This is a genomic window from Bradyrhizobium sp. 31Argb (genome assembly GCF_043638955.1).
GTDB lineage: Bacteria > Pseudomonadota > Alphaproteobacteria > Rhizobiales > Xanthobacteraceae > Bradyrhizobium.
Window position 1 is genome coordinate 1 of sequence record NZ_JBEGDB010000018.1, and the last position, 56,441, is coordinate 56,441.

At 63.4% G+C, this 56,441-nt stretch carries 48 protein-coding genes and 1 pseudogene; 20 read left to right on the top strand and 29 right to left on the bottom strand.

Annotated features, from left to right (window positions below):
• Window positions 1–69: 69 nt before the first annotated feature.
• The 5 genes from AAFX91_RS05615 to AAFX91_RS05635 form a co-directional block, all read right to left on the bottom strand.
• Window positions 70–1,350 (bottom strand): ABC transporter substrate-binding protein, encoded by a 1,281-nt coding sequence (locus tag AAFX91_RS05615; protein ID WP_130577121.1) that lies wholly within the window; start codon window positions 1,348–1,350, stop codon window positions 70–72.
• Window positions 1,351–1,379: 29 nt separating this feature from the next.
• Window positions 1,380–2,216 carry a carbohydrate ABC transporter permease gene (locus AAFX91_RS05620; protein WP_394565801.1) on the bottom strand — a complete coding sequence of 279 codons (837 nt, stop codon included), beginning with the start codon at window positions 2,214–2,216 and terminating at the stop codon, window positions 1,380–1,382.
• A complete protein-coding gene (locus AAFX91_RS05625; protein ID WP_394565802.1) occupies window positions 2,213–3,154 on the bottom strand; it encodes a carbohydrate ABC transporter permease in 942 nt (313 codons plus the stop codon). Before AAFX91_RS05625 ends, AAFX91_RS05620 begins: the two co-directional genes overlap by 4 nt.
• Window positions 3,147–4,298 carry an ABC transporter ATP-binding protein gene (locus tag AAFX91_RS05630; RefSeq protein WP_394565803.1) on the bottom strand — a complete coding sequence of 384 codons (1,152 nt, stop codon included), beginning with the start codon at window positions 4,296–4,298 and terminating at the stop codon, window positions 3,147–3,149. The genes AAFX91_RS05625 and AAFX91_RS05630 overlap by 8 nt, the downstream gene beginning before the upstream one ends.
• Window positions 4,299–4,463: 165 nt before the next feature.
• Window positions 4,464–5,603, bottom strand: coding sequence for a cobalamin-independent methionine synthase II family protein (locus AAFX91_RS05635; RefSeq protein ID WP_282529296.1), 1,140 nt, complete (start codon window positions 5,601–5,603; stop codon window positions 4,464–4,466).
• 192 nt (window positions 5,604–5,795) lie between these two features.
• Between AAFX91_RS05635 and AAFX91_RS05640 the strand changes: the two genes are divergently transcribed.
• Entirely contained in the window at window positions 5,796–6,731 is a 936-nt protein-coding gene (locus AAFX91_RS05640) for a LysR family transcriptional regulator (RefSeq protein ID WP_394565804.1), read from the top strand.
• Window positions 6,728–7,375, top strand: coding sequence for a DapH/DapD/GlmU-related protein (locus tag AAFX91_RS05645; RefSeq protein WP_394565805.1), 648 nt, complete (start codon window positions 6,728–6,730; stop codon window positions 7,373–7,375). The genes AAFX91_RS05640 and AAFX91_RS05645 overlap by 4 nt, the downstream gene beginning before the upstream one ends.
• A 48-nt stretch (window positions 7,376–7,423) precedes the next feature.
• Here the strand turns inward: AAFX91_RS05645 and AAFX91_RS05650 are convergent, their stop codons facing one another.
• The gene (locus tag AAFX91_RS05650) at window positions 7,424–7,927 is read right to left on the bottom strand and encodes a hypothetical protein (RefSeq protein WP_130577114.1); all 504 of its coding nucleotides are present in this window, start codon (window positions 7,925–7,927) and stop codon (window positions 7,424–7,426) included.
• Window positions 7,928–8,355: 428 nt separating this feature from the next.
• On the opposite strand from AAFX91_RS05650, the gene AAFX91_RS05655 reads away from it, so the two are divergent.
• The 6 genes from AAFX91_RS05655 to AAFX91_RS05680 all read left to right on the top strand — a co-directional run bounded on the left by AAFX91_RS05655 (window position 8,356) and on the right by AAFX91_RS05680 (window position 14,549).
• Window positions 8,356–8,595 carry a cysteine rich repeat-containing protein gene (locus AAFX91_RS05655; protein WP_130577159.1) on the top strand — a complete coding sequence of 80 codons (240 nt, stop codon included), beginning with the start codon at window positions 8,356–8,358 and terminating at the stop codon, window positions 8,593–8,595.
• Between the two features lie 196 nt (window positions 8,596–8,791).
• On the top strand, window positions 8,792–9,670 hold the full coding sequence (gene hpnC, locus AAFX91_RS05660; protein WP_394565806.1) for a squalene synthase HpnC: 879 nt from the start codon (window positions 8,792–8,794) through the stop codon (window positions 9,668–9,670).
• Window positions 9,667–10,506, top strand: a complete 840-nt coding sequence (gene hpnD / locus AAFX91_RS05665; protein ID WP_394565807.1) for a presqualene diphosphate synthase HpnD — start codon at window positions 9,667–9,669, stop codon at window positions 10,504–10,506. The genes hpnC and hpnD overlap by 4 nt, the downstream gene beginning before the upstream one ends.
• Window positions 10,507–10,512: 6 nt before the next feature.
• Window positions 10,513–11,769: a hydroxysqualene dehydroxylase HpnE gene (gene hpnE / locus AAFX91_RS05670; protein WP_394565808.1), complete on the top strand. Its 1,257-nt coding sequence runs from the start codon at window positions 10,513–10,515 to the stop codon at window positions 11,767–11,769.
• A 69-nt stretch (window positions 11,770–11,838) separates the two neighbouring features.
• Window positions 11,839–13,800, top strand: a complete 1,962-nt coding sequence (shc, locus tag AAFX91_RS05675; protein ID WP_394565809.1) for a squalene--hopene cyclase — start codon at window positions 11,839–11,841, stop codon at window positions 13,798–13,800.
• Window positions 13,797–14,549 (top strand): phosphorylase, encoded by a 753-nt coding sequence (locus AAFX91_RS05680; RefSeq protein WP_165420962.1) that lies wholly within the window; start codon window positions 13,797–13,799, stop codon window positions 14,547–14,549. Before shc ends, AAFX91_RS05680 begins: the two co-directional genes overlap by 4 nt.
• 170 nt (window positions 14,550–14,719) lie before the next feature.
• Here AAFX91_RS05680 and hpnH read toward each other — a convergent pair whose 3' ends face one another.
• Together hpnH and ispH are read right to left on the bottom strand one after the other, a co-directional pair.
• Window positions 14,720–15,880 (bottom strand): adenosyl-hopene transferase HpnH, encoded by a 1,161-nt coding sequence (hpnH, locus tag AAFX91_RS05685; protein WP_394565810.1) that lies wholly within the window; start codon window positions 15,878–15,880, stop codon window positions 14,720–14,722.
• 34 nt (window positions 15,881–15,914) lie between these two features.
• Window positions 15,915–16,820: pseudogene (gene ispH / locus AAFX91_RS05690) on the bottom strand (4-hydroxy-3-methylbut-2-enyl diphosphate reductase).
• A gap of 442 nt (window positions 16,821–17,262) precedes the next feature.
• Between ispH and AAFX91_RS05695 the strand changes: the two are divergent.
• Complete coding sequence (locus tag AAFX91_RS05695) at window positions 17,263–19,881, top strand: MMPL family transporter (RefSeq protein ID WP_394565811.1); 2,619 nt, start codon at window positions 17,263–17,265, stop codon at window positions 19,879–19,881.
• On the opposite strand, the gene AAFX91_RS05700 is transcribed toward AAFX91_RS05695, so the two are convergent.
• The gene (locus tag AAFX91_RS05700) at window positions 19,822–20,514 is read right to left on the bottom strand and encodes a DUF2147 domain-containing protein (RefSeq protein ID WP_394565812.1); all 693 of its coding nucleotides are present in this window, start codon (window positions 20,512–20,514) and stop codon (window positions 19,822–19,824) included. The two genes, AAFX91_RS05695 and AAFX91_RS05700, sit on opposite strands and share 60 nt — an antisense overlap.
• A gap of 104 nt (window positions 20,515–20,618) precedes the next feature.
• Between AAFX91_RS05700 and hpnO the strand changes: the two genes are divergently transcribed.
• A complete protein-coding gene (hpnO, locus tag AAFX91_RS05705; RefSeq protein ID WP_130577106.1) occupies window positions 20,619–22,010 on the top strand; it encodes an aminobacteriohopanetriol synthase HpnO in 1,392 nt (463 codons plus the stop codon).
• A 142-nt stretch (window positions 22,011–22,152) separates the two neighbouring features.
• Window positions 22,153–22,557: a GFA family protein gene (locus AAFX91_RS05710; protein ID WP_130577156.1), complete on the top strand. Its 405-nt coding sequence runs from the start codon at window positions 22,153–22,155 to the stop codon at window positions 22,555–22,557.
• A gap of 103 nt (window positions 22,558–22,660) precedes the next feature.
• On the opposite strand, the gene AAFX91_RS05715 is transcribed toward AAFX91_RS05710, so the two are convergent.
• From AAFX91_RS05715 to AAFX91_RS05750, 8 genes are all read right to left on the bottom strand, one after another.
• Complete coding sequence (locus AAFX91_RS05715; protein WP_394565813.1) at window positions 22,661–23,422, bottom strand: anti-sigma factor family protein; 762 nt, start codon at window positions 23,420–23,422, stop codon at window positions 22,661–22,663.
• Entirely contained in the window at window positions 23,419–23,973 is a 555-nt protein-coding gene (locus AAFX91_RS05720; protein ID WP_282529325.1) for a sigma-70 family RNA polymerase sigma factor, read from the bottom strand. The genes AAFX91_RS05715 and AAFX91_RS05720 overlap by 4 nt, the downstream gene beginning before the upstream one ends.
• A gap of 91 nt (window positions 23,974–24,064) precedes the next feature.
• Window positions 24,065–24,388: a cupredoxin family copper-binding protein gene (locus tag AAFX91_RS05725; protein ID WP_282529309.1), complete on the bottom strand. Its 324-nt coding sequence runs from the start codon at window positions 24,386–24,388 to the stop codon at window positions 24,065–24,067.
• Between the two features lie 14 nt (window positions 24,389–24,402).
• Window positions 24,403–25,353, bottom strand: coding sequence for a metallophosphoesterase (locus tag AAFX91_RS05730; protein WP_028167161.1), 951 nt, complete (start codon window positions 25,351–25,353; stop codon window positions 24,403–24,405).
• Between the two features lie 132 nt (window positions 25,354–25,485).
• Entirely contained in the window at window positions 25,486–26,199 is a 714-nt protein-coding gene (locus tag AAFX91_RS05735) for a class I SAM-dependent methyltransferase (protein WP_394565814.1), read from the bottom strand.
• The gene (locus AAFX91_RS05740; protein WP_282529311.1) at window positions 26,196–26,339 is read right to left on the bottom strand and encodes a hypothetical protein; all 144 of its coding nucleotides are present in this window, start codon (window positions 26,337–26,339) and stop codon (window positions 26,196–26,198) included. The genes AAFX91_RS05735 and AAFX91_RS05740 overlap by 4 nt, the downstream gene beginning before the upstream one ends.
• Before the next feature lie 635 nt (window positions 26,340–26,974).
• Window positions 26,975–27,883, bottom strand: a complete 909-nt coding sequence (locus AAFX91_RS05745; RefSeq protein WP_394565815.1) for an alpha/beta fold hydrolase — start codon at window positions 27,881–27,883, stop codon at window positions 26,975–26,977.
• 137 nt (window positions 27,884–28,020) lie between these two features.
• On the bottom strand, window positions 28,021–29,640 hold the full coding sequence (locus AAFX91_RS05750) for a GMC family oxidoreductase (protein WP_130583692.1): 1,620 nt from the start codon (window positions 29,638–29,640) through the stop codon (window positions 28,021–28,023).
• Between the two features lie 212 nt (window positions 29,641–29,852).
• Between AAFX91_RS05750 and AAFX91_RS05755 the strand changes: the two genes are divergently transcribed.
• On the top strand, window positions 29,853–31,025 hold the full coding sequence (locus tag AAFX91_RS05755; RefSeq protein WP_394565816.1) for a M20 aminoacylase family protein: 1,173 nt from the start codon (window positions 29,853–29,855) through the stop codon (window positions 31,023–31,025).
• Between the two features lie 280 nt (window positions 31,026–31,305).
• On the opposite strand, the gene AAFX91_RS05760 is transcribed toward AAFX91_RS05755, so the two are convergent.
• Both AAFX91_RS05760 and AAFX91_RS05765 read right to left on the bottom strand, forming a co-directional pair.
• Window positions 31,306–32,934 carry an inorganic phosphate transporter gene (locus AAFX91_RS05760; protein ID WP_394565817.1) on the bottom strand — a complete coding sequence of 543 codons (1,629 nt, stop codon included), beginning with the start codon at window positions 32,932–32,934 and terminating at the stop codon, window positions 31,306–31,308.
• A 419-nt stretch (window positions 32,935–33,353) separates the two neighbouring features.
• The gene (locus AAFX91_RS05765) at window positions 33,354–34,709 is read right to left on the bottom strand and encodes a UdgX family uracil-DNA binding protein (RefSeq protein ID WP_394565818.1); all 1,356 of its coding nucleotides are present in this window, start codon (window positions 34,707–34,709) and stop codon (window positions 33,354–33,356) included.
• A 285-nt stretch (window positions 34,710–34,994) separates the two neighbouring features.
• On the opposite strand from AAFX91_RS05765, the gene AAFX91_RS05770 reads away from it, so the two are divergent.
• The 4 genes from AAFX91_RS05770 to AAFX91_RS05785 all read left to right on the top strand — a co-directional run bounded on the left by AAFX91_RS05770 (window position 34,995) and on the right by AAFX91_RS05785 (window position 41,870).
• On the top strand, window positions 34,995–35,786 hold the full coding sequence (locus tag AAFX91_RS05770) for an ImuA family protein (protein WP_394565819.1): 792 nt from the start codon (window positions 34,995–34,997) through the stop codon (window positions 35,784–35,786).
• Window positions 35,680–37,317, top strand: coding sequence for a Y-family DNA polymerase (locus AAFX91_RS05775; protein WP_394565820.1), 1,638 nt, complete (start codon window positions 35,680–35,682; stop codon window positions 37,315–37,317). The genes AAFX91_RS05770 and AAFX91_RS05775 overlap by 107 nt, the downstream gene beginning before the upstream one ends.
• Window positions 37,314–40,727 carry an error-prone DNA polymerase gene (locus tag AAFX91_RS05780; protein ID WP_394565821.1) on the top strand — a complete coding sequence of 1,138 codons (3,414 nt, stop codon included), beginning with the start codon at window positions 37,314–37,316 and terminating at the stop codon, window positions 40,725–40,727. The genes AAFX91_RS05775 and AAFX91_RS05780 overlap by 4 nt, the downstream gene beginning before the upstream one ends.
• Before the next feature lie 303 nt (window positions 40,728–41,030).
• The gene (locus tag AAFX91_RS05785; protein ID WP_394565822.1) at window positions 41,031–41,870 is read left to right on the top strand and encodes a universal stress protein; all 840 of its coding nucleotides are present in this window, start codon (window positions 41,031–41,033) and stop codon (window positions 41,868–41,870) included.
• A gap of 292 nt (window positions 41,871–42,162) precedes the next feature.
• Here the strand turns inward: AAFX91_RS05785 and AAFX91_RS05790 are convergent, their stop codons facing one another.
• The 6 genes from AAFX91_RS05790 to AAFX91_RS05815 form a co-directional block, all read right to left on the bottom strand.
• Window positions 42,163–42,423 carry a non-oxidative hydroxyarylic acid decarboxylases subunit D gene (locus AAFX91_RS05790; RefSeq protein ID WP_130583893.1) on the bottom strand — a complete coding sequence of 87 codons (261 nt, stop codon included), beginning with the start codon at window positions 42,421–42,423 and terminating at the stop codon, window positions 42,163–42,165.
• On the bottom strand, window positions 42,420–43,487 hold the full coding sequence (locus AAFX91_RS05795; RefSeq protein WP_394565823.1) for a UbiD family decarboxylase: 1,068 nt from the start codon (window positions 43,485–43,487) through the stop codon (window positions 42,420–42,422). Before AAFX91_RS05795 ends, AAFX91_RS05790 begins: the two co-directional genes overlap by 4 nt.
• Window positions 43,484–43,846 (bottom strand): hypothetical protein, encoded by a 363-nt coding sequence (locus tag AAFX91_RS05800; protein ID WP_394565824.1) that lies wholly within the window; start codon window positions 43,844–43,846, stop codon window positions 43,484–43,486. The genes AAFX91_RS05795 and AAFX91_RS05800 overlap by 4 nt, the downstream gene beginning before the upstream one ends.
• 27 nt (window positions 43,847–43,873) lie before the next feature.
• Entirely contained in the window at window positions 43,874–44,071 is a 198-nt protein-coding gene (locus tag AAFX91_RS05805; RefSeq protein WP_394565825.1) for a hypothetical protein, read from the bottom strand.
• Window positions 44,068–44,364 (bottom strand): hypothetical protein, encoded by a 297-nt coding sequence (locus AAFX91_RS05810; protein WP_394565826.1) that lies wholly within the window; start codon window positions 44,362–44,364, stop codon window positions 44,068–44,070. Before AAFX91_RS05810 ends, AAFX91_RS05805 begins: the two co-directional genes overlap by 4 nt.
• Before the next feature lie 993 nt (window positions 44,365–45,357).
• Window positions 45,358–45,642 (bottom strand): hypothetical protein, encoded by a 285-nt coding sequence (locus AAFX91_RS05815; RefSeq protein WP_282530938.1) that lies wholly within the window; start codon window positions 45,640–45,642, stop codon window positions 45,358–45,360.
• Between the two features lie 348 nt (window positions 45,643–45,990).
• On the opposite strand from AAFX91_RS05815, the gene AAFX91_RS05820 reads away from it, so the two are divergent.
• A complete protein-coding gene (locus AAFX91_RS05820) occupies window positions 45,991–47,235 on the top strand; it encodes an efflux RND transporter periplasmic adaptor subunit (protein WP_394565827.1) in 1,245 nt (414 codons plus the stop codon).
• Between the two features lie 32 nt (window positions 47,236–47,267).
• Window positions 47,268–50,396, top strand: a complete 3,129-nt coding sequence (locus tag AAFX91_RS05825; RefSeq protein ID WP_394565828.1) for an efflux RND transporter permease subunit — start codon at window positions 47,268–47,270, stop codon at window positions 50,394–50,396.
• Here AAFX91_RS05825 and AAFX91_RS05830 read toward each other — a convergent pair.
• The 4 genes from AAFX91_RS05830 to AAFX91_RS05845 form a co-directional block, all read right to left on the bottom strand.
• Window positions 50,386–51,357, bottom strand: a complete 972-nt coding sequence (locus tag AAFX91_RS05830; protein ID WP_394565829.1) for an amidohydrolase family protein — start codon at window positions 51,355–51,357, stop codon at window positions 50,386–50,388. The genes AAFX91_RS05825 and AAFX91_RS05830 overlap by 11 nt on opposite strands.
• A gap of 124 nt (window positions 51,358–51,481) precedes the next feature.
• On the bottom strand, window positions 51,482–52,900 hold the full coding sequence (locus AAFX91_RS05835; protein ID WP_394565830.1) for a TolC family outer membrane protein: 1,419 nt from the start codon (window positions 52,898–52,900) through the stop codon (window positions 51,482–51,484).
• 258 nt (window positions 52,901–53,158) lie between these two features.
• Complete coding sequence (locus AAFX91_RS05840) at window positions 53,159–53,938, bottom strand: enoyl-CoA hydratase (RefSeq protein ID WP_394565831.1); 780 nt, start codon at window positions 53,936–53,938, stop codon at window positions 53,159–53,161.
• Window positions 53,939–54,055: 117 nt separating this feature from the next.
• The gene (locus AAFX91_RS05845) at window positions 54,056–54,724 is read right to left on the bottom strand and encodes a hypothetical protein (protein ID WP_394565832.1); all 669 of its coding nucleotides are present in this window, start codon (window positions 54,722–54,724) and stop codon (window positions 54,056–54,058) included.
• A gap of 363 nt (window positions 54,725–55,087) precedes the next feature.
• On the opposite strand from AAFX91_RS05845, the gene AAFX91_RS05850 reads away from it, so the two are divergent.
• The gene (locus tag AAFX91_RS05850) at window positions 55,088–55,633 is read left to right on the top strand and encodes a sigma-70 family RNA polymerase sigma factor (protein ID WP_394565833.1); all 546 of its coding nucleotides are present in this window, start codon (window positions 55,088–55,090) and stop codon (window positions 55,631–55,633) included.
• Window positions 55,634–55,635: 2 nt separating this feature from the next.
• Window positions 55,636–56,274 carry a DUF1109 domain-containing protein gene (locus tag AAFX91_RS05855; protein ID WP_282530945.1) on the top strand — a complete coding sequence of 213 codons (639 nt, stop codon included), beginning with the start codon at window positions 55,636–55,638 and terminating at the stop codon, window positions 56,272–56,274.
• Window positions 56,275–56,441 lie beyond the last annotated feature (167 nt).

Below are 56,441 nucleotides of genomic sequence, written 5' to 3' on the forward strand. Positions count from 1 at the left end.
GGCTTCCTCCTAAAAGAAAGCCTTGAATCACGTTCAATCTGATTTGAGAATCCCAAGAGTCCACACGGCCTAGCGCGTCGCGCCGGTGGTCTTCGGCAGCAGCTTCTGCACGTCGGCGGTCATCTCGGCGAGCACCGCATCGGGCTCCTTGGAGCGGGCGCCGCTGATGATCGAGTTCATGTGGTCCTTGATCACGTCGGTGATCTTCAACCCGTTGTCGCCGGGGAACGCGTACCACTTGGTGAGCAGCGCCATCTGGCTCACCGCGGTGTAGTTGTTCGGGTTCTTGCTGTAGAAGTCCTTCAGGTAGACTTCGTTGGCGACCTTGTTGGCCGGCATGTAGCCGGTGGTCTCGGCCATGATCGCCGCGCCCTTCGGTCCGGCCCAGAACTTCACCACTTCCCAGGCGGCGTCGCGCTTCGCTTTGTCTTTGGACAGGATCATCACGACATTGCCGCCAGCCGGCAGGCGGCCGTTCGGCGACACGACGTCGGGGAAGGTGTGGGTCTTCAATTCGAACTTGCCGCCGATCATCTGCGTGACCTTGTTCAGATCGGAGGTCGAGGTGATGTGGAAACCGGTCTTGCCGGCGGCAAAGGCCGCGCGCATCGCGGGCTGGTCGAGGTTCGGCATGCCGCCTTCGTTGACGAGGCGGGCGAGCATCCGGATCGCGAACTGCCCTTCGGGGCCGTTGAAGGCCACTTTCGTCTCATCGGCATTTAGCATGGTGCCGCCGCGCGCAAACACCGGCGCCTGCCACAGCCAGTTGCCGGTGATGTCCCAGACATAGGTCACACCGTTGATATCAGGGCCGAGCGCTTTGATTTTCTTTGCCTGCGCGATCAGTTCATCCCAGGTTTTCGGCAGGTTGTTCGGATCGCCCCCGGCCTGCTTCAACAGGTCGAGATTGACATAGACGATCGGCAGCGAGATCGCGAAGGGCAGGGCGTAGATCTTGCCGCTCGCCGTGCCGATGTCGAACATCGCCTGGTGGAAGCCCTGGCGGTCGAAATCCTTCTCGGCGGCGATGAAATCGTCGAGCTGGGCCGGGATGTTCTTGTCGACGAGCACGCGGATGCGATTCAGGCCCTGGAAGGTGACATCGGGCATCTGGTTCGTGACGGCTTCGCGCAGCACCTTCTGGGTGCCGTCCTCGTAGGATTCGTAAGGCGCGCGCAGCGTGATCTTGATGTCCGGCCGCTCCTTGGCGAACTCTTCGGCGATGCGCTTGTGAGTCTCGGCAAACAGTTCTGGATACGGATATTGCAGCACGATTTCGGTCTGCGGTTGTGCCAGCGACGCGCTGGCGGCAAGCGACAGCACGGCTCCGGCGATTAACGATTTCAGCATAGGACAGGCTCCCTGTTTGAGGTGACGCGTTACTTGATTCCGGTCAGCGTGATGCCTTCGATGAAGCGGCGTTGCGCGAGCAGGAAGGCGATCAGGAGCGGCGCGATGATCACCATCGCCGCCGCCATCAGCGGGCCGTAATTGGTGCCGGCCTCGTTGTTGCGGAAATGCGCCACTGCCAGCGGCGGCGTGCGCAACTGCTCGCTGTTGAGCACGATCAGCGGCCAGAAATAGTCGTTCCAATGCGCGACCACGGAGAAGATGCCGAAGGCGGTGACCGCGGGGATGGCGGCGGGCAGCATCACCCGCCAGACGATGCCGAACTCGGAGATGCCGTCCATGCGCGCGGCGTCGACGAGATCGTCGGGGACCGACTTGAAGAACTGGCGCATCAGGAAAATGCCGAACACCGAGATCGTAAAGGGCAGGACGAGCGCGGCGTAACTGTCGAGCAGGCCGAGCTTGTGCAGCAGCAGGAATACCGGGATCGCGGTGGCCTGTGGCGGAATCAGGATTCCGAACAGCACCAGCGCGAACAGCGTGTCACGGCCGAGGAAGCGCAGCTTCGCCAGCGCATAGGCGGCGGGCAGCGCGATCAGCACCTGCAGCACGAACATCGAGACGGTGACGATCACGCCGTTGAGCAGGAAGCGCCAGAGATTGGCCTTGGCGAAGGCGACCTTCAAATTGTCCCACAGCGCGAAATGATGCGGGATCAGGTGCAGTTCGCTGGAGAACACTTCCTCCGGCGGCTTCGACGCGGTCGAGACCATCCAGATGAACGGGGCCAGCAGCACCACCGCGCCCGTGATCAGGAGCAAATGGCGGACGGCAGGCCAGAGCGGAATCGCGCGGAGATTCTTCATGCGGTTTGCACGCCGCGGTCGGCGAGCCTCGCTTTGATCAAGGTGAGCAGGAGGACGAACACCAGGAACACGACCGTCAGCGCGGCGCCGTAGCCCGAGCGGAAGAACTCGAATCCCTCAGTGTACATGGTGTGGATCAGCACCTCGGAGGATTTCGACGGCCCACCCTTGGTCAGGATGTGCACGGTGTCGAACACCTGGAACGAGCGGATGCCGCTGATCACGATCACGAAGGTCGTCACGGGGCCAAGCATCGGCCAGGTCACCAGGCGAAACCGCGCCCAGGCGCTCGCCGCGCCGTCGATCTCGGCGGCCTCGTAAAGCTGCTTCGGGATCGAGACCAGGCCGGCGAGGAACAGCACCATGTTGAAGCCGACCGCCTGCCAGATGCCGATCGCGCAGAGCGCATAGAGCGCGGTGCCGCGGTCCTGCAGCCAGCTAAAGGCCGGCAGGCCGGCGCCCCGCAACAGCCCGTTCACCAGGCCGAACTGCGGATGCAGCATGAACTCCCAGACCACCGCCATCGCGATCAGCGTTGCCATCACCGGCAGGAAATAGATGGTGCGGTAGAGGCCGCGCAGGCTGGTGCCGCTTTCGATCAGAAGCGCGATGCCGAGCCCGAGCGTCACGGCGCCGGGCACCACGATCACCACATAGGTCAGCGTGTTGCGGAGCGAGATCCAGAACACCCGGTCGGCGAACATCTCCTGGTAGTTGGCAAGGCCGATCCAGGAGAAGGCAGGCGCGCCGAGCTGATAGTCGGTGAAGGAGAGGGCGATCACGCTCGCGAGCGGGCCGAGCAGCATGAGCAGCATCAGCGTGAATGCCGGTGCGACCAGGCCGTAGGCCGTCAGCGCCCGCTGATTGCGTTTTTGCGGGGCGGCGCGTGCAGCCGGCGTGGCGACGACGGGGGTGTCGATGGTTGCGGCGTCAGACAATGGCCCGCTCCCGCACGCGCTCGGCATGCTCGATCTCGACCTCGATCCGCTTGCCCTCGGGGTCGAAGGCGCGCACGGCGTCCGTCGCGAAGCCGAATGAGACCTGCGTTGCGATCGGCGGCAGCCGCCTCGGGTCGTCGATGCGCGCCACGAGACGCGCGTCACTGCCGTTGACGCCGAGATGCACGAACGCTTCCGAGCCCATGTTTTCGGCGTGTACGACGTGGCCGGCGAACGGCCCACTGCCGAGCTCGATCCGCTCCGGACGCACGCCGATCCGGCAGGGGCCAGGCACAGCAGAACTCGTCAGCCGCAGCGCAACGTCGAGCGCCTCGATGCGACCGTCGTCGCGGATCCGTCCGGGCAGGATGTTGATCTTCGGGCTACCGACGAATTCGGCGACGCGTATGTCGCGCGGGTTGTCGTAGATGTCGGCGGGCGTGCCGACCTGTACCAGCTCGCCGCCGATCATCATGGCGATCCGGCTCGACATCGTCATCGCCTCGGCCTGGTCGTGGGTGACGTAGACGAAGGTGGTGTTCAGCCGCCGGTGCAGTTGCGCGAGCTCGGCGCGCATATGCACGCGCAGCTTGGCGTCGAGGTTCGACAGCGGCTCGTCGAACAGGAAGGCCACCGGCTGGCGCACGATGGCGCGTCCGACTGCGATGCGCTGCCGCTGCCCGCCCGACAGTTGCGCCGGCTTGCGGCCAAGCAAATGCGCGATTTCGAGCTGCTCGGCGACCCCTGCCACATCCTCGCGGATGCCGCGTTCCTTGCGGCGCCGGCTCGGCAGCAGTGCCCCGACGAGCGGCAGGCGCTCGATCGCCGAGAGGCGCCGCATGCGCAAGGGCACCGCGATATTGTCGAACGCGCTCAGGTGCGGATACAGCGCATAGGACTGAAACACCATCGCAAGGTTGCGCGCGCTCGGCCTGATCCCGTCGGCGGCGACCCCGTCGATCCTGACTTCGCCGGCGGTCTGCGGCTCGAGACCCGCGATCACGCGCAGCAACGTTGATTTGCCACAGCCGGAGGGACCGACCAGCGAGATGAACTCGCCATCCTCGATCCTGAGGTCGACGCCCTTCAGGATCTCCGTGCCATCAAAGGATTTGCGGACAGCGGAAAGCTCAATTTTCGCCATTCAATCTATTCCTCAGGCTTTGGTCGGCTGCGCTAGCGTTAAGGAGCGCATCTGACGCTCGCGTGACGGATTGAAATACTTCTCGAGCCGAGTACCGGCTTCCCGTGCGGTAAATCGCCGCCCGCATCGATCGTCGGCGACGCGATGCGAGATCGATCGCGTTCGTCAGTTCTTCCAAAGTCGCCGTGACGCGATCTCGGCGCCTTGCACCAGCGCTTCCAGCTTGCGCCAGGCGATCTCAGGATCGACCGTATGCAGCGTCGCGAAGCTTGCGAAGCCGCAATCGGTGCCCGCGATCACGCGTTCGCGCCCGACTATGCCGGCATAGCGTTCGATATGCTGCGCCACCACTTCGGGGTGCTCGATATAGTTGGTGCAGGTGTCGATTACGCCCGGCACCAGAATCTTGTCCTCGGGCAGCGGGGTCTCGGCGAACACGGACCATTCATGCGCATGCCGCGGATTGGCAGCCTCGATCAGCAGCGCAGCCGGTCGAACCTTCAGGATCAGGTCCAGGATCTCGGACAGTTCGATGTCGTGATGATGAGGAGATTCGTAGTTGCCCCAGCACAGATGCAGGCGCATGCGTTCGGGCGGAATGTCCCGTAGCGCGTGATTGAGAATTTCGATCAGCATGGCGATCTCGTTGCGGAAATCGGCAATCGTCGCCGGCGTGGCGCGGAAGTGCCGGCCAAGGGCGAGGTCCGGGCAATCGATCTGCAGCAACAGGCCGGCGGCCACGATGGCGTCGTACTCGCGCTTCATCGCCTCTGCGAGAGCTTCCAGATACGCGTCCTGCGAGGCGTAGTACCGATTGGGCATGTAGTGCCCCATGATTCCTGGCGACGACGCACTCATGAACGCGCTCTCGACATTCGCCGCATCGAGCGCGGCCTTCAGGTTGCTGATGTCGGTCGCCAGGGCGTCTCCGCCGACATAGCTCACCGGTCCGACGCAGGCCGGCGTCTTGATGTCGAGCTTGATGCGCTGCGCGAAGTTCGGAAATTCCGACAGTTCGGAAAGCGCCAGCGGCTGATCTTCGCCCTCGAGGCCGGTCATCCGCTCGCGTGCATATGTCGCGTAAGCATATTTGCTCATCTCGCCATCGCAAACGATGTCGATGCCAAGCTCGGCCTGGCGACGTACGACCGACGTCACGGCGTCTTCGATCGCACCCGGTAATTGTCGCAAACCGCTCGGGTCGAGTTCGTGCTTCTCCCGGCGCAGCAGCATCGCCTCGAGTTCGGGCGGACGCGGCAGGCTGCCGACATGGGTGGTCAGTATCCTGGAAGCGCCTGAGTGCATGTCGTTCCTCCTGGCCTTGGTCACGAAAGATCGGGCGTCGGTCGTTGAGCGCACCATCGCGGTGCGGTCCCCGTTCGATTTCGGATCGGCGCTGCAGTAACCAGCCAGATTAACGTCACCGTGACGTCATATTAGCCATGCTAATGGCGAGAGCAGCGCAGGTTGTTCGACTGTGGTGGCGAGTTCGGCCCTATGCGGGCAAATCCTTATCAGATCAGCGCCTTCACCCAGTCCGCACGGGAAGGCAGTTTCACCCGTGCGGCGGAAAAGCTTGGCGTCACCCAATCGTCGGTGACCCAGCACGTCGCAAATCTTGAACGCACGATGGGAACCAAGCTCTTCGTACGTCGCCGCGACGGACTGGAGCTGACGCGCGCCGGTCGCGAGCTGTTTGCCGTCTCGGACAGGCTGCGCAACCTGGAGCAATTGATCGAGGAGAAAGTCGCCAACTACAGCGAGATCGCCGCGGGCCATTTGAGCGTGGTTGCCAACGCGCCGCGGCCAGCGATGCCAGTGATCGCCCGCTATGCGACCCTATTCCCGCGCGTTCAGATCGAGTTCACGCTCGTGAGCTGGACACTGGCAATGCAACGTTTGCATGAACGCGCCGTCGATGTCGCCATCGTCACCGAGCCGGTGATCGATGAGCAGCTCTACAGCCTGCCGTTGGCGAGGACGCGCTACCACGCCTATGTGCGTCGGGACCATCGATTTGCACGCCGCAAGAAGCTCTCGCTGCGCGACCTCGCGGAGGAGGCGGTGATCGTGCCCGAGGACGGGTCTCTGACGCAGCGCCTGCTGCATCAGAAATGCGGTGAACTCGGCATCACCCTGACACGCCTTGTGAAGACCACCACGTTTCCTGTCGTGAAGGAGGCGGTGCTGCATGGGATCGGCGTCGGCCTGCTGCTTGATGACAGCATGTCGGCATCGAGTGAGCTGATCGGCATTGAGATCACCGACATGAACGAGACTTACGCGAATTATCTGCTTGCTCCGGTCGATAAGCGCGAGCTGCGCTTCGTGCGAAGTTTCATTGACGTCGCCCGGGAGGTGCTGGATATCGGAAATGAAGTTGAGGGGCGGGACCAGGTGCCGCTCTCACGAAACAGGAAAACAGCAAAATGAATGAAGCGCCGCGTCCGCGCCCGAAGATCGCCGAGACCGTCATCGAGCCGACGGTCAAGCTGCGCGAGAGCACGATCGGCAAGTGCTGCGAGATACTCGGCGATACCTCCGTCGAGTATTCGGAGCTCGGCGATTTCTCCTATCTCGGCCCTGGCTGCATGGTCGGGGATGCCGAGATCGGCCGGTTCTGTGCGATCGCCGCGCAGGTCCGGATCGGCGCACCGAACCATCCGATCGACCGTCCGTCGCTGCACCGTTTCACCTATTGCCCCGAATATTACTCCGAGACGGCCGAGCGTGATCGCGCCTTCTTCGCCGAGCGGCGGGGCGATCGGGTGGTGATCGGCAATGATGTGTGGATCGGCCACGCCGCTATCGTCCTGCCCGGTGTTACGGTGGGGGACGGCGCGGTGCTGGCGGCGGGCGCCGTGGTGACGCGCGATGTGGCGCCTTATACCATCGTCGGCGGCGTGCCGGCCCGCCAGATCCGCGAGCGGTTCAATCGCAAGATCGCGGCGCAGCTTGCACGGATCGCCTGGTGGGATTGGCCGTTCGAGACGATCATGGCGCGCCTCGGCGAATTCCAGTCGACCGACATCGAGGCCTTCTGCGCGCGCTGGGACGGTGCTGCGACAGCGTCGTAGCCCGGGTTACGCTGTCGCTTCACCCGGGCCACAGAATTCGCGGCCGTATCAGCCCTTCGTCAGGGTGATGTTGACGCCGCGGATCTCGCCCTTGGAGTCGATCTGCACGACCTGCCTGTTGCCGTGGGCGCGCAGGTTCAGCGTGGCGGCGAATCCGGACGCCTCGACGAACACCTCGATCTGGCCACCGCCCGCGGTGCCCTGCAGGTTGCCGAAGATGTTGCGGCTCCTCTCGCTCCAGTTGCCGGAGATGCGCTCACCCTGGCTCGTCACGTCGCTGGAGAGGTCGAACTTGTAGCTGTCGCTGGCGCAATTCAGGCTCTGCTTCAGGCCAAGCCCGGTGGCGTTGACCTTGTAGCTGGCCTTGCACCGGATCCGTTCGGTGGTGCCGTTGGAGAGCGCAACGGTGCCCGAACCGCTCCATGATCCGTCAAAGCCGGCGAATGGTCCCGACGATTGGGCGTTGCCCGTGCCGGCCGACAACATGACCACCGCGCCAATGCCGGCCGCTGTGATCGCGCGACCGAACAAGCCCAAACCAAACCGCTTCATTGTGAGTTTTCCCATCAAAAATCGACGATCTTCTTCAAGATACGCCTCGCCGCATCGAACACTTAGTGTTGATCGCGATCCCACAGGTTCAAACGACCCACCCTGCCTGTCATAGCCGGTGGAATCGAGTGAAACACGCCATTTTTGTTCGACAGAATCAAGAAGCATCTCACTTCATGTCTGTCCATCCGATATCGGCATCTGCGCTGCAACAGTCTGTAGCGAACCGTGATCGGAAAAAACTTCTTGGTTTTTCAACCGATTAGATGGCCCTTTACAGCACCGCAAATTTGGCCGCATTTAGCGGCGCTTGTCCTTTCTTCGTCGCTTTGCTACGCGGCGGCGCAAATCCCAACAAATCCATGCCGGGTTCTGCCGAACGCAACTTCCGGAAAAGGGTTTTTTGCTGTCGGAAATGAAGGAATATGATGCGTAAAGTTCTATTGGCCCTCACGCTGTTGTCGATCCCGCTTTCATCTGACGCCTTCGCCCAGCAGCAATCGCGCAGCGGCACGCCGGAGGAACAGAAGGCCTGCACCCGCGACGTTCAGAAGCACTGCCGCGCGGTGATCGATCAGGGCGATTTCACGATCCTCGCCTGCCTGAAGGAGAACCGCACCAAGATCAGCGCGGCCTGCGACCAGGTATTGAAGAGCCACGGGCAGTAACACCGTATTTTGCACGCGAAAAATTGCCGCAAGAGAGCCTGTGCCCAGTGTGTGATATTGGGCACAGGCGCCGCGCACGTTGCCCATACAGCATTGGTTTTGGTCGCGTATTCCCCTATATGGGGCACGCAATCCACCGCATGCGCGCAACTTCTGGCGCATGCGCCTTAGCCAGGGCGAATGTGGCCGGTTCCTGATGACAAGCGCGAGCGAACTGCGATCCGGGAAGACCCACCGCGACGAGAATTTTCCGGTCGCGTCGTGGATCATTCATCCGCGTCACCGCGCCCTGATCCTTTCCTTCTATAATTTCGTCCGCACCGCCGACGATATCGCCGACCATGCAACGTTGCCGGCGGATGAAAAGCTCCATTATCTCGACCTGCTCGAGAAGGAGCTCTTGGGCGAGGGCGACACCCAAAAGGAAGCCGTCAACCTGCGCCGGGCACTCGCCGAGCGCGCGATGCCGCCACGCCACGCGCTCGACGTGCTGGTCGCGTTCCGCATGGACGTGACAAAGCTGCGGTACGAGAACTGGGACGAGGTGATTCATTACTGCCGGTACTCGGCGATGCCGGTCGGCCGCTTCATGCTCGATGTCCACGGCGAGAGTACGTCCACCTGGACTGCGTCGGATGCGCTGTGCGCGGGCCTGCAGATCAACAATCACCTGCAGGATTGCGCCAAGGACTACAAGAATCTCAACCGTATCTACCTCCCGCGCGATGCGCTGGCCGCATCCGGCGCCACCGTCGAGATGCTCGGGGAGCCGAAGTCTCCACCGCCGCTGCTGCAATGCCTGCAGGCGCTGGCGGTGCGCACCGAGACGCTGCTTGCCGAAAGCAAATCGCTCGCCGCCGAGGTGAAGGATTTGCGGTTGGGTCTGGAGATATCGGTGATCCAGGCATTCGCCGACAGGATCGTGAACATGCTGAAGGTGCGCGATCCCCTCAGCGAGCGCGTGCATCTCAGTCCGCTCGCAATGCTCGGCTCCAGCCTCGGCGGCGTCGCCGGCGAGTTGGCTCGCCGCGCCGTTGGGCGCCGGCCGGTGTCAAAAACGGCGGCCGGCGCATGAGCGTTGAGACGGCGGCGGCCAACGCAGACTATGGCACCACCGCGTCCGGCAGTTCGTTCTACGCCGCGATGCGGATCCTGCCGCGCGCCCAGCGCGACGCGATGTTCCAGATCTACAGCTTTTGCCGCCAGGTCGACGACATCGCCGATTCCGACGGCCCGCGCGCCGAGCGGCTGGCCGCGTTGCAGCAATGGCGTGAGGACATCGATGCGCTGTATCAGGGCAATCCGCCGCCGCGGCTCAAGGACTATGTCGGCTCGGTCAGGTCCTTCGGCCTGAAGCGCGAGGACTTTCTTGCCATCGTCGACGGCATGGAGATGGATGTGCCGCAGGACATCCGCGCGCCCGACATGGCGACGCTCGATCTCTATTGCGACCGCGTGGCGAGCGCCGTCGGCCGGCTCTCGGTGCGGGTGTTCGGCCTGCCCGAGGACGACGGCATCCAGCTCGCGCATCATCTTGGCCGCGCGCTGCAGCTCACCAACATCCTGCGCGACGTCGATGAGGATGCCGGCCTCGGCCGGCTCTATCTGCCGCGCGAGATGCTGTTGCATGCCGGCATTACATCTGACGACCCCCAGCGGGTGATCGCCGAGCGCAACTTGCCGAGAGTGTGCCTGCCGCTGGCTGAGCGCGCGAAAAAACATTTCGAGAAGGCGGATGACATCATGAAGCGTAATTCGCGGCGCGCGGTGCGCGCGCCACGGATCATGTCGAAATATTATCGCGCGATCCTCGATCTCCTGATCGCCCGGGGTTTTGCAACGCCACGCGAGCCCGTTCGCGTCGGCAAGATGCAAAAGATCGGCATTCTTCTTCGTTACGCGTTCATCTGACATCTGATGCAAAAGACCGTTCATATCATCGGCGCCGGTATTTCAGGCCTCTCGGCGGCCGTTCGGCTCGCCAAAGCGAACTACACGGTGCACGTCCACGAGGCGACGCAGCAGGCCGGCGGCCGCTGCCGCTCTTATTTCGACGCCGCCACCAATCTCACCATCGACAACGGCAATCACCTGATGCTGTCCGGCAACCGCCATGCGCTGGCCTATGCAAAGTCGATCGGCACCGAGGCCGGGCTGGTCGGGCCGGAACGCGCGAAATTTCCCTTTGTCGATCTTGCAACCGGCAAGCGCTGGGAACTCGATCTTGGCTCTTCCCGCTTGCCGCTCTGGGTGTTCGACGAAGCGCGCCGCGTCCCCGATACGGGCTTACGCGACTACCTCGCGCTGGCGCCACTCGCCTGGGTCGGCACCGACAAGCGGGTCGGCGATACCATCGCATGCAACGGCACGCTGTACGATCGTCTGGTGCAGCCGCTGTTGCTCGCCGCGCTCAATGTCGACCCGCCCGAGGGCTCCGCGGGATTGGCCGGTGCGATCGTACGCGAGACGCTGCTTGCCGGCGGCGAGTCCTGCCGGCCGCTGATTGCGCGCGACGGATTGAGCTCGGTCTTGATCGAACCCGCGGTGAAGCTGCTGCAGGAGAGGGGTTCGAGCGTGCGGTTCAGCCATGAGCTGCGGCAGTTCGGCACGGTGTCCGATCATGTCAGCGAGCTGAAATTCGGCGACGACATGATCGATCTTGCGCCTACTGACGCGGTGGTGCTCGCAGTGCCGCCGCGCGCTGCGGCATCGCTGGTGCCGGGCCTGAAGACGCCGACCAAATTCCGCGCTATCGTGAACGCGCATTTCCGCTTCGATCCGCCGCCCAATGCCGCGCCGATCCTGGGCGTGATCGGTGGCCTCGTCGAATGGTTGTTCGCGTTCCCGCAGCGGCTCTCGGTCACGATCAGCAATGGTGATCGTCTCGTCGACATGCCGCGCGAGGAACTGGCACAGGCGATCTGGCGCGATGTCTGCAAGGCCGCCGGCATTTCCGGCGAATTGCCGCCTTTGCCCGCTTGGCAGATCGTGCGCGAGCGCCGTGCCACATTCGAAGCCACGCCGGAACAGCACGCTCTGCGGCCCGGCGCGGTCACGGCCTACAAAAACCTGTTTCTCGCCGGCGATTGGACTGATACGGGATTGCCGGCAACGATCGAGGGATCGGTGCGGTCCGGTGACCGTGCCGCCGATTTGGTTCTGGCCCGGCACTGATTTGGCCAAGCACTGATCATGCTACGCGAGCCGTAGAAGCGAGCTCAATCGAAGGAGAAATCGAACAAGATGGATGCCGTCAACGATACCGCCGCCGTCGATCCGGTCGCACTGGAGAAGAGCATCTCCACGGCGACCGAGGCGCTGCTCGGCCATCGGCAATCCGACGGACATTGGGTGTTCGAACTCGAGGCCGACAGCACGATCCCGGCGGAATATGTGCTGCTGTGCCACTATCTCGGCGAGCCCGTCGACAGCGTGCTGGAGGCGAAGATCGGCAACTACCTCCGCCGCGTGCAGGGCGCCCATGGCGGCTGGCCATTGGTGCATGACGGTCCGTTCGATATGAGCGCGAGCGTGAAGGCCTATTTCGCGCTGAAGGTGATCGGCGATTCCATCGACGCGCCGCATATGGTGAAAGCGCGCGAAGCGATCCGTTCGCGCGGCGGCGCGGCGGCGAGCAACGTCTTCACCCGCTTCCTGCTGGCGCTGTTTGGCGTCGTGACCTGGCGCGCGACGCCGGTGCTGCCGGTCGAGATCATGCTGCTGCCGATGTGGTCGCCGTTCCACATCGCCAAGATCTCTTACTGGGCGCGCACCACGATGGTGCCGCTGATGGTGTTGGCCGCGCTGAAGCCGCGGGCCAAGAACCCGAAGGGCATCGGCCTCGACGAACTGTTCCTGGAGGATCCCAAGTCGGTCGGCATGCCTCCGAAGGCGCCGCATCAGAGCTGGGGCTGGTTCTTGCTCTTCCGCGGGCTCGACAGCGTGCTGCGCGTGGTCGAGCCGCTGTTTACCAAGAGGCTGCGCCAGCGCGCGATCGATGCCGCGCTCGCCTTCATCGAAGAGCGGTTGAACGGCGAAGACGGCATGGGCGCGATCTATCCGCCGATGGCCAACATCGTGATGATGTATGACGCGCTCGGCAAGGACGAGAACTATCCGCCGCGTGCCGCCACGCGGCGCGGCCTCGAGAAGCTGTTGGTGATCCGCGAGAACGAGGCCTATTGCCAGCCCTGCGTATCGCCGGTGTGGGACACTGCGCTGACGTGCCACGCGCTGCAGGAGGCCGGCGGCGAGGATACTATTGCCAAGGCCAAGCAGGGGCTCGACTGGTTGAAGCCGCGGCAGGTCCTCGATTTCAAGGGCGACTGGGCGGTGAAGGCGCCCAACGTCCGGCCGGGCGGCTGGGCGTTCCAGTACAACAACGACCATTATCCCGATCTCGACGATACCGCCGTGGTGGTCATGTCGATGGACCGGGCGCGTCGCTACAGTGGCACCAAGGAGTATGACGCGGCGATTGACCGGGCCCGCGAATGGATCGAGGGCTTGCAGAGCCGCGACGGCGGCTGGGCCGCCTTCGACGTCAACAACCTCGAATATTACCTCAACAACATTCCGTTCTCCGACCACGGCGCGTTGCTCGATCCGCCGACCGAGGACGTCACCGCGCGCTGCGTCTCGATGCTGGCTCAGCTTGGCGAGACCGAAAAGACCAGCAAAGCGGTCGCCGATGGCGTCGCCTATCTGCGCCGCACCCAGCTTGCCGAAGGTTCCTGGTTTGGCCGCTGGGGGCTGAACTACATCTACGGCACCTGGTCGGTGCTCTGCGCGCTCAACGCCGCCGGCGTCGACCATCAGGACCCGATGATTCGGAAGGCGGTCGACTGGCTGGTGTCGGTCCAGAATCAGGACGGCGGCTGGGGCGAGGACGCCGTCAGCTATCGGCTCGACTATCGGGGCTATGAGGTCGCGCCTTCGACCTCCTCGCAGACGGCATGGGCTTTGCTTGCGCTGATGGCAGCGGGAGAGGTCGAAAACCCCGCAGTTCGAGGGGGGGTGGAGTACCTAAAAAGCACACAGAGCGAAAAAGGACTCTGGGAGGAGCAGCGTTACACGGCTACAGGCTTTCCGCGTGTGTTTTACTTGCGTTATCATGGCTACTCCAAGTTCTTCCCGCTCTGGGCGCTAGCGCGGTATCGGAATTTGCGAAACACGAACAGCAGGGTGGTAGGGGTCGGAATGTGAATCTGGGGGCGGGGGCCGCCGCGACTGTGGGGAAAATGCTGGATCCGCGGCCGGTCTTGATCGTGACGGGATTAGTGCAGGAGGCTCGCATCGCGGCGGGGCCGGGCATGATCGTCATTTGTAGTTCCAGCGATCCGCAGCAACTTCGCGAGCTATTGGCGACACTCGATTCGTCATCGTTCCGCGGCGTGATCTCGTTCGGCGTGGCCGGCGGGCTCGATCCGGCATTGCGATCGGGTGACGTCGTGGTGGCGACGGAGGTGCTTTCCGGCGACACCCGATTCCTGGCCGATATGGCCTTGAACGAGGAGATGGTTGCCGGCGCCACGTTGAGGCGCCGCAAGATCGTCAGGGGTGGGCTCGCCGGGGTTGAGCAGGTGATTGCGGCCAGGGCCTGCAAGGCGGCGCTGCGCTCGGAAACCGGCGCTGCCGCCGTCGACATGGAGAGCCACATTGCCGCTGCCTACGCGGCCAAGGCGGGCATTCCGTTCGCGGCGCTCCGGGTGATCAGCGATCCCGCCCACCGCGCGCTGCCGGAATTGGCGAAGACCGCGGTCAAGCCGAACGGCGACATCGACCTGCGCAAGGTCCTGCGCGGCGTGGCGCGCAATCCGCTGACGCTGCGCTCGCTGGTCTCGACCGGAATCGACTTCAACCGCGCGCTGCGCTCCTTGCGCGGCTGCCGTGGCTTCCTGCTGGGCGGCGAGACCCTCGTCCCCGTGGAGCCGATGATTCGCTCGGCGGCATAATCACTGAGAGCCGTAGCCCGGGTGAAGCGTCAGCGTAACCCGGGACCGCTCGCAAACGCAGATACAGGCATCCCGGGTTGCGCTTCGCTCCACCCGGGCTACGAACAAAACAAAAGGCCCGACCGTCATCGACGGTCGGGCCTTTTGCTTATTCGATTGTTGCTCGCGTCTTACGCGGCAGTTGAGGCTTTCTGTGCGGCCTTCTGCTGGGCGGCGACCGCTTCGTCGCGGCGGATCTCGGAGAGCTTCTTCTGGACCTGCTCCGAGAAGATGTACTGCGCCGGACGCTGCTTCGTGAGATCGATCTCGGGGGCCATCGGACCCTTGGTGCGGATGCCGCGCATGGAGACCCACATGGCCTTCAGCGGGTTGTTGAGCGCCGCGATCGCAGCGGTCGGCTCGTAGCCGCAATGCGCCATGCAGTCGGCGCACTTCTCATACTTGCCGGTGCCGTAGGAATCCCAGTCCGTGGTCTCCATCAGCTCCTTGAAGGTCTTGGCGTAGCCTTCGCCGAGTAGATAGCAGGGCTTCTGCCAGCCGAAGATGTTGCGCGCCGGCATGCCCCAGGGCGTGCACTCGTATTCCTGGTTGCCGGCCAGGAAGTCGAGGAACAGGCCGGAATGCATGAAATTCCACTTCTTGCCCTTGCCGAGCGCAAAGACGTCCCGGAACAGCTTCTTGGTCTTGGTGCGGTTGAGGAAGTGCTCCTGGTCGGGCGCGCGCTCATAGGCGTAGCCCGGCGACATCGAGACGCCGACGCCGAGTTCGGTGGTGAAGTCGAGGAACTTTGCGATTTCCTCCGCCGGATGGCCGTCGAAGATGGTGGCATTGACATTGACGGTGAAGCCGCGCGCCTTGGCCGCCTTGATCGCGGACACCGCGCGGTCGAACACGCCCTTCTGAGACACCGCTTTGTCGTGATGGTCCTTCAGCCCATCGAGATGCACTGAGAAGAACAAATAAGGCGACGGCTCGAACAGATCGAGCTTCTTTTCCAGAAGCAGCGCGTTGGTGCAGAGCGAGACGAACTTCTTGCGCGCTACCAGGCCGCGGACGATCTCGCCGATCTCCTTGTGGATCAGCGGCTCGCCGCCGGGGATCGCTACCATCGGCGCGCCGCACTCGTCGGCCGCGTCCCAGCACTCCTGCGCGGTCATGCGGCGATTGAGGATCGCGTCGGGGTAGTCGATCTTGCCGCAGCCCACGCAGGCGAGATTGCAGCGAAACAGCGGCTCCAGCATCAGCACGAGCGGATAGCGCTTGCGGCCCAGCAGCTTCCGCCTGAGCAGATAGCCGCCGATGCGCAGTTCCTTGAAGAAGGGTATTGCCATTCTTTCTCTCTCGACTCTCACGACCAAGTTTGGGTCAGCCCGCGGTCAGTTCGGCCGGCAGGCGGAATTCGATGTTCTCTTCCCGGCCCGGCAGGACCGACACCTTGACCGGTCCGGTGCGCCGCAACGCCTCGATCACGTCGTCGACCAGCACTTCGGGCGCCGACGCGCCCGCCGTGATGCCGACGGTCTTTGCATTCTTCAGCCATTCTGGGTTGAGTTCGCTGCCATCCGCAATGAGGTAACTGGCGACGCCGGCTTCGGTGCCGATCTCGCGCAACCGATTGGGAATTGGAGCTGTTGGCGGCCCCCACCACCAGGATGACATCCACCAATTTGCTCAGGTCCCTTACCGCGGATTGGCGGTTCTGTGTGGCATAGCAGATATCCCGGATGTCAGGGCCTTGAATGTCTGTAAACCGGGCCTGGAGCGCCAGAATAATCTCACGTGTGTCATCTACGCTCAGGGTGGTCTGGGTGATGTAGGCGATCGGCGTATCGGCCGACAGCGTCAGGGCGTTGACATCCTCGACGCTCTGGACCAGCAGCACGGGGCCTGGAACCTGGCCCATGGTTCCCTCGACCTCGGGGTGGATGACCGGCCCTTCGACATATAGCGCTTGCCCTGATTGTGGACCTTGGTGACCAGCGGGCAGGTGGCATTGAGCACCGGCAGGCCGCGTGCGGCGGCCTCTTCCTCGACGCTGCGCGCCACGCCATGGGCGCTGAACACGGTCACCGCGTTCGCCGGAACCTCGGAAAGGTCCTCGACGAAGATCGCGCCCTTGTTCTTCAGGCTTTCGACGACGTATTTGTTATGCACGATCTCATGTCGGACATAGACCGGCGGCCCGTATTTCTCGAGCGCGCGCTCGACGATCTCGATGGCGCGCACCACGCCCGCGCAAAACCCCCGCGGCTGCGCTAGAAAAACCTCCATAGGACGCCCGTTAAGCAAATTGCACCAATCTGATCCGAAAACCCGCGCGGCCGGACATCCTGCAGCCGGCAGGTCCTGCTGCAATATCCGCACCACCAGTTCCTGCACTTAAGCCCACCCCCAAGCGCACGGAAGAAGAGCGCTTTGTGTCAAAAAATGAGCGTCTAGGAAAGCCGGATTACGGAATGGTTATCACTCGGGTCGCCGGTTTAAGGTATTAAAATACCTAAAACTGCGGCATTAATGCCCACCCCATCTCACTTGTTCGTCACTTTATTGCCCGCTGGGGCGGGATATACCGCGCCCAACGCCGTTCCGGCCCGTTTCGACGCTTCTTCGTGAACCAGCGGTCGGGCGGTCAAAACAACATTAGATCGGCCCTGGGAACTCCGCTAGATAGCGGGCGTTTTCGGCGTGCTTCCTGTGATCAGAAAGAAATGAAGTGCTGACACGTATTGTTGTCTCGATTGTTAAGGCGTGCACGCGGTTTGCCATCCCTGTCGTCGTCCTCTCGCTGATATCAGCGGTCGCGGCGGGCTATTACGCGGCGCGCAACTTCACCATCAATACCGACATCAATACGCTGATCTCGCCCAACCTGGACTGGCGCCAGCGCGACATCCAGTTCGAGCAAGCCTTCGACCGCGAGCGCCTGATTCTTGCCGTCGTGGAGGCGCCGACGCCGGAGCTCACGGGCCTTGCCGCCAAGGCGCTGGCCGAGAAGCTCACCGGTGACACCGAGCATTTCGAATCGGTCACGCCGCTCGGCTCCGGCGAATTCTTCGAGAAGAACGGGCTTCTGTTCCTGCCGACCGAGGAGGTCGCCCAGGTTACCGGCGAGCTCGAATCCGCCGCACCCCTGATCGAGATCATGGCCGGCGATCCCTCGATCCGCGGCCTCACCGGTGCGCTGGAGACGGGTCTTGCCGGCATCAAGCGCGGGCAGGCCAGGCTCGAGAACGCCGCTCGGCCCTTCAACCTGATCTCGCAGACGGTCGAGGATGTCCTCAGCAACAAGGGCAATCCGACCTTCTCCTGGCGCGAGCTCACCAGCGACAAGCCGCTGACCGATTCGGACAAGCGCGCCTTCATCGAATTCAAGCCGGTGCTCGACTATCAGGCGCTGGAGCCCGGTAAGGCGGCCACCGATGCGATCCGGCAGGCGGCCGCAGACCTGAAATTCCCAAGCGAATATGGCGCGCGCGTCCGCCTCACCGGACCGGTGCCGATCGCCAACGAGGAATATGCCACCGTCCAGGATGGCGCCGTCGTCAACGGCATCGGCACCGTGCTGATCGTGCTGGTGATCCTGTGGCTCGCGCTGCATTCGGCCAAGATCATCTTCGCCGTGTTCCTGAACCTGTTCATCGGGCTTGCGATCACCACCGCCGTCGGGTTGATGATGGTCGGCTCGCTCAATTTGTTGTCGATCGCCTTTGCCGTGCTGTTCGTAGGCTTAGGCGTCGATTTCGGTATCCAGTTCAGCGTCCGCTACCGTTCCGAACGCTTCAAGAACGACAACCTGACGCTGGCGCTGGAGAATGCGGCACGCCGCTCGGCGGTGCCGCTCTCGCTTGCGGCGATGGCGACCGCCGCGGGCTTCCTGTGCTTCCTGCCGACCGACTACAAGGGCATTTCCGAGCTCGGCAAGATCGCCGGCGCCGGCATGCTGATCGCGTTCCTCACCAGCATCACCACGCTGCCGGCGCTCCTGGACCTGCTCAATCCGCCCGGCGAGAAGGAGCCGGTCGGCTACGCGTTCCTCGCGCCCGTCGACCATTTCCTGGAGAAGCATCGCGTCGCGATCATCATCAGCACGCTCGCCCTCGTGATCGCCGGCCTGCCGCTGCTCTACTACATGAAGTTCGACTTCAACCCGATCAACCTGCGCAACTCGCAGGTCGAATCGATCGCGACGTTCCTCGATCTGAGGCGCGACCCGAACACCGGCGCCAATGCGATCAACGTGATGACGCATTCGGAAGCCGACGCCAGGAAGATCGAGGAGAGGCTGGAAAAGCTGCCGGAAGTGTTGAGCGTCCGCTCGCTCGACAGCTTCGTGCCGACCGATCAGCCGGCCAAGCTGAAGCTGATCGCGCAGGCGGCGAAGATGCTCAACCCGGCGCTCAATCCGGATTCGATCGATGCGCCGCCGACCGACCAGGAGAATGTCGAGTCCCTGAAGAGCTCGGCCGACAACCTCCGCAAGACCGCCGGCGACATCAAGAATGCGGGCGCGGTGGCTGCACGCCGGCTTGCGGATGCGCTGACCAAGCTGGCCGATTCGAATCAGGCGACGCGCGACAAGGCGCAGAACGTCTTCGTTTCGCCACTCAAGGTGGTGCTCGACCAGCTCAGGGACATGCTGCAGGCCCAGACCGTCACCTTGAAGTTGCTGCCGGAGGAGCTGGTACGTGAATGGAAGGCCAAGGACGGGCTGATACGGGTCGAGGTCCTGCCGAAGGGTGATCCGAACGACAATGACACGCTGCGCAAGTTCGCGGCCGCCGTGCTCGCGGCCGAGCCGACGGCGATCGGCGGCCCGGTCTCGATCCTGAAGTCCGGCGATACCGTGGTGAAGGCGTTCATCCACGCCGGCATCTGGTCGCTGATCGTGATCAGCCTGCTGCTCTGGCTGACGCTGCGGCGCATCGCCGACGTGCTGATGACGATCGTGCCGCTTCTGGTCGCGGGCGCCGTGACGCTGGAAATCTGCGTGCTGATCGGGCTGCCGCTCAACTTCGCCAATATCGTCGCGCTGCCGCTGTTGCTCGGCGTCGGCGTCGCCTTCAAGATCTACTACGTCACTGCCTGGCGTCAGGGCAGAACGAATCTGCTGCAATCGAGCCTGACGCGGGCAATCTTTTTCAGCGCGCTGACCACGGCAACCGCGTTCGGCAGCCTGTGGCTTTCAAGTCATCCAGGAACCGCGAGCATGGGTAAATTGCTCGCGCTCTCGCTGGTCACGACTCTCGCCGCGGTGCTGCTCTTCCAGCCGGCATTAATGGGTAAACCGCGCGACGTCCGGAAGGACGCAGATATCGCCGACGACGTCACCTGATGGGGCGGCTGCTGCCTGCTTCTGGCCCGTCTGCTGTTTGGACGACGCGGCCGGCGCGGTGGCGGGAGCCGAGCTCACCGAGCCCGTGGTCTTGGGCGGCGTCTGAGCGGCTGACTGCGCTGCCCCTTTGGGTGCGGGTGCGGCGCCCTTGGCCACGCTGTTGGCAGGGGGCGTGCTGTTGGCGGCGCTGGAGGCAATCGGAGGCCCAACGCGGGTCCAGGTCTCGCCGCCGCAGAGAAAGCCCAGCACGCAGCCTTGAATCTCGAGCTTGTCAGAACCAATTGGCTTGATCGTAGAGCTGTAGAGCTGACCGTCCTTGGCATTATAGACTTGGCCCTCCCACGCATCCGTGCCCGCCTTCTTCTTCATGTCGATCAGGATCGGCATGCCGAGCGTGGGCCGGCTTTGCTTCGCGGCGTCCGGATTCTGCGTATCCTTGCCGCCGGGGGTCTTCTCCCAGGCGACTGCGCCCCAGAGGCTGCCGTTGCATTGTGCGACCCGGATATGGGCGACACCGTCAGCCACGCGCCAGTCGCCGGTCGGATCCGCGGCCAGCGCTGGGACCATTGTGCTCGCCAAAACGAGTCCCGAGTATGCTATGGTGCGCGCGAGCTTGGGTGGGCAGTGCAACATGGTCTTACCTGTGCTTAAGTGTACAAGGGCCAAAGCTTGGGGGCAAAACGCCGCATTCGGCGTTTTGAGTTGACGAAATGACCATCAACCGACGTATGTAGCCGATGCTAAGCTCAAATCTAGACGTTTCCGAGATGTTTGTGGAGCGCCAGGCGCAGCGCAGTTCCCTGCACGCGCGCTACTTGAACGAGCAGCTCGTGCGCGTGCTCAAAACCATCGGCTATGACGTCGGCTTTCAAAAAGGGCAAGGCCAATATCTCTTCGATCGTGAGGGGGCACGGTATCTCGACCTACTCAGCGGATTTGGCGTTTTTGCGATCGGCCGCAACCACCCGGCGCTGCGCCAGGCCTTGAAGAGCGTGCTGGATGCCGATCTGCCCAACCTCGTGCAGCTCGATGTGTCCACGCTCGCCGGCATCCTGGCCGAGCGCCTCCTCGAATATGTGCCATATCTGGACAAGGTATTCTTTTCCAATTCGGGCGCCGAGACGGTAGAAGCCGCCATCAAGTTCGCGCGTGGCGCGACCGGGCGGCCCGGCATCGTGTCCTGCTCGCATTCGTTTCACGGATTGTCCTATGGCGCGCTGTCGCTGATGGACGATGCGAACTTCCGCTCCGGCTTCGAGCCGCTATTGCCCGGCTGCACCCAGATTCCGTTCAACGATCTTGCCGCGCTCGAGCAGGCGCTGTCGTCGCGCCAGGTCGCGGCCTTCATCGTCGAACCGATCCAGGGCAAGGGCGTCAACATGCCCTCGGACGAATTCCTGCCCGGTGCTGCGGCGTTGTGCCGGAAATATGGCACGCTGTTCGTCGCCGACGAGATTCAGACCGGCATCGGCCGCACCGGCAAATTCCTCGCCGTCGAGCACTGGAATGTCGAGCCCGACATGGTGCTGCTGGCGAAAGCGCTGTCCGGCGGTCATGTCCCGGTCGGCGCGCTGCTGACGCGCAAGAGCATCTTCGACAAGATCTTCAACCAGATGGATCGCGCCGTCGTGCACGGCTCGACATTCTCGAAGAACGATCTGGCGATGGCCGCCGGCATCGCAACGCTCGACGTCATCAAGGCCGAGAAGCTGGTTGAGCTGGCCGCCAAGCGCGGCGCCGAGCTCCGCCTCGCGCTGACGCGCATGGTGCCAGGCTACGAGCTGATGAAGGAAGTCCGCGGCAAGGGATTGATGATCGGCATCGAGTTCGGCCCGCCGAAGTCGCTGCGCCTGCGCGCATCCTGGAACGTGCTGGAGACCGCGAACAAAGGCCTGTTCTGCCAGCTCATCACCGTGCCGCTGTTCAAGGACCACAAGATCCTGACCCAGGTCGCCGGCCACGGCCTCCACACCATCAAGCTCCTGCCGCCGCTCGTCCTCACCGAGGACGACTGCACCTGGATCGAAAAGGCCTTCGACACCGTGATCGCCGGCAGCCACAAGGTCCCTGGCGCGATCTGGTCGCTCGGCAAGACGCTGGTCGACAACGCGGTGCGCAAGTCGGCCTGATTAACTCTGCGGCTTCCTTAGCCCGGATGAAGCGAAGCGTAATCCGGGATCATGGCCGTTCGCGAACCGGTTCCGGATTACGCTGCGCTCCATCCGGGCTACGATGCTAAATCACTCTGTCAACGTCCTGGGAGCAGATGAAATGCACATTGCAGGCGGTTGTCATTGCGGAGCCATCCGCTACGAGGTTGAAGGCGAAGCCCTTACACACGCGCTCTGCCACTGCACGGATTGCCGACGTCACGCCGGCGCGCCGATGGTCGCCTGGACGATGTATCCCGCCGCTGCCGTCAAGGTGACCCAAGGGCAGCCCAAGGTCTACGAATCATCCGAGCACGGCCGCCGGCATTTTTGCGCGAATTGCGGCACCGGTCTTTTTTACGTCAATGAGCAGATGCTGCCCGGGATCATTGATATCCAGAGCGGAACCTATGATGATCCTGACGTCGTTCCGCCAATGATCCATGTCCAGGTCGCCGAGCGGATCCAGTGGATGGAACGCGCGCACGAGCTGCCCGTATTCGACCGATACCCGCCGCAGCAATAGCAGCACCACCAGGATCCTGTAGCCCGGATGAAGCGAAGCGCAATCCGGGAACAATGTCGCAAGCAAACCCCGGATTACGCTTCGCTCCATCCGCGCTACGAAGCTACGAAGCTGGAGTCCGCATCGCCGTCTCGAACTTCTCGCCGAACTCGGCGAGCTCGTCGGCGGCGAGGTCGCTGACGGCCCAGAAGTTCAGGCCGTGATCGCTCCAGTGGCGGATGTTGAAGCCCTGCCGCTGGCTCGTCCTGGCGGCGTGGCGCTCGGTGTCTGATGTCTGTGCGACGAACAGGTTGATGACGTGCTCGCGCCTTCGATAGACCACGGCGCCGATCGGGCGGGCATCGACATAGTCGAGGCGTCCGCCGATCAGGGTGAAACCCAGGGCGGTGAGGTCGATCACGGGTGGAGCGACGTCGAGCCTGCCGTTGAACCACGGCTTGACCGTGTGCTGGTCGGTGGAAAGCACGTCGGTGAGATGGCCGGCCTGCAGCGAGCGCAGGTGCGCCGAGACCAGTTCCGACTGGATGCGCGCGTTGTCGTCATTGCGCAGGATGACGGCGACGAGGCCGGTCGCAGCCATCGCGGAGACCGCCGATCCCAGCGCGAAGCCGCGCAGCACCGCGCGGCGGCTTGGTGCAACCTTCGGCTGCGGCAGCGCGGCCTCGATGCGCCGGCGCAGCTCGGGCGGCGCGGTGAAGCTTGCACCCTTTTCCGCGATCATGCGGCTCATCGCGCGATAGTCTTTCGCCAGCTCCGTGCAGCGCGGGCAGCCTGCGACGTGGTCCTCGACCTCGCGCGCATGTCCCGCGTCGAGCTCGCCGTCGATCAGCGCCTGAAGCAGCACCTCGGCTTCCTCGCAGGTCATTTTGCTTGCTCCTGTTCCGCAAGCCACGCCGAGCGCAGCATCGCGCGGGCGCGGGCAAGTCGCGACATCACGGTGCCGACGGGGACGGCCGCAACATCGGCGATCTCGCGGTACGAAAGGTTCTGGATTTCCCGGAGCACGAAGGTCTCGCGAAACGGTTCGGCAAGCGCCGCGATCAGCCGGCGAATTGCCGCGGAATCCTTCTCGCGCAGCATCTGCGTCTCCGGCGTCTCCTGCGCCTCATGCCAGAGCGGGGTTGCATCCGCGCTGTCGGCGACGTCCTCGATCGCGCCGGTCTTGATGCCCGCGCGGCGCGCATATTCGGCACGGCAGACATTGCGCAGGATCGCGAACAGCCATGGCTTCATTGCCGGCCCGCGATAGCTGTCGAAATGCTTGTAGGCGCGCAGGAAACACTCCTGCACCGCATCCTCGGCATCGCTGGCGTCCCGCAGGAGATAGCGTGCCAGTGTATAGGCATCGTCGAGATAAGGCAGTGCGGCCTCGCGAAAGCGCCGCGCCTTCTCGGGATCTTCCTCCGACGCTTTCATCGCCTCATGCCCGGTTTGTGCGGCGAATGTCTTGGCCCGGCCGATGTCGATCCGCCGGCCGGGCAGGGTTGCGCTGGCAGAGATTGCCAACTTACTCGACCCTGATCATGCCTGTCATGTGCGGGTGCAGCGAACAAAAATATTTGTACTCGCCGGCCTCCGTGAAGGTGAATGAAAAGCTGCCGTCGGTGTCCATGGGTTTCGACCTGAATTTTCCCGCGCACACCACCGTGTGCGGAATGTCGTCGCGATTGGTCCAGGTGACGGTCGTGCCGACCTTCACGTCGAGCTGCGCGGGCTGGAAAACAAAGTTGTCGATATGCACTTCCATATCGGCGGCACGCGCAGCGCTGGCGGGGAGCAGCATGGCCGCGGCGACGGCGATGCCGAAGTCACGGCGATTGATCGTGCTCATGAACCTGTCCCTCTTCAGCCCTGCAGCGGCGTGTCGATGATGGCGAGGCGCTCCTGCCCCTGCTTGAAGTTGACGCTGGCGATGCCGAGCACGCTGCGCAGCTTGGCATCCTCGACCTTCATCGGGCCCGGTGAGGGCGCAGTGCCGGGCGCCGGCTGCGGAAAGGCGGTCGAGCGCGCGGTGTGGAAGGTGACGTTGCCTTCGACCTTCTGCATCACCTGGTGGATGTGCCCGTTCAGCACCGTCACCGAGCCGAAGCCCTTCACATATTCCAGCGCGCGTGCGCCGTCCTCGGTGCCCCAGCCCCAGGTCGGATAGACGGTCCATAGCGGGATGTGGGCGAACAGCACGATCGGGGTCGATTTCGAGCGGCCCTTCAGATCGTCCTCGAGCCATTCGAGCTGCTCGGCGCCGAGATTGCCCAGGCCTCCGGCCTTGAGGTCGACGACGTTGACGAGGCCGACGAAGTGCACGCCGCCGGCGTCGAACGAATACCAGCCGGCGCCCCTGGTGCCGCGGCCGTAGCGCTCCTTGTAGAGCTTGACTTCCTCGTCGATCAGATCGTGCTCGCCCGGCACGTAATGCACGTCGAGCTTGGCCTGCGAGATGACGCGCTCGGCATTGTCGAACTCGGCGGCCTTCGACAGATGCGTGATGTCGCCGGTGTGGATCATGAAGGAGGGTTTCGCGGGCATGGCGTTGATCTTGCCGATCGCTTCTTCCAGCGTGCCAAGCGCGTTCGGATTGGCGGCCTTGTCGAAGCCGACATGGCTGTCGCTGATCTGCAGGAAGGTCATGCCAGAGGCCTCGGCCGCTTGCGCCGAGCCGACCATGCCGAGCGAGCGCGGCACGCCGCCCGCCACTGTCCAGAGCACGCCGGTGCCCGCCCAGGTCATGCACTCCAGCACCCGGCGGCGGCTGACGCCGCGCTCTTCATCCCTGTGGTCGTGATCGAACTCGCTCATCGCAGTTCTCCATGCGCCCGTGATTGGGCCAGCGGAGACGTGATCGGGCGAGGGGAGGGGTTATTCCTGGCGGCGAAGCTCCATTGGCGCGAGGCGATGACGATTTCGTGAGTTGCTGCAAATCTCCGGCCGTCAGGCCGCTGCGACCCAGCCTCGGAACGTGAATCCGGCGTAGAACAGGGCGACGTCGGAAAAGCCCGCTTCCTCGAGAAGCGCTTCGTCGTCTTCGGCGAACAGAATCGGCAGCCGCTGCGCCATGGAAGCGGCGGAGGCCGCCACCTGCGCGGGATCGGCTCCGGTACCGTTCGCGAACATGACGGACCGTGTCAGCCAGCGCCCGAGCGCGCCGTCCGGCGGCCGGCTGTGGTGCGCCACGACGAGCGCCGCGCCCGGCTTGAGCCGTCGCCGCATCTCGCACAGCGTGCGCAGGCGCCCTGGCTTCGAAAGGAAATGCAGCGTCAACAGGCAGGTCGCGCCATCGAAGGGGCCGGCAGGTGCGTCTTCGATGAAACCTTGCACCAACCGGACCCTCGAGGCGAGCGGCCCCAGCACGTTGCGCGCGAGATCGAGCATCTCCGCCGAGGGATCTATCCCCGTGAAGCCCCAGCGCGGCCTTGCCTCGGCGAACGCCTTCAGCTCCAGACCGCCGCCGGCACCGAGGACGAGGACATCAGCCGCTTCCGGCGCGCGTTCGGCGAGCAGCAGCGCCGCCATGCGCTGAAGATCGGCGAAGCCCGGCACCTTGCGCGGCGTATCCTCGGCGTAGCGGGCGACTGCTGCGGGATCGCTGAAGTGGCGCAAGATCTCAGAAACCGGCGCGACGCCGGTGGACGCGTCATTCTTCATGCGCGCTCTCCAGGGTGACGCGTTTGCTCGGCGATGTGCAGCAGGACGTGGATCAGTTCGATATCCGTGAGGCCCTTTTCGGGGACGTAGATGGTCAACCGCTGCGGATAGGGGCCGAAGGGGAAGTTGTAGAGTTTCATGAGTCCGATCGTCGGTGGCGGCGCGGCGTGCCCGGCTGCGCGACGATAACGCCCCTTCATATCTTTCGCAACTTCAATGATTACGTGATGGCGTTCGGCGTTTTGATGGTTTGCGGACGAGCTAGGGTCGACAAAACTCAAAGTGAGCGGCCGGTATTGTGTCGGCGCGTGCCGGACAAAACTCTCTCGATCTGGCGGGCACCGAAGCGAACTCGCATACGGCGGCGCAGAGCTAGCCAAGGCTCGGCGTTCGTCTAGATGGCTGCCATCCTGGCGCCCCGTTCCTCCCCGACGGTGACCGAAACCAAGTCGTGTCGCCGCGCGTTCGTCCCGCGCACAAGAGGAGAAGCCCGTCATGTCAAGACCAGCAATCGCGTTTGTGTTGGCTCTGGCCGCGACCGCGGCCAACGCGCAAGATACTAAGTCTGGACAATCGCACACGCCGGCCGTTGCCGGCGCGAATGGAACACGGCCGTTCCTATTTGATGGACGAATGCGAGGTGATGGCGTCCGCCAGGGAGCGCTCGCCGACGATCATCACCCCAACGCTGGCGCCATCGTCGTGCCACCGAAAGCAAGCCAGCCTGGGCACGAACGATGAGTCCGCGCACCCGCGGTGCTGCAGTGAGCCGGCGTCATCGTTCCGATCGCGCGAATTCCCGCAGCGCCTGCAACAGCATTGGCGGCGCTTCCTGCGCCACGCAATGACCGATGCCCTCGAAATTCCACGCGCTGACATCGGGAATGAGCGAGACGGCCCGTGATGCCATCTCCTTGTAGATCGGCCAGGACTTTTCGGCCGTGGCCACGCGCACGGGGCAATCGATTTCACTGAGCCAGCCGAAAGGATTGCCGCGCACATCTCCGGCGTAGACCTGCTCCATGGCCTCGAAGATCGGGCGCAGGATCGCCGACTCGATTTGGGGCGTGCAACGGAGCCGTACCCTTCCGTTCTCCAGGGGCGCGAAGCCATGTCGGATATAAGCCCAGAGCGAAGTCTCAGACCAATCTGCAAATGCCGGCGCGGCGCTATAACGTGTGAACACCGCGTCAAAACTGTCGAACTCGGCCTGCCGGCGCAGGACGCCTTGAACGGTGGAGGTTGCCCATTCGCTCAATCCTGTCACCCCATCGCGCGCGGCGCGCGGATCCATGACGGTCGGCTCCATCACGAACAGGCGTGCGAAGCGTCCCGGCAGCTGTTTTGCAGCGAGCAGCAAGTCGGTGGCGCCTGCGCTGTGGCCGATCCCGTAGATGTCGTGCAGATCAAGCTCTTCGATGACCGCGCACACGTCCTGCGCATAGTCCTGAAAGTGATAGCAGTTCGCCGCGGGCTTGTGGCTGTCGCCGTGGCCGCGGCGATCGAGCGCATACACCGTGTAGTCGGATGCAAGATCGCGCGCGACGTCATCCCAGACGTTGGCCACGAAACCAGTGCCGTGAAGCAGGAGCGCAGGCGGCCGGTGCGAGCCTTCCTCGCCCCATTGCACCAGCGCAATGCGCGCATCTGCAGACCCGATCGAGAGGTGACGCTCACTGACCATGCATTCTACCGACGCGAATCTTCCAATGTCATCGCCGCAGCAACGTAGCCCGCATGGAGCGTAGCGCAATCCGGGGTTGCCGCCACGTGCGAATTGCTCCCGGATTACGCTGCGCTTCATCCGGGCTACGGGCTTTGTTACTTGGCGTCCTCCAAAATCATCGCAGCAGCCTTCTCCGCGATCATCGCGGTCGGTGTGTTGGTATTGCCCGACGTGATCGTCGGCATCACGGACGCATCGGCGACGCGGAGGCCGGCGATGCCGTAGAAGCGCAGGCGTTCGTCGACCACGGCCATCGGGTCGTTGGCCGTGCCCATCTTGGCGGTGCCGACGGGGTGGAAGATCGTGGTGCCGATATCGCCGGCGGCCTTGGCGAGCGATGCATCGTCATCGCCGACGGAAGGGCCGGGCAGATATTCTTCTGGCCGGTATTGCGCGAGCGTTTTCTGCTTCATCAGGCGCCGCGTTGTGCGGATCGCATCGGCGGCGACCTGGCGGTCCTCGTCGGTCGAGAGATAATTCGGCGCGATCGACGGTTTCTCGTCCGGCTGCCTGGAGCGGATGCGCACGGTGCCGCGCGAGGTCGGTTGCAGATTGCAGGCGCTCACCGTGATCGCGGGGAAGCGGTGCAGGGGATCGCCGAACTTGTCGAGCGACAGCGGCTGCACGTGGAACTGGATGTTGGCGCGCTCGCGGCGCGGATCCGAGCGCGTGAAGATGCCGAGTTGCGACGGCGCCATGGTCAGCGGCCCGCGGCGGCGCAGCGCGTAGTCGAGGCCCATCAGGCCGCGGCGGAACAGCGAGTAATAGGTCTCGTTCAGCGTACGCACGCCGGTCACCTTGTAGATCGCGCGCTGCTGCAGATGATCCTGCAGGTTGCGCCCGACGCCCTGCTTGTCGAGTACGACGTCGATGCCGAGCGGTGCGAGCCAGTCGGCGGGCCCGATGCCGGAGCGCTGCAGCACCTGCACCGATCCGATCGCGCCGGCGGTCAGGATCACTTCGCCCTTGGTGCGGGCCTCGATGATCTCATTGCCACGGAAAAAGCGCACGCCGACGGCGCGGCCTTGTTCCACGATCAGGCGATCGACCAGCACGTTCTTTTCCAGCAGCAGATTCGGCCGGTGCAATGCGGGCTTCAGGAAGCCGCGCGCGGAAGACCAGCGGCGGCCGCGCTTCTGGTTGACGTGGAAATAGCTCACGCCTTCGTTGTCACCGGTGTTGAAATCGGGAATGCGCTTGATGCCCATTTCTTCCGCGGCATCGCCGACGGCGTCCAGCACTTTCCAGGATAGCCGCGGCGCCTCGATGCGCCATCCGCCGCCCGAGCCATGGTCCTCGCTCGGCCCGAGGAAATGATCCTCGAGCCCACGGAACACCGGCCGCACGTCGTCATAGCCCCAGCCGGTGAGGCCGAGCTGGCGCCAGTGATCGTAATCGGCGGCCTGTCCGCGCATCGAGATCATGGCGTTGATCGCTGAGCAGCCGCCGATCACCTTGCCGCGGGGATAGGCCAGCGCGCGGCCGTTGAGGCCGGGCTCCGCCTCGGTCTTGAACATCCAGTCGGAACGCGGATTGCCGATCGCGAAGAGATAGCCGACCGGGATGTGAAACCAGATCCAGTTATCGTCGCCGCCGGCTTCCAGCACCAGCACGCGCTTTGCCGGATCGGCCGAGAGCCGGTTGGCCATGATGCAGCCGGCCGTGCCAGCGCCCACGACGATATAGTCGAAATCACCCTCGAGCTTCCCAGGCATTCTCTTGCTTTCCACCCGTCCGCGTCAGCGTTGCCCGAAAATGTTCCAGGCGTCCGTGCGATTTTCTGCTGTCCTAATAGTCAGAGGTGGGTGGGCGGGACAAGTCCAGCCATGACGGCCGGGCATGGGCAGCCAGCCGCGCCAGTTGGGTGGACCGCAGCTTGCATGGTAGAAAGATCACGGACGTTTGAATCACAGATCTGAGAAGTGCCATGCCCATCGTCAACCGCGTCGCCGACCTGCAGCCCGCCATCCAGGCCTGGCGGCGGGATATCCATGAACATCCCGAGCTGATGTACGATACCCACCGCACTGCAGCATTCGTTGCGGAGCGGCTGCGCGAGTTCGGCTGCGATGAGGTCGCCACGGGGCTCGGCCGCACCGGCGTAGTCGGCGTCATCAAGGGCAAGAAACCCGCCGGCAATGGCGAGATCAGCGTGATCGGGTTGCGCGCCGACATGGATGCGCTGCCGATCGAGGAGGAGACCAGTCTGCCTTATGCCTCCAAGACATCAGGCAAGATGCACGCCTGCGGCCATGACGGGCACACCGCGATGCTGCTGGGCGCTGCCCGCTACCTTGCTGAGACCCGCAATTTTGCCGGCAACGCGGTCGTGATCTTCCAGCCGGCCGAGGAGGGCGGCGCGGGCGCTGCCGCGATGATCAAGGACGGGCTGATGGAGCGGTTCGGCATCGAGCAGGTCTATGGCATGCATAACGGCCCTGGGATCCCCGTCGGCTCGTTTGCCATCCGGACCGGCCCGATCATGGCGGCAACGGACGCGATCGACATCAGGATCGAAGGCCACGGCGGCCACGCCGCGCGGCCGCACAAATGCATCGACAGCGTGCTGGTCGGCTCGCAATTGATCACGGCGCTGCAGTCGATCGTCTCGCGCACCGTCGATCCCTTGGATTCGGCCGTGATCTCGATCTGCGAATTCCACGCCGGCAATGCGCGGAACGTGATCCCGCAGACCGCGGAGCTGCGCGGCACGGTGCGCACACTGACGCCGGAGGTGCGGGCGCTGGTCGAGAAACGCACCCATGAGGTGGCCGCTGGCGTCGCGCAGATGACCGGCGCCAGGATCGACCTCACTTACGAGCGCGGCTACCCCGTCACCGTCAACCATCGCTCGCAGACCGAGTTCGCGACCAGGATCGCCAAGGAAATCGCCGGCGAGAATAACGTCCACGAAATGCCGCCGATGATGGGCGCGGAAGATTTCGCCTACATGCTGGAAGCGCGCCCCGGCGCCTTCATCTTCTGCGGCAACGGCGACAGCGCCGGCCTGCATCACCCCGCCTACAATTTCAACGACGAGGCGATCGTCTACGGCACGTCCTACTGGATCAAGCTGGTGGAGAACACGCTGGCGGCGTGACGTCTTGTCGTTCCAGGCCGTAGGGTGGGCAAAGCGAAGCGTTCCCACCTTTCTTGCACCGCCCGTGGATGGTGGGCACGCTTCGCTTTGCCCACCCTACGCAACTGTCTCCTTCCGTCATTGCGAGCGCAGCGAAGCAATCCATGCGTCCGCTTGTGGAGAGATGGATTGCTTCGTCGCTGCGCTCCTCGCAATGACGGAGTTGCGTGGCGCGGTCTTCGCGCACAAAACAAAAAGGCCCGCGCATTGCGCGGGCCTTTATCGTTGAGAGGTTCGCTGCTCAGAACACGTTCGCGAACAGCACGTAGAGCGAAGCCGACAGCATGATCGCGGCGGGCAGCGTCAGCACCCAGGCCATCACCATGTTGCGGATGGTCGCGACCTGCAGGCCCGAACCGTTGGCGGCCATGGCGCCGGCAACGCCCGATGACAGCACGTGCGTGGTGGACACCGGCAGGCCGAAAGTATCGGCCGCGAAGATCGTGCCGGCGGCGACGAGTTCGGCGGAGGCGCCCTGCGCGTAGGTCAGGTGGGTCTTGCCGATCTTTTCGCCGACCGTGATCACGATCCGCTTCCAGCCGATCATGGTGCCGAGGCCGAGCGCAATCGCGACCGCGATCTTCACCCAGGTCGGGATGAATTTGGTCGCGCTGTCGAGCGAGGCCTTGTAGGCGTTCAGCGTCGCGATGTCTTCCTTGCTGAGGTCGCTCTCCTTGTCCTTCATCAGGAAGCGGATCGCTTCCGAAATCAGGTACATGTCGTTGCGGGTGTTGCCGACGGCTTCCGCGGGCACCTTGGTCAGCGAGCCGTACTTCATCACCTGGTTGCTGACATCCTGTACCAGCACCGCGAGCGAGGGGAAGGTGCCCTCATTGAGGTGGTGCAGCGAGATGTACTGCGTCACGGCCGGACGGGGATCGCCGATAATGCTGTGACCGGCGCCCTTCGCCGCGATCACCTTGGAGGCGGCTTCCGAGTTCTTCTGGAACTGGGCGATCTGGGATTCCGGCAGCGCGCGGTTCAGCGCATAGGCGGTCGGTACGGTGCCGATCAGGATCAGCATGATCAGGCCCATGCCCTTCTGCCCGTCGTTGGAGCCGTGCGCGAAGCTGACGCCGGTGCAGGTCAGGATCAAGAGGCCGCGGATCCAGAGCGGCGGCGCCTTGTTGCCTTCGGGCGCGGCATAGAGCGCAGGGTTGCGCACGATCATCTTGAGCACGAGCAGCAGTATCGCGGCGCAGACGAAGCCGACCAGCGGCGACAGCAAGAGCGCGTAGCCGATCTCGGTGGCCTTGCTCCAGTCGACGCCGGACGTGCCATCGCGGCCGCGCATCAGCGCATTGGCGATGCCGACGCCGATGATCGAGCCGATCAGCGTGTGCGAGGACGAGGCCGGCAGGCCGAAATACCAGGTGCCGAGATTCCACAGGATCGCGGCGATCAACAGCGCGAACACCATGGCGAAGCCGGCGCTGGAGCCGACCTGCAGGATCAGTTCGACCGGCAGGAGCGAGATGATGCCGAATGCGACCGCGCCAGACGAGAGCAGCACGCCGAGGAAGTTGAAGAAGCCCGACCACATCACCGCGACTTCGGCGGGCAGCGAATGCGTGTAGATCACGGTCGCGACCGCGTTGGCGGTGTCGTGGAAGCCGTTGACGAATTCAAAGCCGAGCGCAATCAACAGCGCAACGAACAGCAGGATGTAGGGCAAGAAGGTGGTGACGCGGGTGCCGGTGGCATCGACGTCGGAATAGATGCTGTAGGCGACGAACAGCAACCCCGCCGCGAGGATGCCGAAGAAGAGGATCATCGTCAGTGGATTGAAGCCCTTATCGAGATTTGGCCTTGAAGCCGGCTGAATCGGCCTTTCGTCGCGTACTGAAGTATTGAGTGCAAAATCGGTCATTCTGACGCCCCGTCGAAATACGGAAGGAGGCCCTTAGTCTTGACCATTGACTTGAAGGTTAGATGACAGCCGTAGTTTGCTTGAATGAAACGCGTGTCGCAACGGTGCTCGAGTGTTGCATCGATGATCGTCTGTCACGCGCGCTCGCGACATAAATGTTGACCATTCACATGACGAGCCATGCGCGCAGCGAAAGTGTGTGATGGATGTGTGATGGAAAGGAAGCGGTCGGGCGCTGCCTGACGCCGGGGCTGTGGCGCCGCGGCAGCGCGCCGACCTCATGGGAACGTCATTGGCGTGAACAAGACGCCCCAAACTCCCCCTGTAATAGGAGAGTATCGGCCATCAATGTAAGGTTGTAAATAGATATCAGTCTTATCAACGGCTTGATATTTGCAGTGCTATGCATGGTGCCATGCTTATGCCGCAGCCTGCGCGCGTTTCCTCAAGAGTTCCGCAGCGATCTTCAGGTCCTCGACAAAGCGTTGATATTCCCGCGCTTTCGCATCCTCATCGGGCAGCCGCAGCAGATAGGAGGGATGCACTGTCACCAGCGCCTTCACGTCGTCGTCGAGATCGATCAGCCGGCCGCGGTTTTTGCCGATCGGCGTGAGCTTGTTGAACACGCATTGGGCAGCGGTCGCGCCCATCGTCACCACCAGGTCCGGTTTGATCGATGCGAGTTCCCGCTCGTACCATTGGCGGCAGGCCTTGATCTCCGGCGTATTCGGCTTCTGGTGCAGGCGGATCTTGCCGCGCGGCACAAATTTGAAATGCTTCACCGCATTGGTGATGTAGACTTTCTTGCGATCGATGCCGGCCTCTTCAAGCGCGCGGTCGAGCATTTGTCCGGCGGGACCGACGAACGGTTTTCCGGCGAGATCTTCCTTGTCGCCCGGCTGCTCGCCGACCAGCATCACCTGTGCGCTTTGCGGGCCTTCGCCGAACACGGTCTGGGTCGCGTGCTCATAGAGATGGCAGGCGCGGCAATCGGCGGCTTCCTCCCGCAGCGCACTCAGACTATCGGAATGGCGGATCATGGCGGGTTCCGGTGGCGTGGCGCTTTCGCTTGCGGGCTTAATCGTCGAAGCCTCCGGCAGGTTCCTCGATTGCTTCGCTGCCAGCCGTGCCGGGTTGAAGATAACAGCGTAATGACGCTGCCAGATCTCCTCCAGCCGATGGCCTGCGGGCATCCCGGCCTCGCTGATACCCGGCGTGATCGACACCGCATGTCCATCCCAATGCGCGCAGACATCTGATGTGAGGATCGACCAGGGCATGTCGGCAAAGCGGCTCGCGAAGAATGGCGCGGCCAGTTCCACGACATGGTGCTGCGGCTCGAACCAGGCAACGAAATGTGATTTGTGCTCGCGCCCGATCTCGCGGAAGCGGATCGACGTCCGCATCCGCTGTGCCTCGTGATGCACGGCCTTCGCCATCGCGTGGATACGCGCGACGTCGGGATCGTCAGCGACATCGAGCAGGTCATGATCGCGGTGCAGGCGCCACAACAGGCGATAGAGCAGGGCGAAGCGCTCGGCGTCGCGATGCAGGATCGCGGTTTTCGCCAGCTCGACGAATTTGGCCGGCACGTTGAACGTGCCGCGCGGCGGTTCGAGCGGCGCTTCGCGGTCCAGCGTATCGAACAGTTCGACTTCGTTGTCGCGCGCTGCCCACGTCACATTGTCAGGCAGCACCTCGTTCAGCACCAGCGTCCGTGCTGCCTTCCGCCAGCCGTCGAAATCAGTCTCGCTGCCCAGGATGATGTGGTGCATGGCACTTACTCTCCCTCCTGTCTCTCCTCTCGTCATGCCCGGGCTTGACCCGGGCATCCACGCCTTCCTCACCAAGGGAAAGAACGTGGATGGCCGGGACAGGCCCGGCCATGACGGCTCTCACGGATCACATTGATTCCATTAATGAATTTATCCCGTTACCAATCCGATTGACTCCTCCCGCGCAGTTGGCTTTATATTAGAACATACCATGAACAATTGGGCCAGCTTCTGGTTTCTCCCTTAAGCCAGCAGCGGCCCCGATATCTTCTTAAGGAGCGGCGCATGACGAGCGCACGCCTGAGCACGCTTGCGTCCTTGCGCGGGCGCATCGAGCGTCTTGAAACATCCAATGAAGCGCATGCGCTGCAGCGGATCGCGCTGGGACATGCCGGCGCCGATGCGATGCTCAAGGGCGGGCTTGCGAGAGCCGCGGTGCACGAAGTGTTTGCCGAGGGGCACCAGGGCGCTTCCGCCACCGGTTTCATCGCAGGCCTCGCCGGCCGTCTTGCCGCCCGAAAGCCGCTGGTCTGGGTGCGGCAGGATTTTTCCGAAATCGAATCCGGTGCGCTGTCGATGAGCGGCCTGTCCGAACTCGGCCTCGATCCGCGCCTCCTCGTCACCGTGCGCGCCGCCGACATCGACAACGCATTGCGCACCACGGCCGATGCGCTCGCCTGCGACGCGCTAGGGGCCGTCATCATGGAGGTCTGGGGTGAGTCCAAACAGCTCGATCTGGTCGCGAGCCGCAAGCTGACGCTTGCCTCGCAATCATCAGGCGTCCCCGCGCTGCTGCTGCGCCTGGCGGCAACGCCGCTTCCGTCCACCGCGGAAACCCGATGGATCGTGCGCGCGGCGCATTCGCCGCCGGGCGCCAGTTGGAGCGCGTGGGGCGCGCCTCTGTTCGATGCGCAGCTCGTTCGCAATCGTCATGGCCCGGTCGGGCGATGGATCATGGAATGGAAATGTGATGAGTGCCTTTTCAGCGAACCGTCGGCGTATCCTCAGCCTGTGGCTGCCGCGCCTGCCCATCGATCGGATCAAGCGGCAACTGGCGCGCACCGCCTCGCAAGTTGAAACGCGCAAGCTGTCCGAACTCCCTCTCCCGCTTGCGGGGGAGGTCGAAGTGCCGAGCGTTGTCGTCATCAAGGAGCACAACGCGTTGGTGATCCACTCCCTCGACGACATCGCCGCGCGAAGCGGCCTGTCGATGGGCTTGCCATTGGCCAATGCCCGCGCGATCTGCCCGGAGCTGACGGTCTATGATGCCGACGAAATCGCGGATGCCAGGACGATCAACGACATCGCCGACTGGTGCGACCGCTTCACACCTCTGGTGGCGCTCGATCCGCCCTCAGGTCTCTTCCTCGATATCACCGGCTGCGCCCATCTGTTCGGCGGCGAGCGTGCGATGCTGCAGATCATCTGCGGCGCTCTCGCAAGACGCGGCTTTGCCGTCAGTGGCGCGATCGCGGCCACCTCGGTCTGCGCGCGCACGCTGACGCGGCATTCGTCTGGCCGGATCATCGAGGATGGTGCGGAAGCCGAGGCGGTCGCCCCGTTGCCGATCTCGGCATTGGGGGCCGATGATGCGATCACCAAGGGCCTGCGCCGCGCCGGCTTGAAGACGATCGGCGATGTCGCCGCCCGCGCGCGCCACGAGATCGCGGCGCGTTTCGGCGCGGCCTTCACCACGCGGCTCGAGCATGCGCTGGGGCAGGGCGATGCGCCGATCAGCCCGCGCAAGCCATTGCCTGACTACATCGTCGAGAAGCGTTTTCCCGAGCCGGTCACGACCGAGCCCATGATCGCGATGACGCTGCAGAACCTCGCCAGGATGCTGGTCCAGGCGATGGACAAGCAGGGCAAGGGCGCGCGGAAGCTGGAAGCAGGCTTCTTCCGCACCGACGGCGCGGTACGCACGCTTGCCGTCGAGACCGGGCGCGCGGTGACGAAGCCCGAAGTGATCGACCGCCTGTTCCGCGAGCGGCTCGACGCACTCAACGATCCCCTCGATCCCGGCTTCGGCTTCGACCTGATCCGCCTGTCCGCTGGCCGTACCGAGATCGTGGTGCAGCAGCAGCGCGATCTCGATGCCCATGTCCACGACAATGATGAGCTTGCCGCGCTGATCGACCGCATCGCCGCCCGCATCGGGGGCAAGCGTGTGGTCGTGCACCTGCCGGAGGACACCCACATCCCCGAGCGCGCAGCGCTTGCCGCACCGGCACAGCATCATCTGGCCGCGGCATCGCAAGCCGTCTGGCCCGCGCGCGCCGAAGGCGAGCCGCCACTGCGTCCCCTGCGACTGTTCGAAAGGCCGGAGCCGATCAAGGTGCCGTTCGCCACCGTGCCGGATGGACCGCCGCATCGCTTCACCTGGCGGCGTGCCACGCATCAGGTGGTGCGGGTCGAGGGTCCCGAGCGCATCGCCATGGAATGGTGGCAGCGGGATGGGAAGGTGCTGACGCGCGACTATTTCCGCGTCGAGGACGAGCAGGGCCTGCGCTTCTGGATCTTTCGCGATGGCCTTTACGACAGCGAACTGATCGACGAAGACGGCAAGCCCGTTCCCGCCAACTGGTTCGTGCATGGGCTGTTCGCATGATAGAACCGGCGCCCGATTATGCCGAGATCGGCATATCAAGCAATTTCTCCTTCCTGCGCGGCGGATCGGATCCGCGCGCCTATGTGCATCAGGCGAGCATTCTTCGCATTCCCGTGATCGGGCTTGCCGATCACAACACGCTCGCCGGCGTGGTGCGCGCCTACAAGGAGCTCGAGAATTCAAAAGTAACGCACCCGCCCAAGCTCCTGATCGGTTCGCGCATCGTGTTCATGGATGGCACGCCTGACATCCTGGTCTATCCGCGCGACCGCGCGGCTTACGGCCGACTGTGCCAGCTCCTCACCCGCGGCAAACGGGGCGATGACATCAAGCGGATCGAAAAAGGCGAATGCCATCTGAAGCTGAACGACCTCCTGGACTTCGCCGAAGGCCAGCTCCTGGTGCTGTCATTGCCGCATCGTTTCGAGACGGCCAAGGCGCTCGATCTGCTCGCGCGGCTGAAGGCGAGTCGCGCTGAGGGCGTCTGGCTCGCCGCAAGCCTGCTCTATCGCGGCGACGACAAGCGCCGCCTGGCACGATTACATCATCTTGCGACCAAAGCCGATGTGCCGCTGCTCGCGACCAACGAAGTGCTCTATCACCATCCCGCGCGCCGCCCGCTGCAGGACGTGCTCACCTGCATCAGGGAGAAGACGACGATCGATGCGATCGGCAAAAGGCTGGAAGCCAATGCCGAGCGGCATCTGAAACCTGCGCACGAGATGGCGCGGCTGTTCCGCGATTTTCCCGACGCGATCGCCGAGACCATGCGTTTTGCCGACCGCATCACCTTCTCGCTCGACCAGCTCAAATATCAGTATCCTGATGAACCGGTGCCGCCGGGCAAGACCGCGCAGCAGCATCTCGAAGACCTGACCTGGGCCGGCGTCGACCATTATTTTGGCGGCAAGATCGATGAGAAGCTCCGCGCCACCCTGCACAAGGAGCTCGCGCTGATCGCCGAGCTGAAATACGCGCATTATTTCCTGACCGTGCACGACATCGTCCGTTACGCGCGCAGCCAGAACATTCTATGCCAGGGGCGGGGATCGGCGGCGAACTCCGCGGTCTGCTATGTGCTCGGCATCACCTCGGTCGATCCGACCAAGGTCGATCTCCTGTTCGAGCGCTTCATCTCGAAAGAGCGCTTGGAGCCACCCGACATCGACGTCGATTTCGAGCATTCGCGGCGCGAGGAGGTGATGCAATATGTCTATCGTCGTTACGGCCGGCACCGCGCCGCGATCATCGCGACCGTCATCCATTATCGTCCGCGCAGCGCGATCCGCGACGTCGGCAAGGCGCTGGGGCTGACGGAGGATGTCACGGCCGCGCTCGCCGATACCGTGTGGGGAAGCTGGGGCAAGGGCCTCAACGACATGCAGGTGCGGCAGGCGGGACTCGACCCGAGGAACGCGATGATCGGGCTCGCCGTCGATCTCGCCACCGAGCTGATCGAATTCCCGCGCCACCTCTCGCAGCATGTCGGCGGCTATGTGCTGACGCAGGACCGGCTCGACACCTATGTGCCGATCGGCAATGCCGCGATGGAGGATCGCACCTTCATCGAATGGGACAAGGACGACGTCGACGCGCTCAACATGATGAAGGTCGACGTGCTGGCGCTGGGCATGCTGACCTGCATCCGCAAGAGCTTTGACTTGATCGCGAAGCACAAGGGTGAGCGCTGGGAGCTTGCGACCGTCCCGCAGGACGACGAAAAAGTCTACGACATGCTGTGCCGCGGTGAATCGCTCGGCGTATTTCAGGTCGAGAGCCGCGCGCAGATGAACATGCTGCCGCGACTGAAGCCGCGGACCTTCTATGATCTTGTCATCGAGGTCGCGATCGTGCGCCCGGGACCGATCCAGGGCGACATGGTGCATCCCTATCTGCGCCGCCGCAAAATGAAACCCGAAGATATCGAGTATCCGTACCCCAAAGGCGGCAACAAGGATGAATTGCGCAATGTCCTGCACAAGACCCTTGGGGTACCGCTGTTTCAGGAACAAGCGATGCGGATTGCAATCGAGGCTGCGGGATTCACGTCAGAAGAAGCCAATGGATTGCGTCGTGCGATGGCCACCTTCCGCAACGTCGGCACCATCGGCAATTTCGAAGAGAAGCTGATCGGCAATATGGTCAGGCGCGGTTACGACCCCGTCTTCGCACAAAATTGCTTCGAGCAGATCAAGGGCTTCGGTTCCTACGGCTTCCCGGAAAGCCATGCCGCGAGTTTTGCCCAACTCGTCTACATCTCCTCCTGGCTTAAATGTCATCATCCCGACGCTTTCTGCTGCGCGCTGCTTAACTCACAGCCGATGGGCTTTTACGCCCCCGCGCAGATCGTCGGCGACGCCCGCAAGAATGGCGTCGAGGTTCGCGAGATCGACGTATCCTACAGCTTCGCCCAGAACACCCTGGAAGAGCGCAGCGGCGACCATTGCGCCGTCCGCCTCGGTTTCCGCCAGATCGACGGTTTCAACTGGAAGGACCCGGACGAAGAGAGGCTGAAACAGCAGCAGGCGTTATTCCGGGAGGTGCCAGCGCTCCCTCTCCCGCAAGCGGCAGAGGTGGAGCCTCCCTTGGAACCCAACGACTGGGCCGACCGCATCGTCGCGGCGCGGCAGCGGCGCCCCTTCGCCTCGCTGGAGGATTTCGCCCGCGACACCGGCCTGCCCAAGCGCGCGCTGATCCTGCTCGCGGACGCCGATGCCTTCCGCTCGATCGGCCTCGATCGCCGCGCGGCGCTCTGGGCGGTGCGGCGGCTGCCCGACGACGTGCCACTGCCTTTGTTCGAAGCCGCTGTTGCCCGCGAGCAGCCGGACGAGAACGCGAAACCATTGCCGCAGATGCCGCGCCAGGAACAGGTGGTCGCCGACTACCAGACCATCCGCCTGTCGCTGAAGGGCCATCCGATGGAATTCTTGCGAGAGAAATTTGCAAAAGAGCGCGTCATACCCTGCAAGGAGGTCTGCCATCGCAATGACCGCCGCCGTATCCGCTGCGCCGGCGTGGTGCTGGTGCGGCAGCGTCCGGGCAGCGCCAAGGGCGTGGTGTTCATGACGCTCGAGGACGAGACCGGGATCGCCAATATCGTGGTGTGGCCGAAGGTGATGGAGCAATACCGGAAAGAAGTGATGGGCGCGCGGCTGATCCTGGTCGAAGGCTATATCCAGAGCAGCCCGGAGGAGGTGACGCACCTGGTCGCGCAGCGCATGATCGACCGTTCCTACGACCTCATCGGTCTCTCCAACGACGCGTTCAGCGCCAAGCCGGCCGTGCCCGCCGGCCCGGCTTTGGTCGAACCTCTCAACGACGACCGCCGCGACCACGGCGAAAACTCCCCGCAAAGAATCCGCCACCCCCGCAACGTCCGCATCCTGCCGCCGTCACGCGATTTCCATTGAACTCCGCCGCTGTCATTCCGGGGCGCGCGTAGCGCGAACCCGGAATCCATTGCGCCGCATGCGCAGGCGGAGAAATGGATTCCGGGCTCATCGCTTCGCGATGCCCCGGAATGACTCCTCATTCCGAGGAGCCGCGAACCGGCGTCTCGAGGGATGGGCCACAAACCCTCACCCTCCGAGAATCCATTCCGCAATGCACTTGGCGTGTCTTGGCGGTCTCGTCCCGAAGGTCTACCATGTCGAAAGTCAGTGCCGTTTTGGCTGCCTGGACTATCGTTCATTTGCAACGGGCGGGAGCTGACAATGAAGACGATTTTGGTACCGACCCAAAATACCCCGGCCATGAAATCCGTGCTCGAAACGGCGGTGCTGCTCGCGCAGCGCACCGGCGCCTATATCGAGGGTGTTCCACTGTGGTTTGGCACGCCTGAATTCGTCGTGGCAGGGCTGGCCAGCACCTATTCCATGGAAACCTATCGGGTGCGACGCGAAGCGGAGGCGGCGGGGGAGCGCGAGCTGTTCGAGACCTTCATGGAGCAGCACGGTGTTGCTGCTGCGAAAACGACCGCGGATCGACCCTGGTTTAGCTGGTTTCCCGAGGTGCCGCCCGGCGAGGGTCTCGTCGGCAGCCATGGCCGCGCGTTCGATGTGATTGTGATGAGCAGGCCATCCGCTGCTACGGACCCACTCTATCGGCGGGCGATCGAGTCGGGACTGTTCGAAAGCGGCCGGCCTGTTGTGCTGTCGCCGCCATTAGCTCCGAAAGAGATCGCGACCAACATCATGATCCATTGGAATGGCAGCACCGAGCAGGCCCGCGCCAACGCCTTGGCGATGCCACTCCTGCGCCTGGCCGGACGCGTGACGGTGTTGACTGTCGTCGGTGGACAGGATGTGCCGGGTCCATCGGCCGATCAGGTGCGCAAGCAATTGCGGTATAACGGCATTGCCGCCGAGCCCATGAGCATCGAGCTGAACGGTCGCAGCACCGGCGAAGCGGTCCTCGCCGCGGCCAAGGCGGAAGGCTGCGATCTCTTGATCAAGGGAGCCTTCACAAGGACCAGGCTGCGCCAAATGATTTTCGGCGGCGCCACCAGCCACATCATGGAGCACGCAGACTTGCCGTTACTGATGGCGCATTAGAGCATGGGAGGCGCCACGAATTCATCCCTCATCCCGAGGAGCCGCGAAGCGGCGTCTCGAGGGATGGGCCACGGGCGCTTCACTCTCCGTCATTCCGGGGCGCACCATAGTCGCCACTTCCTCCGTCGTCATTCCGGGGCGTCCGAAGGACGAACCCGGAATCCATCGGGCCGCAGACGCAGGTGGAGAAATGGATTCTATGATGTGCAATTGCACATCATAGCTCGATGCTTCGCATCGCTCCGGAATGACGACGGCCAATGTGGTTCCGCCTTCGACATCCTGCGCGGCCTCACGAGGATGATCGACGCGGTGGAATCGGTGGAACCACCTGCAGACTAGGAAGATCCTCGGGGCGCAGCCGAAAGGCGGCGGGATATTTGTCCGGGTTCACGTTCTCCTCCGGCTCGGTCGATCTCCAGACATAGAGGCATGTCGGACAACCGAACACAGTCCAGATCCCGACAACGGGAGATTTGCTGCGCATCTCGATCTTGCCTGATCGACATCGCGGACATGCGGCCGGAACAGTGTCAGCGGTTGTCGCCGTCATTTCCGCATCTCCTTCGCCAGAGCCATGAGCTTGGTCCGCCACTGATCGGTACGCAGCGGCTTGTCGAGTTCCTCGCCATAGTCGCCGCGGATATCAGGCGCGACCGGCGTGGTGGCATCGATGATCATCTTGGTCACCATGCCGGCCGGGCTGCAGGCCGGATCCAGCAGATTCTCCGCGAGATTCGGGATGGTCACGATGTCGCCCGCAGGGTTTACCTTCACCGATATTGCCCACATCACTTGCTTCAGATCGAACGGGTCGACTTTCTCGTCGACAACGATCACGACTTTTGCGTATCCGAGACCATGCGTCGTGGTCAGCACGCGCAAGCCCACATATTTGGCGAAGCCGCCATAGCGGATCTTTGTCGAGACGACGACCACGAGACCGTGGGTATAGAGTGCGTTGACGGCGACGACTTCGGGAAACGTCGTCTTGAGTTGAAGGAAGATCGGCGCGCTCGTCGTCATGGCTTGCAGGAAGTCGAGCTCGGTCCAGGGCCGCCCCACATAGACCGCGTCATAGACCGGGTCCTTGCGGTGCGACACGCGATCGATCTCGATCACCGGATATTTATGGCATCCCGAATAATAGCCGGGGAATTCGCCAAACGGCCCCTCGGTCTCGCGCTGTCCGCATAGCAGGCGGCCCTCCAGCACATATTCGGATCCCCAGGGGACATCCAGGCCCTTTGCAGTCTTGACCACACGGTATGGCGCGCCTTGCATCACGGCCGCCATCTTGTATTCGAGCTGATCGTAGAGCAGCGGCGTCGCGCCCATCAGCGTGATGATGGGCTCGTTTCCCAGCGCGATCGCGACTGGCAGGTCTTCGCCGCGGGCTTCCGCATGAGCCATATGGATCGCGATATCGTGCTGCGGCACAGTCTGGATTCCGAGGCGATTCCGCCCCTTGACCTGCAGGCGATAGATTCCGACGTTCTCGACATTGTCATTATCCCAGTCGTCTAGGTCTCGGCTGACGGTGCAGGCTTTGTCGATGAAATAGCCGCCATCGCCGCGGTTGAGACGAAACAGCGGCAGCAGTTCGTAGAGGTTCACGTCCTTGTCGACGACGACGTCTTGCCAGGGGCACTCGCAACGCGCTCCAACGTGCCGGGATATTGCTGGAAGCGTCGGACGAATTCAAAGAACTGGTCGCGCATGCCGGCGTCTTTTTCCATGCCAAGCGCGAGAGCATGGTTGCACCATGATCCATGCACGTTCATGGCTACCCGAGCGCTGGTGTAGCCCGCGATGTTGTCGAAATAGATCGCGGGGCTGTCCTCGCCGATCTCTGTAAGGGCGCAGGCCGCGGCCGCGATGTCGGGTTCAGGAACAACCTGATCATGGATGCGCAGCAATTGCCGCTCTTGCTCGAGGACGGACAGGAATTCGCGAAGGTCCTTGTAGGCACGCATTTCTGCCCCCAATTGCTCAGATTGGTTTCAGGCGGCGCGTAACGCGGCAATCTGCCGTTGCCAACGCGGCAGTACGGCTTTGGGATCGCGCAGTGCAAAGGTGACGCCGCCTGTCACATCCGCGTATGGCGCGACATGCTGGCGTACTGACTCGACCTCTGCCTCAAAGAGCGCCAGCGGCACATCGGACGAGGAGTGGGCGAGGCGGCGACAGCGGAGCTTCATCTCGCAAATGCCGCCATCGAGTGAAAGCGCGATCGTGAGCCGTCCTTCTCGTTCAAGATTGGACGCCATGGGGATTGCGGAAAAATCGCAAAGCGGACGCGGCCGGAAGGCATGATCACGATGTCGCCTGCACTGAGCAGCGCAGCGTGAGGCCATCCGTCGGAACCAACCGTCGAGAGACGCAGCGCCTGGGTTTTGGTCAGCAGCTCGGTGCCGTCAAGATAGCGGACCACCCCGTCTGGAATCCCGCTGCTGGTTGCGGGCGCCGTGTAGACGTGCTCGGCTTCCTTCATTTCACATCTCCCTCGGAAGTGATCCGCATTCCCTGCGAAAATCGAAGGCAGTTCGTTGATGTGGCGTAGGCTCGGTGCGCCCCCGTCATCGCTACGATGATGCGCATCGCTCTCAGTCTCCCAGAAGAGACAAGCGTGACTAGCTGTGTAAGAAGCGTACTACCAAAGGATGTCCCTTGCAACGGCGCCTGGATTGAGCGCGTACTGCGCCTTTGCCCACCCTACGGCTTCTGCAGTTCGCTGCACTATCTCCACGTCATTGCGAGCGGAGCGAAGCAATCTATGCCTCCGCTTGCGACGCTATGGATTGCTTCGCTTCGCTCGCAATGACGATGTGGATGCGTTGGTGCGACAAATCAACCCGACGGGCAAATCACCAAAAGTCTGTCCAGACTGTCAGCGAAAAATATTCCACTTTCGCCGTCGGGCAAATCAGTGATTTAACTCCGCGCGTCTCACCCGAATGAGGGGCGGCTCGCGATCGTCACGAACGTTGCGGTGAGATGCGGTGGACGTGAAGCGTGTGACTGACGAGCACACGTATCACGGACGGCGAAGTCGTGTGGTCCTGGCGCCCCGACGCTGGCGCTAAGTTCTGTTCGTTGAGCAGTGTGACGGTGGCAAAAGAGCCCGGTCACCGGGGAGAGCACGAAGTAAGCCGTAACACCATCGCGCAGGGAAAGCCGGACTGCTTCGGTTGAACCTGTGGTCCTACCCCCGTGCTTTTTGTTGCACGGGACCCACGGGTGCAACCAGCACCCGGCTTTCCCTGCGCCCTCTGATATCGAGGAGGGTGGAAAGTGAAGCAAACCTCGGGCGCATCACGCCGCGAGAATACGGACTCACATCCCCTCCGCTGTTTGAAATTTGAATCATAAGTCGCGGCGACGCCGTAGGGTGGGCAAAGCGAAGCGTGCCCACCATCGCGAGCACGGCGCGGATGGTGGGCACGGCGCAAGTGCGCCTTTGCCCACCCTACGCACCATCCCAAATCTACTCCACCGCCGCCCCGACCGGCGGCCCGCCGGGAGGTCGATGCAAGAACGTCATCGTTGCGTAGGCGCCGATCCAGGAGCCGATCGCGGCGAACAACACGTAGATCGAGTTTTCGGTATAGCTGATGACCGCATAGGACGAGAGCACGTACCAGACGCTGCTCCAGGTTGCAGCCGGCACGCGCTTGCGCGCAACGACGGCGGACGTGAACATGACGTAGACCGCATCGGTTGCGGCCGTCGCCAGCACCACGGCGGCGGCGGTCAAGGGATTGATGGCCATTGCAACTCCTTCCCAGTTCGGGCACTGCTCTTGGGCACAAGATTGAGGGAATGCCGAAGCGCGACCGGTTCAACCATGCCGAAAAAGGCAGGCGGTCGGCATCGTCAAAACAGGAGGGATCATCAGGCAGGATCTGCCTGCGCACGGCAGGGCCTGTCACACGGCCCGCTTTAGTTTCGCCGGCCGCCACCCCGGAATTGCCCGGGGCTTGGCATTCACCCGGCGTTCATGCCTCACTGTCCAAAGATAAACCGGAGACCTGCGTCCAATTGTCGCTTTTTTGGTTGTCTGAACCGGTAATTGGGCACTATTAGCGCGCAGCGGAACCTCCGACATCAGCCACGGCCCATGGTCAAAGACATTACCAAGCGATTGCAGACCCTTAGCCGTCAGCACGTGGCGCTGGTCGTGGCCGTGCTGGCGGTTGCCGGCGGCATGGCTTACGCATCCCTGCACACCAAGGGGGCAAATGGCGGCCATTCGGAGATTTCGAGCCAATCCCGCAAAGGGCTGCAACGCTACACGCCGACCCCTGCCGAATGGGCAAGCCTGAGCCTGCAGCCGGTCTCCGAGCGTGCCTTCCGTGCCGAATACGTGACCGAGGGCAAGATCGGCATCGACGAGGATCGCTCCACCCCGGTGTTCTCGCCCTATACCGGCCGCATCACCAAGCTCCTGGCGCGGCCCGGCGAGAGCGTCGTCAAGGGCCAGCCGCTGTTCGTGATCGAGGCCGCCGACACCGTGCAGGCGCAGAACGACTACATCTCGGCGATGACCAGCGTGAACAAGGCGAAGTCCGCGGTCGATCTGGCGCAGATCCAGGACGACCGCGCCAAGAGCCTGTTCGAAGGCAAGGCCGTGCCGCTGAAGGACTATCAGCAGAGCCAGGCCACGCTGGTCCAGGCGCAGAACGATCTGCGCTCGGCTCAGACGACGCTGGAGGCCGCGCGCAACAAGCTGCGCATCCTGGGCTTCGGCGACGGAGACATCGATGCGCTGCGCCAGAAGGGCGGCATCAATCCGGAGATCACGATCTTCGCGCCGATCGGCGGCACGGTGGTGCAGCGCAAGGCCGGCCCCGGGCAATATGTCTCCTCCGGCGCCAGCGATCCCGTCTATGTCATCGGCGATCTCTCGACCGTCTGGCTGCTCGCCTTCGTCCGCGAGAGCGATGCCGCCAAGGTCGCGGTCGGCCAGGACGTCACATTCAGCGTGATGGCGCTGCCGGGCCGCTCGCTGACCGCGCGCATTAATTATGTCGCCGCAGCGATCGATCCGACGACGCGCCGGCTCCTGGTCCGCGCCACCATCGACAACGCGGATGGCGCGCTGAAGCCGGAGATGTTCGCCAATGTCACGCTCTATTCGCCGGGCGACCATCCCGCAGTCGGCGTGCCCAAGCAGGCGCTGATCTATGAAGGCGACCAGGTGCGCGTCTGGGTCGCGCATCCGGACAAAACGATCGAACTGCGCCAGGTCAAGCCGGGGATCACCAATGGCGATCTCGTTGAGATCGTCGGCAATCTACGGCCAGGCGAGCAGATCGTCACCAAGGGCAGCCTGTTCATCGACCGCGCCGCCTCCGGTACCTGACATTCCCGGATTATTGAAAGCTTCGATCTGAAATGGATCGCCTCGTCGCTCTCGCAGTCAGCCGCCGCTATCTGATGGTCGGCATCTTCGCCGCCGTCATGATCGGTGGCCTGATCGCCTTCCAGCACCTCAACATCGAGGCCTATCCCGATCCGACGCCGCCGATGGTCGACATCGTGACGCAAAGCCCGGGCCTGTCGGCGGAGGAGATCGAGCGCTACATCACGATTCCGATCGAGACCCAGGTCGCCGGGCTGAAGAACCTGCGCACGATCCGCACGATCTCGCTCTACGGCCTCTCCGACGTCAAGCTGCAGTTCTCCTTCGACTACACCTATGACGAGGCGCTGCAGCAGGTCCTGAACCGCCTCGCGCAACTGCCGCCTTTGCCGGGCAATGTGCAGCCGACGATCTCGCCGCTCAGCCCGATCGGCGAGATTTTTCGTTACCGCCTGGTCGGCCCGCCCAACTACAGCGTCCTCGATTTGAAGACATTGCAGGATTGGGTGCTGCAACGCCGCTTCCGCGCCGTGCCCGGCGTGATCGACGTCACCGGCTGGGGCGGCAAGACCAAGACCTATGAAGTGCAGGTCGATTTCAACAAGCTCGTCGCCAACGGCCTGACCTTGCCGCAGGTGTTGCAGGCGGTGAGCAACGCCAACATCAATGTCGGCGGCAACACGGTCGATATCGGCAGCCAGTCCGCGGTGGTGCGTGGCGTCGGCCTGATCCGTTCGGTCGACGATCTCAACAACACCATGGTGTCGCAGTCCGGCGGCAACCCTGTGCTGGTCAGGGATATTGCGACGGTCACCATCGGCGAGAAGCCGCGGCTCGGGATTGCCGGCATCGACAATGACGACGACATCGTACAGGGCATCGTGCTGATGCGCCGCGGCGAGCAGAGCTCGCCGACGATCGCCCGTGTCGAGCAACTGGTCAAATCCATCAACAATTCCTCGATCCTGCCGCCGGGGGTGCGGATCGAGCGTGTCTATGACCGCAAGGACCTGATCGATCTCACCACTCACACCGTGCTGCACAACATGGTGGTCGGCATCCTCCTGATCGTGCTGCTGCAATGGATATTCCTCGGCGACCTCCGCAGCGCGCTGATCGTCGGCGCAACCATTCCCTTCGCGCTGTTCTTCGCCGTGATCATCCTGGTGCTGCGCGGCGAATCCGCCAATCTGTTGTCGGTCGGCGCGATCGACTTCGGGCTGATCGTGGATGCCACCGTCATCATGGTGGAGGCGATCTTCCGCCGCCTGTCACAGACCACTCCGCTTTCTGAAGCCGAGCAGAGCCATATCTCCGCCGAAACCATGATGGGCATCAAGAGCCACGCGATCCTGTCGGCGTCTGCCGACGTATCGCGCTCGATCTTCTTTGCCGCCACCATCATCGTTGCCGCCTTCCTGCCGCTGTTCACGCTGAGCGGCGTCGAGGGCAACATCTTCGGGCCGATGGCGCGGACCTATGCCTACGCGCTGGCCGGCGGTCTGCTTGCGACCTTCACGATCACGCCGGCGCTGAGCGCGATCATCCTGCCCGCGCATATCGAGGAAACCGAGACCTGGATCGTCAGGCAGCTCAATCGCATCTATCTGCCCGTCCTGAACTGGGCGATCGCCAACCGGCGAGTGATGATGGCCGGCGCTGTCGCCCTCGTGTTCTTGACCGCGCTGTCGGTGCGCTTGCTCGGGCTCGAATTCCTGCCCAAGCTGGAAGAGGGCAATCTGTGGATCCGTGCCACCCTGCCGCCGACAATCTCGCTGCAGGAGGGTAACGCTTACGTCAACGAGATGCGCCGGATGATCCGCGCCCGTCCCGAGGTGGAATCGGTGGTGTCACAGCACGGCCGCCCCGACGACGGAACCGACGCCGCCGGTCTCTTCAACGCCGAGTTCTTCGCACCGTTGAAACCGGCAAGCGAATGGCCCGGCACGCACGACAAGGATGAGCTCACCGCACAGCTATTGGCGCAGTTGCAGGACAAGTTCCCCGGCGTCGAATTCAACTTCTCGCAATATCTGCAGGACAACGTCTCCGAAGCGGTCTCGGGCGTGAAGGGCGAGAACTCGATCAAGCTTTACGGCAGCGATCTGCAGGCGTTGACCGACACGGCCAATCAGATCAAGTCGGTGCTCTCGACGGTGCAGGGGATCACCGACCTTGCCGTGTTCACCTCGCTCGGCCAGCCGACGATCCAGATCGACGTCGACCGCGCCCGCGCCGCGCGCTACGGCCTGTCGCCGGGCGACATCAATGCCACGATCAAGGTCGCGGTCGGCGGCGACAGCGCCGGCGATCTCTATGAGCCCGGCAGTGACCGGCATTTTCCGATCATCGTGCGGCTCGCCCCGGAATACCGCAAGAGCGCCGAAGCGATCCAGAACCTACGCATCGGCGTCGCCAACCCGAACGGCGGGATCACGCAGATCCCGCTGAGCGAAGTGGCCTCGATCAAGCTGATCTCGGGCGCCGCCTATATCTATCGCGAGCAGCAGGAACGCTATCTGCCGATCAAATTCTCGGTGCGCGAGCGCGACCTTGGCAGCGCGATCCAGGAGGCGCAGCAGAAGGTCGCGGACCAGGTCAAGCTCCCGCCGGGATCGCGTATCGAATGGGTCGGCGAGTTCGGCAATCTGCAGGACGCGATCAAGCGGCTGTCGATCGTGGTGCCGATCAGCCTCGCTTTGATCGCGATCCTGCTGTTCCTCAATTTCGGCTCGATGGTCGACACGCTGCTCGCCATGAGCGTGATCCCGATGGCGATCTTCGGCGGCGTGCTCGGGCTGCTGGTCTCCGGCATTCCCTTCAGCGTCTCGGCCGCGATCGGCTTCATCGCGCTGTTCGGCATTGCCGTGATGGACGGCATCATCATCCTGTCGCAGTTCAACCAGCTCATCGATGAAGGTTACGACCGGATGCGGGCCGTGGTCCGCACCGGTGAATTGCAACTGCGCCCGGTGTTGATGACCTGCGTCGTCGCCGGCGTCGGGCTATTGCCGGCGGCGCTGTCGGAAGGGATCGGCTCGCAGGTGCAGAAGCCGCTGGCAGTCGTGGTCGTGACCGGCATGATGCTGGCGCCGCTCGTCATCCTCGTGACGCTGCCGGTCCTGATCTCCTATTTCTCGCGGCGCGACTCTAGGAGGTGAAGCCGTAGAGCCGAGCCGGGTTGTCGACCAGGATCTTCTTGCGCGTCGCTGTGTCCGGCGCCCACACCGCGAGCTGGTTGAGGAGCCGCCCGTCGTCGATCTGGTACAGCGGAACAACATCCGTGACCTGCTTTCCGGGTGGGACGACCGTATCGGGATGCGGCCAGTCGGTGCCCCAGACGATGCGGTCGGGATTTGCCGCGATCAGGGCCTTGGCGAGGGGGATTGCGTCCTGATAGTCGGGCGCGAGCTTGGAGGCGCGGTAGGCGCCGGAGATCTTCACATAGGCCTTGCCGGACTTCACCAGTTCGACAAGGTCCGGAAAACCCGGTTGTTCCACGCCGAGCGCGGCCTGCGCGCCGCCGAAATGGTCGAAGACAACAGGCACGGGCGATGCCGCGACGAGGTCCTTGACCGCAGGGATCAGGGGCAAGTTCGTGTACACCTGCACATGCCAGCCCCGCGCCTTGACGCGGTCGATTCCGGAGGTCAGGCGGGCACGAGCGACATTGGGATCGTTGATGCCGCCGGTTGCGAGATTGAGGCGGATGCCGCGAAAACCGTCCTTCTGCATCGCATCGAGATCGCTTTCCGGCGTCTTGTCGTCGATGACAGCCACCCCCCGCGCGGTCGCGCCGCGCGCCATCATGCCGAAGCGGGTCGCGGAATTGTCGGTGCCGTAGACGCTCGGCGTCACGATCACCACGCGCTCGATCCCGAGCGCCTTGTGCAGCGCGCTCATCTCCGCCGGCGAGGCCGGCTCCGGCGTGTAGACGCGACCAGTGAAGAACGGGAATTTCTGGGGATCGCCATGGATGTGGGTGTGGCAGTCGCAGGCGCCGGCCGGCACGTCGAAATTCACCGGCGTCGATGGCTGCGCTGCCTTGGCGTGGACGTCTCTGTTGTTCATCATCACTCCGGCCGCGATGGAGGCAAGCATCATACTGCGTCGCGTCAGCATTGGTCTTCTCCCTGCGTTTCCTCATTTGATCGGCGCTTGCTGCGCCCCAGCGTTATCAGCCGCCGGTTGAGCGAGGTTACAGGGCGAATGTGCGGGCGGGAAGGCGGCGGTGCCTATACCGGGATCATTGTCCGGACGGCGTGCGTAGCCCGTGCCAGGCGTCGCGCACCTGATGGTAATGCACTTCCGGCAGGTAATCCGGCGTATTGAGATTGAGCGTCTTGACGTCGAGCCGGCCGATGGCGCTGAGCAGGCTGTAGGACGCGATCACGCGGTCGCGCAGCGCGCCGATCAGCCGGGCCCTGGCCGAGATCAAATCCTGTTGTGCATTGAGCACATCGACGGTGGTGCGCTGGCCGCCGGCCGCCTCGCGCTGCACGCCCTGCAGCGCAACGTTCGCGGCACGGACTTCGGACTCGGAAGCGGAGACCGCCGTCTTGGCGCCTTCGTTGGCGACCCAGGCGCTGATCGCAGCGGTCCGCGCCTGGTTACGAACCTGGTCGAGCACCAGCCGGCTCTGCGCCGCCACTTCCTTGGCCTGCCGGGTCTGGGACGCCGCCATGCCGCCGTCATAGATCGGCTGGTTCAACTGGCCGATGATGGAAGCCTGATCGGTTCCGAATGTGCCGAGCGTCGGGTCGGAGTCGCGGCTGCGGCTCACGCTGCCCTGCACCGTAACATTCGGCATCAGGCTGCTTTCAGCGACGCGGATCGTGGTCGAGGCGACGTCGACGTCGTAGCTTGCCGCCATCACTGCCGGGTGCTCTTTGAAGGCGAGACCGATTGCGTCCTCGCGGTTGCGCGGCAGCAGGCGGTCGGTGGTCTCGGCAGGCCGCAATTGCCCGGGCGCATTGCCGATGACCTGTGCGTAAGTCGCTTGGCTGATCGCGAGACTGATCTCGGCGGCGTTGAGATCTGCAAGCCCGCGGTTCAGTCGCGCTTCGGCCTGCGCCGTGTCGGTCGGCGTGACATCGCCGGCATTGAGGCGCTTCTGCGTGATGGCTTGCGTTTCGCGCAGGAACGCGACGTTGGCGCGCTGCGCTTCGACCAAGGACTGGTTGGCGAGCACATTGGTATAAGCGGTCACCGCGTCCAGCAGCACGCCCTGGCCGACATTGCGCAGCGCCTCGCGGCCGGATTGCACCTGCAGTTCCGCCACCCGCACGCTGTTGGCGGTCTTGAAACCGTTGAACAGCGTCTGCGTCACCGTCAGGCCAATCTGCCACGGCTTCAGGTTCGCGGTCCGAACGACGTTATTTGGCAAGAGATCGCGCACCGCCTGCAAACCGGCGGAGAGGGTTGCGGCGATCTGCGGACGATAGCCGGTCAGCGCCTGCGGCACGTTCTCGTCGGTCGCACGCTGCCGCGCCCGCTCCGCATTCAGTGCCGGATTGGTTTGGTAGGCTTTGGCGAGCGCTTCAGGGAGGCTCTCCGCATGGACCGCCGAGGCGGCGAAATCGACACAAAGCATAACGCCAAGGCAAATGCCTGTCTGAAGCAAACGCCTTCTCACGTCGCTAACTCTAGCGGCACGTCCGATCATAATAACCCGCAAACCACCCCGACTGTCCGCCCCCGTCGACTGGGTCACATCTACTGTTTAGGGGATGGTACCGCTACTGACAAACGGTCGCGCGACATCTGCACATCAAATCAGTGCTTGTCTGTTGCCGGTTCGTCACAGGCGAGTGACGGTCGTGAAGGATTGCGCTGCGCGATGAGCCTGGAATCCATTTCGCCGCTTGCGAAAGCGGACGAACGGATTCTGGGCGCGCAACTTCTTCGCCCGAAGACGAGGAACTTACCTGTTCTTATTCACAGGCTGTCGCTTCTCAATGAAGGCGGCCATGCCTTCGGAACGGTCTTCGAGCGAGAAGGTCGAGTGGAACAGGTTGCGCTCGACGTTGAGACCTTCCGACAGCGTGGTCTCGAAGGCGCGGTTGACGGCTTCCTTGGCCATCGCGACCGCCGGGCGCGACATCGACGCGATCTTTTCAGCGGCGGTGAGTGCTTCGTCCATCAGCTTGTCAGCGGGCACGATGCGGCTGACGAGGCCGGAGCGTTCGGCCTCGGCGGCATCCATCATCCGTCCGGTGAGGCAGAGATCCATCGCCTTCGACTTGCCGATCGCACGCGTCAGCCGCTGCGTGCCGCCGATTCCGGGGATCGTGCCGAGCGTGATCTCGGGCTGACCGAACTTCGCGTTGTCGGCAGCGATGATGATGTCGCACATCATGGCAAGCTCGCAGCCGCCGCCAAGGGCATATCCCGCCACCGCCGCAATCGTCGGCTTGCGGCATCTGGCGACGCGGTCGCCGCCAATCGCGGCGAAGTCGCTGGTGAACATGTCGATGAAGCCTTTCGGCTGCATCTCCTTGATGTCGGCGCCGGCGGCAAAGGCCTTTTCGCTGCCGGTCAGCACGATGCATCCGATTGCGTCGTCCGCCTCGAGGTCGTCGACTGCGGCTGCGATCTCGCGGAAGACGCCGAAGGAGAGCGCGTTGAGCATTTTGGGACGGTTCAACTTGATGATGCCGACCGCGCCCTTGCTCTCGACAATGATGTGTTCAAACGTCGACATGATCCACCCCGTTTTCCTGATCTAGCGGCAATGTGCCCGCTGACGGGGTGGGCTTCAAGTGGGCTCCCGGACGCGGTGTGACGCAATTTGCGCCGCGCGTCCGGGCACAAGGGGACGTCAGGCCATGAACATGCGGGCAGCAGACGCCATGGTCAGCAACGCGCCCGCAGCGATGAACATCTTGCCGATCAGGGAAGTCCGGTCCCAGGTCGAGTCGTCGGCGCTGGCGACCGGCGCCGCCTGAGCGGTTGTCATCGCGACTGCCGGGGCAGACTGCTGCGGCTGTGCGGCGGGCTGATTCTGCTGCTGGCTGTCCTGCAGCGCGCGATCGACTTCGTTGAGCTGGTCGGAGGCGACGACGTCGGCATCACCGGGCGCCTTTGTCTCGTCGGGCTTGTCGGATTCGGCGAGCAGCGTGTTGGCCTTCGCCGACATCGCGCTCGCATTGTCGGCAGGGACGTTGGGGGTCAGTTCGGCCTTGGCATTGGCGACCAATGCCGGAAGCGACACGGCTGCGGCGTCGGCGGTCTCGGCGCTATCCGGCTTCTTGGCCTCGGACGACTTGGATTCGGAGGACTTGGATTCGGAGGATTTGGAATCGGTCTTGGCCGACTTGTCGCGCTTTGCGTGACGCGTACTCTGTTTCTTAACACTTGCCGCACTATCAGAGTCCGAGGCAGTCGTGCTGCCCGAACCTGCCGCCTCGAACGGGGACGGCGCGGCGACGTATGCAAACAGCCCTGCGGCCACAAGCACCGCCAGAAGCCCGCTGGCTTTGGTGATCATCTGACAATCTCCCCATTTGCCCGCCCCTGAGGGGCGAAATGAGACCCCGAGGCGTGTCCTCAGCGGGGCAGAAAAAGGGAATCTTCGGGTTTTGCCGGGCCAAAACGGGGCGGCACTGTTGCGCCAAAACGGCTGCTTTCGGGCACAGCGTCGATTTTCCTCCAGGCAAAATTCTGTGCTTGCGTTCCACCGGTGCGAGTTCCGGCAATCGATGTTAAGAGCGCTGCGGATCTCGAACGGCCCAACTTACGCTGGTCCGGATTTGAGATTCTGTCGCCCGGGCGCCGTTTCACGATTTTGTGATAGATTCGCTCCCGGCGTAACAAATTGAAGGATAGACCGAATTGCGTTGTGGGAGCGCGCGTGCGCGAACGTGAGGACGAATGGACCGGCCTGATGCGGTCGGCCATTTCAGGCGACAGCACGGCGTATCATCGCCTGCTGAAGGCGATCACGCCGGTCCTGCGGGCGGCCGCGCGCCGTGGCTTGGCGCGCGCGGGCCAACCGATCGATCAATCCGAGGATATCGTGCAAGACATTCTGCTGGCGGTGCATTCGAAGCGACACACATGGGACGTAAATGCTCCGTTTGCGCCCTGGCTGTTCGCAATTGCCCGCAACAAGCTGATCGATGCGCTACGCCGCCGGGGCAAGCGGGTGTTCGTCAACATCGACGATTTTGCCGAGACCCTGCCCGGTGAGGCGCAGGAGGAGAGGGCCTCCGCGAGCGAAATCGCTGCGCATCTGGACACGTTGCCGGCGCGGCAGCGCGAGGTCCTGCAGTCGATCGCCGTCGACAGCGCCTCGATCAAGGATACGGCGGCAAAATTCTCGATGAGCGAGGGCGCCGTGCGGGTGGCGTTGCATCGCGGGCTCGCCAACCTGACGGCGAAACTGCGGGACAGTTGAGCATGGATACCGATCAGCTCATTCGCACGCTCGCCGCCGACAACGTCAAGCGCGCACAGCCGGTGGGTTTTGTCCTGATGTTGGCGTTGCTCGCCGCCGCACCGATTTCCTTGCTGATGTTCTTCACCGAGCTCGGCGTCAGGCCCGATGTCATGACCGCGATGCACAATCCGTTCTTCGGTATGAAGTTCGCGGTGACGCTGGCGCTCGCCGCTTCGGCAATCGCCGTCAGCCTGCATCTATCGCGGCCCGAGGCGTCGCTGCGCGGCTTTGGCTGGTGGCTGCTTGTTCCAGCCGGGCTGCTCGTGGCCGGGATCAGCGGCGAGATGATGATGCCTCAGCGCGCGCCGATGATGACGCGGCTCGTCGGCAACAATTCGCGGGCATGCCTGATCTCGATTCCCTTGATGTCGCTGCCGCTGCTCGCGGCCGCCTTGTTCGGCCTGCGCCATGGCGCGCCGGCGCGTCCGGCAGTTGCCGGCGCCATCGCAGGCCTGGTGGCAGCGGGGCTGGCGGCAACGCTCTACGCATCGCATTGCGCCGATGATTCACCGCTGTTCGTGGCGACCTGGTACACGATCGGGACCGCGCTGGTCGCCGCGATCGGCGCAGTGATCGGCTCGAAGGTGCTTCGATATTGACAGTGAATTGCGATCCGTAGCCCGGATGGGGCGAAGCGCAATCCGGGACCAGCGCGCCGCCACTGAACGAGCCGGCCCCGGATTACGCTTCCAGGCTGGGCAAGAATTTCGCGGATTTCGGGAAGTTGAGGTACGATTCGCGGATGGTGAATCGTCTTTACAAGACC

What these genes read in the sequence shown, in the direction of transcription:
- AAFX91_RS05755 (WP_394565816.1), top strand. Translation starts at nt 29,853, where the DNA reads ATGCCCATCGTCAACCGCGTCGCCGACCTGCAGCCCGCCATCCAGGCC.
- AAFX91_RS05630 (WP_394565803.1), bottom strand. Translation starts at nt 4,298, where the DNA reads ATGGCGAAAATTGAGCTTTCCGCTGTCCGCAAATCCTTTGATGGCACG.
- AAFX91_RS05750 (WP_130583692.1), bottom strand. Translation starts at nt 29,640, where the DNA reads ATGCCTGGGAAGCTCGAGGGTGATTTCGACTATATCGTCGTGGGCGCT.
- AAFX91_RS05840 (WP_394565831.1), bottom strand. Translation starts at nt 53,938, where the DNA reads ATGTCGACGTTTGAACACATCATTGTCGAGAGCAAGGGCGCGGTCGGC.
- AAFX91_RS05830 (WP_394565829.1), bottom strand. Translation starts at nt 51,357, where the DNA reads ATGCTGACGCGACGCAGTATGATGCTTGCCTCCATCGCGGCCGGAGTG.
- AAFX91_RS05800 (WP_394565824.1), bottom strand. Translation starts at nt 43,846, where the DNA reads ATGCGTGCCTACAAGGACCTTCGCGAATTCCTGTCCGTCCTCGAGCAA.
- AAFX91_RS05835 (WP_394565830.1), bottom strand. Translation starts at nt 52,900, where the DNA reads ATGATCGGACGTGCCGCTAGAGTTAGCGACGTGAGAAGGCGTTTGCTT.
- AAFX91_RS05715 (WP_394565813.1), bottom strand. Translation starts at nt 23,422, where the DNA reads ATGACCTGCGAGGAAGCCGAGGTGCTGCTTCAGGCGCTGATCGACGGC.
- AAFX91_RS05780 (WP_394565821.1), top strand. Translation starts at nt 37,314, where the DNA reads ATGATAGAACCGGCGCCCGATTATGCCGAGATCGGCATATCAAGCAAT.
- AAFX91_RS05740 (WP_282529311.1), bottom strand. Translation starts at nt 26,339, where the DNA reads ATGAAACTCTACAACTTCCCCTTCGGCCCCTATCCGCAGCGGTTGACC.
- AAFX91_RS05615 (WP_130577121.1), bottom strand. Translation starts at nt 1,350, where the DNA reads ATGCTGAAATCGTTAATCGCCGGAGCCGTGCTGTCGCTTGCCGCCAGC.
- AAFX91_RS05775 (WP_394565820.1), top strand. Translation starts at nt 35,680, where the DNA reads ATGAGTGCCTTTTCAGCGAACCGTCGGCGTATCCTCAGCCTGTGGCTG.
- AAFX91_RS05635 (WP_282529296.1), bottom strand. Translation starts at nt 5,603, where the DNA reads ATGCACTCAGGCGCTTCCAGGATACTGACCACCCATGTCGGCAGCCTG.
- AAFX91_RS05815 (WP_282530938.1), bottom strand. Translation starts at nt 45,642, where the DNA reads ATGGCCATCAATCCCTTGACCGCCGCCGCCGTGGTGCTGGCGACGGCC.
- shc (WP_394565809.1), top strand. Translation starts at nt 11,839, where the DNA reads ATGGATGCCGTCAACGATACCGCCGCCGTCGATCCGGTCGCACTGGAG.
- AAFX91_RS05645 (WP_394565805.1), top strand. Translation starts at nt 6,728, where the DNA reads ATGAATGAAGCGCCGCGTCCGCGCCCGAAGATCGCCGAGACCGTCATC.
- AAFX91_RS05655 (WP_130577159.1), top strand. Translation starts at nt 8,356, where the DNA reads ATGCGTAAAGTTCTATTGGCCCTCACGCTGTTGTCGATCCCGCTTTCA.
- AAFX91_RS05845 (WP_394565832.1), bottom strand. Translation starts at nt 54,724, where the DNA reads ATGATCACCAAAGCCAGCGGGCTTCTGGCGGTGCTTGTGGCCGCAGGG.
- hpnD (WP_394565807.1), top strand. Translation starts at nt 9,667, where the DNA reads ATGAGCGTTGAGACGGCGGCGGCCAACGCAGACTATGGCACCACCGCG.
- AAFX91_RS05805 (WP_394565825.1), bottom strand. Translation starts at nt 44,071, where the DNA reads ATGAAGCTCCGCTGTCGCCGCCTCGCCCACTCCTCGTCCGATGTGCCG.
- AAFX91_RS05640 (WP_394565804.1), top strand. Translation starts at nt 5,796, where the DNA reads ATGCGGGCAAATCCTTATCAGATCAGCGCCTTCACCCAGTCCGCACGG.
- AAFX91_RS05730 (WP_028167161.1), bottom strand. Translation starts at nt 25,353, where the DNA reads ATGAGCGAGTTCGATCACGACCACAGGGATGAAGAGCGCGGCGTCAGC.
- AAFX91_RS05700 (WP_394565812.1), bottom strand. Translation starts at nt 20,514, where the DNA reads ATGTTGCACTGCCCACCCAAGCTCGCGCGCACCATAGCATACTCGGGA.
- AAFX91_RS05735 (WP_394565814.1), bottom strand. Translation starts at nt 26,199, where the DNA reads ATGAAGAATGACGCGTCCACCGGCGTCGCGCCGGTTTCTGAGATCTTG.
- AAFX91_RS05825 (WP_394565828.1), top strand. Translation starts at nt 47,268, where the DNA reads ATGGATCGCCTCGTCGCTCTCGCAGTCAGCCGCCGCTATCTGATGGTC.
- AAFX91_RS05720 (WP_282529325.1), bottom strand. Translation starts at nt 23,973, where the DNA reads ATGAAAGCGTCGGAGGAAGATCCCGAGAAGGCGCGGCGCTTTCGCGAG.
- AAFX91_RS05710 (WP_130577156.1), top strand. Translation starts at nt 22,153, where the DNA reads ATGCACATTGCAGGCGGTTGTCATTGCGGAGCCATCCGCTACGAGGTT.
- AAFX91_RS05650 (WP_130577114.1), bottom strand. Translation starts at nt 7,927, where the DNA reads ATGAAGCGGTTTGGTTTGGGCTTGTTCGGTCGCGCGATCACAGCGGCC.
- AAFX91_RS05620 (WP_394565801.1), bottom strand. Translation starts at nt 2,216, where the DNA reads ATGAAGAATCTCCGCGCGATTCCGCTCTGGCCTGCCGTCCGCCATTTG.
- hpnC (WP_394565806.1), top strand. Translation starts at nt 8,792, where the DNA reads ATGACAAGCGCGAGCGAACTGCGATCCGGGAAGACCCACCGCGACGAG.
- AAFX91_RS05770 (WP_394565819.1), top strand. Translation starts at nt 34,995, where the DNA reads ATGACGAGCGCACGCCTGAGCACGCTTGCGTCCTTGCGCGGGCGCATC.
- AAFX91_RS05785 (WP_394565822.1), top strand. Translation starts at nt 41,031, where the DNA reads ATGAAGACGATTTTGGTACCGACCCAAAATACCCCGGCCATGAAATCC.
- AAFX91_RS05745 (WP_394565815.1), bottom strand. Translation starts at nt 27,883, where the DNA reads ATGGTCAGTGAGCGTCACCTCTCGATCGGGTCTGCAGATGCGCGCATT.
- hpnH (WP_394565810.1), bottom strand. Translation starts at nt 15,880, where the DNA reads ATGGCAATACCCTTCTTCAAGGAACTGCGCATCGGCGGCTATCTGCTC.
- hpnE (WP_394565808.1), top strand. Translation starts at nt 10,513, where the DNA reads ATGCAAAAGACCGTTCATATCATCGGCGCCGGTATTTCAGGCCTCTCG.
- AAFX91_RS05760 (WP_394565817.1), bottom strand. Translation starts at nt 32,934, where the DNA reads ATGACCGATTTTGCACTCAATACTTCAGTACGCGACGAAAGGCCGATT.
- AAFX91_RS05725 (WP_282529309.1), bottom strand. Translation starts at nt 24,388, where the DNA reads ATGAGCACGATCAATCGCCGTGACTTCGGCATCGCCGTCGCCGCGGCC.
- hpnO (WP_130577106.1), top strand. Translation starts at nt 20,619, where the DNA reads ATGCTAAGCTCAAATCTAGACGTTTCCGAGATGTTTGTGGAGCGCCAG.
- AAFX91_RS05765 (WP_394565818.1), bottom strand. Translation starts at nt 34,709, where the DNA reads ATGCACCACATCATCCTGGGCAGCGAGACTGATTTCGACGGCTGGCGG.
- AAFX91_RS05790 (WP_130583893.1), bottom strand. Translation starts at nt 42,423, where the DNA reads ATGACGGCGACAACCGCTGACACTGTTCCGGCCGCATGTCCGCGATGT.
- AAFX91_RS05855 (WP_282530945.1), top strand. Translation starts at nt 55,636, where the DNA reads ATGGATACCGATCAGCTCATTCGCACGCTCGCCGCCGACAACGTCAAG.
- AAFX91_RS05810 (WP_394565826.1), bottom strand. Translation starts at nt 44,364, where the DNA reads ATGAAGGAAGCCGAGCACGTCTACACGGCGCCCGCAACCAGCAGCGGG.
- AAFX91_RS05820 (WP_394565827.1), top strand. Translation starts at nt 45,991, where the DNA reads ATGGTCAAAGACATTACCAAGCGATTGCAGACCCTTAGCCGTCAGCAC.